This is a genomic window from Bradyrhizobium sp. CCBAU 11386 (assembly GCF_028128955.1).
Lineage (GTDB): Bacteria > Pseudomonadota > Alphaproteobacteria > Rhizobiales > Xanthobacteraceae > Bradyrhizobium.
Window position 1 is genome coordinate 1 of the sequence record NZ_LBKA01000213.1, and the last position, 43,164, is coordinate 43,164.

Sequence of the window (43,164 nt, forward strand, 5' to 3'; positions counted from 1 at the left end):
GCCAGGACCCATATGTGGACGGCCCCCGTGGCACAAGAGCTTTGTCAGGTTTGATCGGATCGCTTGCATCCATATGTGCGGCCTGTTGGTGCAGCTTTGTAGCCGCTGGCCAAGATGGTTTCCGCAACACGAGTTCCAATCACCGCTGCGACCTTGTACGGCCAATGGGTCCCACGGATTTGCTCGCGTCTCGGATCGACCGATCACACCATCTCCTCTGCTCCTGCAGCTCCGGTTCGGGCGGCGGACTAAGTCGCCGGCCGGCCGAATCTCTCAACTACGCGGCAACAGCCATTTGGGCATCGATCCGCGCGCTATCGTAGCTTTCCCCTGTGGTCATCAGTTTCCAGGCGATGCGAGCCATCTTGTTGGCCAGCGCCACTGCGGCAAGCTTCGGTGTCTTGCGCTTCAACAGCTCGATCAGCCAGCCAGGCCCGCGATCTTTGGTTTTGGCCATCTTCACCACCGAGGTCGCCCCGACCACCAGCAGCTGACGTAGTCTCTCATCACCTGCACGGGTTATCTTGCCGAGCCGGGTCTTTCCCGCAGTGGAATGGTCCTTGGGGGTCAGGCCGAGCCAGGCCGCAAACAGTCTTCCTGAGCGGAAGGCGTGCGGATCCGGCGCCTTCATCACCAGCGCCGCCGCCGTAACCGGACCGATCCCCGGGATCTGCGCCAATCGCCGGCTCGTGGCATCGGCCCGGTGCCAGGCCAGCAGCTTGGCCTCGACCGCCTTCAGCTCGACCTGCACCTGTTCATATTGGCGAGCCAGCATCGCAAACAGCTCGCGGGCCAGCGCCGGCACGCCTTCGTCCTGGCTGATCGCCGCCAGGAACGCGGCGAGCTTGTCCAGCCCCTTGGCCGCGATCAGACCGAACTCTGCCGCATGCCCCCGGATCATGTTGGAGAGTTGTGTGCGACGCGTGACCAATTGCTCGCGGACGCCAAGCAGCATCAGTGCGGCCTGCTGCTCCGCCGTCTTCACCGGCACATACCGCATCCGCGGCCGGCTCGCCGCCTCGCACAGCCCTTCCGCATCGCGCCCGTCGTTCTTGTTGCGCGACACGTAGGGTTTCACCAGTTGCGGCGCAATCAGCTTGACCGTGTGTCCCGACCTGCCGAGCTCCCGTGCCAAGTGGTGAGCGGCCCCGCAAGCCTCGATCACCACCACCGTCGGCGCCAGCTTGGCAAAAAACTCCAGCATCGCCTTGCGGCTGAGCCGTTTGCGCAGCACCACCTGTTCTGACGCATCAACCCCATGCAGCTGGAAAATATACTTCGACGTATCCATCCCAATGCGGATAATCTGGCTCACGGACGGCTCCTGTGAATGAGTGTATGACAACCTCATTCTGGCACACTGATGCCGTAGGGGGCCGTCCACCCCATCACCGCGTGATCTACGCAATGGGCAGGACGATCATTGCGAGGGTCTTCGCCAAACTGGCATTCGGGGAAATGGGTCCCCTGAGTTCACAAACGAAGTGCAACACTTCCAACTGGAGGTGTTGCCATGGGGCGGACTTACAAACAGCTCTCCGGCGATGGACGCGGGTAGCAGTACCGAGAATGTCTTCGCCAAATTTCTTTCGGTGGTTATGGATCCCGGCCCCCCGTGCGCAATTGCGCACTAGGCCGGGATGACACCTTATGTGTGGCGTGTGCGCAGGCCTTAATTGCTGCTCGTCGCGATGATGCTCTTCACCTGGCTCAGCGTGTAGCTGGCGCCGTCGATGGTGAGCAGCGGCGGCGACTGGGTCAGGTCGACGGACGACACCACGCCCTGCACCTGCGCGGCGATGCCGACATTGTTGTTCGCGACGTCCTTGCCCGTGGCCGAGATCGTGTACTTGCCGTCGGGCCATTGCGTGCCGTCATTGCCCATTCCGTTCCAGGTGAAGGGAATGTCGGTGCCGGCGGCGGCGGTATATTTGCCGGTGAACACGGTCTGGCCGCTGGAATTGGTGATGGTGATGTTGACGGTCGAGTCGGTGGGCACGTTGAGATGCCAGGTGGCCGACGACTTCGTCATGGTCGCGGTCGAGCCGTCGACCAGCGCGGTCTTGCCGACGAAGCCCAGCGCCTGGGTCGCCTGCGTGGTCTGCTGCAGGGTGACGAGCTGGGCCAGCGAGTCGTTGGTCTTGAGCTGCTGCTCGACGCCGGCGAACTGCACCAGCTGCTGAGTGAACTGGTTGGTGTCGAGCGGATCGAGCGGGTTCTGGTTCTGGAGCTGCGTCGTCAGCAGCGTCAGGAAGGTCTGGAAGTTGCCGGCCAGCGTCGATCCCGTCGTCGAGCTCGGCGAGTTCGACGAGGAGGATTTCGGGATGTCGGTCGTGCCGGAGACGACGGACGGGGCGGTGGCGGCATTCGTGGTGGTCATAGCCGAATACTCCTCACACTCTGATGTCGACGCCGCTGCTCGATCCGAGCATGCGGCCGTAGCCGCGTCCCACGGGCGTTGCGGGAACGGTGTCGTCCTCGCTGATGATCAGCCGGCGGGCATTGCCGCCATTGTCGTTGTTCTGGCCGGAGTTCTGCCCCGACGAATTCTGGTCGCGCAGGCTGAAGGAGAGCCCGTTGCTGCCGGTCTTCAGGCCGGCATCGTCGAGCGCGCGCTGCAATTGCGGCGCGTCCTGCCGCAGCATCTGCAAGGTCTCCGGCTTCTCGACGGTGAGATGCGAGGTGACCTGGCCGTTGCGGTCGACATTGATGCGCACGTCGATGCGGCCGAGATCGACCGGATCGAGGCTGATGTCGAAACGGGTCTTGCCGGCGCGCGCGGCGGCTGCGATCTCGATCGGCACGGCGTTGATCGGCACGGCCGTCGAGGTTGCCGCGGTCGCGGTGAGCGTTGCGGTCGAGGCGGTCGCAGCCGAAGTCGTATTGGTCAGCGGCGCCTGCACGGCGGAGGCGGCCTGCGCGCTGGTATCGGTCGTGGTGACGGGGCCTTGCGCATTCGCATGGGCGTGCGTGGCCGGTGCGCCGGGCGCTGCGTCGGCGGCGCGGTCGGCGGGACCTGCCTTCGCGTCGGTCGCGCCGGCATCGTCTTGCGGCTTGGCCGCTTGCGGATGCGCGGCGGCGCCCGTCGCGGTCGCCGGAGTTTGCGCGGTCGCGGCGTTCGCCTTGCCCGCGTCCTGGCCGATATTGGAGACGTCGCTCGCGCCTTGCGCGGTGGCGGCGGCCTTGAACGAGGTCTTTGGCGTGCCCTGGTCCACGGCGGCGATCAGTCCGCCACTGGTCTTGGCGTCGGTCGCGGTGCCGTCGGTGGTGCCGGTCGCAGCATCGGCGAGCGTCGCCGAGGTGTCGGCATCGACCTTGGCGCCCGCGGCCTTGGCGCTCTTGTCGCTCGCCGTCGCCGTATCGGTCTTGGTGCCGGCGATCTGCGCCGCGGTGGAGGCGCTGGCGGCGATGCCGGCGGCGGCGATCGTCAGAGGCGAGGAGGCGGCATCGCTGGCCTGGTTCGCCGTCGCGTTCGGATCGAGAGGCACGACCGGCGCGGCCACCACGATGCTGGGATCAGGCACGGCGGTCTGCGTCGCGTCCACTTGCGCGGCCGCTGCGGCATCGACGGCGGCGGCGAGCCCGTCGGTGCCGTCGGCCTTGTCGCCCTTGGTCTCGTCGGACTTGTCAGCCGATTTGGCGTCGGACGCCTCCGGCTTGTCCTTGGTCTTGCCGGTCTTGGTTGGATCGTTGGCCGGATCCTTGGCCGGATCGTCCGTCGCCTCGCTCCTGGCGGGCGCGGAATTGTCGGTGTCGTCGCTCGCCTTGCTCAGCGAGGAGGGGTCGGTCGAGGAGATGTCGCGCGGGCTCTTGTCCGAGGCGGACGACGCCGAATCGGTCCGCCGCGGCGCGCTGTCCTGCGCCTGCGGGGCCGCGTTGTTGCTGATCGCCTGGGTATTGCTGTCGACCAGCGAGCCGAAGGAGTCGTTCGTCGACGTGTCCTTCGGCCCTTGCGAGCGCGCAGTCTTTTGCTGCGCACCCGGAACCGGCACGCTCGCAGCTACATCTGACGTCCGACCGACCACAGGCGACCCCTTGAAAACATCTTCGGCACAGGGGTAGCAAGGAGCGGGCCAGCCTCGTGCGACAAGATTTATATAGTAAAATCAATAGCTTGATGGGTCGTGGCTGCCGCCGCAGGGCCCTGCGTGACCCCGCCATTTCTGCCGCCCCGGCAAGAATTGCCCTAAGCCGGCCTCCCCCGTGATTGCTTCACCGGAATGCCCCCTATATTAAAGAGATCGCTCTCAGCCGCTTTCGACTGGGGAAATCGCGCCCCTGCGGGAATCGAAGTTCCCCGGGACCGCCGATGTCCCGGCCAAGGCACATCGCGGATCGCCGAACGCCGCCGTCACACCTTAAGAACCCATGCTCAACAGTCTGGATCTCGAAGGCCGTCCGCAGGACACCAGGGTCGTCGTCGCCATGTCGGGCGGCGTCGATTCCTCGACGACGGCTGCGCTGCTCAAGGCTGAGGGCTACGACGTCGTCGGCATCACGCTCCAGCTCTACGACCACGGCGCGGCGACCCATCGCAAGGGCGCCTGCTGCGCAGGCCAGGACATCCACGACGCCCGCGACGTCGCCGCCAAGCTCGGCATTCCCCACTACGTGCTCGACTACGAGGACCGTTTTCGCGAATCCGTCATCGACAATTTTGCCGACTCTTACGCGCTCGGCGAGACTCCGGTGCCGTGCATCGAGTGCAACCGCTCGGTCAAGTTTCGCGACCTCCTCAAGACCGCGCGCGAGCTCGGCGCCCAGGCGCTCGCCACCGGCCATTACGTTGCCTCGCGCCGTGTCGACGATGGCTCGCGTGCGCTGGTGTGCGCCGCCGATGCCGATCGCGACCAGAGCTATTTCCTGTTCGCGACCACGCGCGACCAGCTCGATTTCCTGCGCTTCCCGCTCGGCGACATGACCAAGCCGCAGACGCGCGAGCTCGCGCGCCGCTTTGGTCTTGCGGTCGCCGACAAGCACGACAGCCAGGACATCTGCTTCGTGCCGACCGGCCGCTACACCGACATCATCACCCGCCTGCGTCCGAACGCGATGGACCCCGGCGACATCGTCGATCTCGACGGTCGCGTGCTCGGCCAGCACAACGGCATCGCCAATTTCACCGTCGGCCAGCGCCGCGGCCTCGGCATCGCCGCTCACGCGCCGCTGTTCGTGGTGCGGCTCGAGGCGGCGAACCGCCGCGTCGTCGTCGGCCCGCGCGATGCGCTGAGGATGCACCGCATCGTGCTGCGCGACGTCAACTGGATCGGCGACGGCGACATCGACCGCGCCATCGGCTCTGGCCTCGAAATGTTCGTGCGCGTGCGCTCGACCCGCAGCCCCCAGCCGGCGTGGCTGCGCGGCGGCAATGGCCATTACGAGGTCGAGCTCGTCGCCGGCGAGGAGGGCGTCTCGCCGGGACAAGCCTGCGTGTTCTACGACGCAGCCAGCGGCCAGGCCCGCGTGCTTGGTGGCGGCTTCATTCAAAGCGCCGCGGCCAAGGTCGCGAGCAACGCAGCGAGGCCGCTGGTGGAAGCGGTGCGCGGCTGAGGATGATGAGATTTAGCGCAACTGGTTGGGCTGGGTTTACCTCTCCCCAGCGGGGAGAGGTCGGATTGCGAAGCAATCCGGGTGAGGGGCCGCAGCTATTATTGAGACCGCAACCCCTCACCCGGATCGCATCTTTCGATGCGATCCGACCTCTCCCTACGGGAGAGGTGTAGTAAGGGCAGGGGGCATGGCAGCAGACATCTCGCGGGCCGGGGTCGAGAAGGCCTATGGCCGCTGGGCGCCGGTCTACGATCTCGTGTTCGGCAAGGTTTTCGACGCCGGCCGGCAGTCGACCATCGCGGAGGCCGACCGCATCGGCGGCCGCATCCTCGACGTCGGCGTCGGCACCGGGCTTTCGCTGTCCGACTATTCGTGCACCACGAAGATCTGCGGCGTGGACATCTCCGAGCCGATGCTGCGCAAGGCGCAGGCGCGCGTGCGCGCCATGCGGCTTAGTAATGTCGAGGTGCTCTCGGTGATGGACGCCAAGAACCTCGCCTTCCCGGGAAACTTGTTCGACGCGGTGGTCGCGCAATATGTCATCACCGCCGTGCCCGATCCCGAAGGCACGCTCGACGAGTTCGTGCGCGTGCTGAAGCCGGGCGGCGAGCTGATCCTCGTCAACCACATCGGCGCCGAGAGCGGTCCGCGCAAGCTGTTCGAGCTCGCCTTTGCACCGATCGCCCGCCGCCTCGGCTGGCGCCCGGAATTCCCGTGGCAGCGCCTGGTCGACTGGGCCGCGAAACACGGCGGCATCACGCTGGCCGAGCGCCGCCCGATGCCGCCGATGGGGCACTTTTCGCTGATCCGCTACGTCAAATCGTGATCGGAAGCATGATCCGGAAAAGTGTGAAGCGGTTTTCCGACAAGATCATGCTCAAAAGACAAAGGCCAAAGCGCGAGTTCCTCGCGCTTTAGCGGGAACGCGGGACATCGCCCGCGCGTTTCCCTCCCATGCGCACGACATCAAAACTCCTCCTTGCGGGCCTCGTCGTCGCCTTCTCAGGCGCCGCGATCGCGCAGGCCCCGCCGCTACCTGCGACGCCGCCGCAAGCGACCGCGCCGCCATCGGCCCAGCACGCCGCCAATTGCCTGCCCCAGGACCGCCCGAACCGCGCCGCCGTACCCGACGGCACCACCACCGGCCAGTCCCGGGAACCGCTCGGCGACAGGCTGGCCAAATCCGACGGCGTGCTCTGCCCGCCCGCGGGCGTCGACCCCGACATGCACGCCCCCGCCCCCGACACCGGCGGCAACACCCCCGTCATCCCGCCCCCCGGCAGCCCCGGCGGCGACCCGACGGTCAGGCCGAAATAGGCCCGTTCCGGATCCCCAATCTCGTCATGCCCGGGCTTGTCCCGCCTGCGCGGCCGAAGCCGCTTCGGCGAGGCGAAGGCCCGGGCATCCACGTTCTTGGGCCGGCGAATGAAGGCGTGGATGGCCGGACAAGCCCGGCCGTGACGGATTCGGCCCAAAAAAGGGCTCAAATTCACCCGCGGACATGTCCCGCCGAAGCTTTAGCGAAGGCGGAAGCCTTGCGAAGGTGGAAGCATTCGCAAACGCGGATTGACAGCCCGCCGCCCCCTTCCTTATATGCCGCGCGTTCGCGAGATCGGCCGTTTCGGCCCTCGCGACCCCTGTGGCGGGGTAGCTCAGCTGGTTAGAGCACGGGAATCATAATCCTGGGGTCGGGGGTTCGAGTCCCTCCCCCGCTACCAGTAAGATCAACAGTTTATCGCCTATCTTATTCTGGGCGAATTTTTCGCACCACATTTCGCACCACATTTTCGGTTCCGTATCTGCCTTGACGGAAAACCGCACTTGCACAGGGGCGCGAATTGTTCCGACCGAGTAATAAGCGTTGAAAAAAGAGCGGCGTCGGCTTGCTCGGGATTCCCTCACGGCGGACATTCGGTTTGGGCCACGTAACGGAACAAGCGAAGTCGAGCGCGCCAGCGAGGAGCGCAACGGGTGAGCCGAATCCTCGTGGGTTGGCGGCCTGAAGGGCCATCAGCGAACTAGGGCCGCATCGTCGTAACGATGATGGGCAGGGGATCATAGTTCTGGGGTCGGGGGTTCGAGTCCCTCTCCCGCTACCACTTTCACTCCGGAAAAGAACGCTCCCCGAACGACTGCTTCAGAAGGGTTTCCAGATGCCCTTCGATCCTGATTTCCGGCGCCTGTCGCGCCGGCGCTGGCATGACCGAAACCCTGTCAACGATCGCGCGCAGGGCCTGCGCCAACCCGTCGTCACCATCGGACAGATCGCCGGCGATTAGCTGATCCAGCCGCGCCAGATCGCGAAGGTATTGGTCGACGACGCCCGGATGCAGCGTGACGACCTTCGGCGGCTCGCCGGCGCTCGCCAGCGCGGCCTTCGCGCTCTCGACTTCGGCCCGCAGCGCCGGCATGCGCCGTCCCGCTTCTTCGACCGTGATGACGCCGGCGCCGATCGCGTCGACCAGACGGTCCAGCGTCCGCTGCGCGTCGGACAGCTTCACTTCGAGCTTCGATCGGTTGGCGATGGCGCCGGCGGACTGAAGGCGTAGTTCTTCGTTGAAGACCCGGACGTAATAGGCGATGGCGTCCTTTGATCCGATCTGCGATCGAAGCCCGTGGATCACGGCGCGCTCGATCCGGTCGACATGATAGGCCCGGCCGTTGTCGCATCCGCCGCCGTGCTTGGCGTTGACGCATTGGATGCGGATGCGCCCCAGAACGCCCGACGGCCGGGCCCGAGTTTATGACCTTCGACACAACGAAATGACGCTGTCGCTGCGTCGGCTGGTCGACGATCCGGCGCGCACCGGGCAACTCGAAATCAGGTTCTATCGAGAGAGGGTGTTGTTTGCGGAGTGGAACGACGATGGCTTCACCAAACGGTCGTACAGGCCGGGTGATTGGGAGCACGTCCTGCACCGCTACAGTCGCATTCCGGCGCTGGCCGGATCGAAGCCGGCACGCTAACGCCCCATTGTCCAGCGACGTCCGATGACGCGGTCAAGATCGGCGCCTAGCGCCTTGGCGCGGGTCGCGTCGCGCTGGATCGTGCGTTCGGGCTTGCCGGTCTTGGCGGATGTGTCGGAAGTAAAAGACGCCAAGTTGGCGTCTTTTTTCCCGCGGCGCCCGGTCGCGCCGTGCTTCGTCTCCGGATTGACCGTTTCATAAGCCGCCTTCCGCTTCGCGATCAGCTTGGCGCGCTGCGCCGGCGTCAGGTCGCGACGGATCAAGCTTTTGATCTATTTCGGCAAGCAACGTCGTCCGAAGGACGGCGAAAGGGACCGACGCATCGAAATTTTGCGAGAATGGGAACACTATTTGGAGCCGCAAGGTTCTTCCTCTTAGAGGCTAATGGAATGCGGAGTTTCTTCCATGGCTACCCAGATCGTTATGGACCACACAGGCGACAGCAGACATTTTTTTGAACAAGCTGATCCGAAGGAGCTCGCCGAGGCTGAACGGCGATTTAAGCAGCTCACTGATCAAGGATTTACCGCCGCCACTCGGAAGGCGGGCAGCGATCTAAAGGTCACACGGTCATTTGATCCCACTGCAGATGAGACGCTCTTCTATCCGCGGCTCGTCGGCGGCTAAGCCTTCGCGATGCGACAATGTTTCTGTCCAGACGCAGGGACGCTGGCAGTGCGCGCTTTCGTGCCCTCCGTGAGCTTTATCGGAGCTTCATCGAGCAGAATGGCCCGGACGCACGCGCGCTGCGGCTTCTGCGGGAATGGTTATCTCCAGAGCAGCGAGCGCAATTTGATGCAGATGGCTATTTCGAAGTCATAGGCTCTCACACGGGCCGGCGATATCGAATTCACCACGGGACGGTGGGCAACGTTTTGGAGGTCGATGAAAAAGGACAGCCCAAGATCGGGTGGTGTTTCGTTCCCGAACGGACCATGTTAGCTGGCGATGTGATGCTCGCCCAGAAGATCGCGCTCGAAACCGATGAAGCCGCAGTACTCGCGCTTGCCCACCGGTTTTCTCCCAGACTGCCCTCCCTGCCCCGAGTAGTGCGGCGTGCTTACTAGGCCGCTCACGGGCGGGGCCGCCGCTCTTGACGGCGGCGGCCCCTTGCCGCGAAGGCGCCAGTACGCGAAACAAGGACGACTTCGCGACTGCATCTAGCATCGGCGCAGCCGCCTAAAAGCGCAATGAGATACGATCGTTAGTGTTACTTGGACGGCTTAGTGGCCGGTGGTCGCTTCGCTGTTGGCTTGCGCGAGATGATCGTCTCCACCTTCTTCAGCGTCTCTGCAAACTCAGATCGGAGATATTGTTCGTGGTCCTGGTCTTTCGGCTCCGAGAGGAATGCGACCTTCACGAAGAAACGGTTCAACAGCGACGCGATTGCAAGGTTGTCCGAGTATTGCGAACGCAGTGCCGTGAGTTGTCGACGCATCTCCATGAGATCGAGGGGTTCGCGGTTTTGCTGCCTTTTCAAATGAAACTCGCGCGAGAACAATCAGACGAAGCCGCCGCGACGAGTATATTGGCGCGACGGCTGCGCCATGGTGAACCCCAATGGGACTATGTCCGGTGCAAGAGAGGCTAACTCTCCTTAGCCCCGGTGCAATCGAAGACGCGGATTAAGCTTGATGTCGCCGCGGAACGTTAAATCTGGAACAAGGCTGCTGTCCCTGGCAGCATGCCAGCGCGTTCAGTTCGACGCCCTTGTCCAGCGACGTCCCGGCGAGGCGATTGATAGATCCTCGTTGCGCATCAGCTCGACACCACGGGCTGATCGTGCTGCCTAGGAGGCCAGCCGAAGATCGTATCGGCGCTTCAACCGATTGCTTGTGATCTTGGCAGCATATTGAATGCGGTCGAGATCGCCTCCGTCGTTCGCTATGACACACAATTGCCAGTTGATGCCCTGTGGTTGATAGGCCGCGTATTCGACTTCTACTGAGACGACATGTTCGGAGCCGGGGAAACCACGAATGTCCTGAAGCGCAATGCGTTCGAGGTCAGCCTTTGAAATTAAAGCTTTTGCCACCTTCATCTCCTGAGTTGGCAAAGGGACGCCGAGCGGCACACCGTAGCCAACCGAACCTGCGCGGCTAAGTTCCTATGGGGGCTGCGATGCTTCAATCTTTAGGCCGCGCCGCGGAGCGGAAGCGTCAATTGAACGTCAAACTGCTTCGTGGCGTTGGCAGTAATGAAAGCCTCCAGCGAATGTCGAAACGTCGTTGTTCGAGATGTTCCCTTTCCTCAGGCCTACTGTTCACGATCGCCGATGTCGAACACGCCTAGACGGTAATCTTCCCCCACCGATTGCTCAGTCGTCGGCCGCGCGATCAAAGTGAACGTCGCGTCGGGATAGCGCGTCCACACCTCAATGTCCTCTGAAGTGACGGTTAGATATCCGAAAAAGCACTTGTAGCGACCCGGCTCGGTTACCCGGCCGACTTTATCCCACGTGATCTTATTAACGCGCATTCTTGCTCAATCGAGAAAGAAACCCGCTCACTTTCGGGGAGCGGGCTTCTCCTGCCCATGCGTATCGCGCCCTGTCCGTTAAGCGCTCAACTAGCGTAGCTCGGATTGGTTTCCGCCCGGCTACTATTCGCAGTCAAGCGAACGAGGGCCGCGGTGAGAGAACGTTTGTTGTGCTAGCTCCACTCGTTCTCGGGCAATGATCCCGGCGGCGGTTTGAGTTTTTCTAGGCCGGCTTCGATCATCGCGAGTTCGTCTTGTATTGCTTTGACAGCACTTTGTGGATTGATGCCCGACACGGCTTGCAGCTCAGCGAGAACCTTGCGGCGATGCGCGAGTAAGTCCGTCAGCGCGCGACGGTCCCGCACCTTCACGTAGCCAGCGACGATCAGTTCCATGGCCTTTGACACGTTCGTCGTTTCCTAATCCGCGCCTTGCAGTTATCGCGGTTGGTAAAGCTCCCTCAGACCAGCTTCTGTCATGCGGCATTCGATACCCGTTTTCGTGGAGCGCCGCTCGATCCAGCCATTCCGCAGAAGCGCAAGCGTGGTTCTGGGGGTGTCGGGCAACTTCGTGGAGGTGATCCAATCGACATCCCGCAGAAGATTGAGAAATTGGCGGTGATACTGATTGAAGACCGGGCTGCGCTTTTGGTCCTGCAATATCGTCTCAAGCGAGCGCTCTGTTTGCATGGCAGCTAATTTTGCATTTGCTTTCTTGAGGATCAGTTACCAACCGGGAGAAATCGGCAATCTTTTCTAAATGGCTCGAAATTATGCTTCGAACATGGATCACGAGGACGCATCGGCGGCTTGGTTCGTTCCGGCTCTCAGGCGAAGCTACGCTCGTCTAGCAGCGTGGATGACGCGCGGTAATCGCGCGCCTGAGCCCAGCCGCTTGCCGGCGCCGCCGCGCTCGGAGCGGCCAGCTCGCTTTCCCGATCCACCGAGACGGCCAGCGCCGCCGCGCAGTTAGGCATTGCGAATGACGAACAGTCGCACATCAACGCGTCCGTGGTCGCCAGACGAAGAGGCGGAATTGCTCTCGCTCTTTAGCGCAGGTGCCACAGCTGAAGAGGTCGGCGAGCGGCTAGGCCGCACCCGACAAGCGGTTTACGCTCGCTTGCAGCGCTTTCAAAAGCAGCGGGGACGAGCGAGTAGGACGAGTGGGAGGTTATTCGCTCAGTTGCCGGAGTGATCTAGCAACGGCGATCAATCTTTAAGGTCGCAAGATCACATCTGCTGCGGACATGGGGCAGAGATCTGACCGTTAATCCGCTGAGTAACTCTCAGCCGGTACATCGAAGGTTCAATTGCCTTCACTTCAAAAAGCCCCAAGCTATAGGCGATCGCATTGAGGGCAACCGATGACCAGCCCGACTGATAGTGAATTGCGCGCCGCTGTGACCGCGGCCATTGAGCAGTGGAAGAGATCGCGCCAGCTTCCCCACCTGTCGCCGACCGATTGTGAGACGTTGAACAAGCTGATCATCACCGGACTTCAAACTGTGCTATTCCAGCGCGCGAAGGCCTTCGACAAGCGCTAAGCCGTAGAGCTTGATCAAACCCGGCGGAATTCGATGACGCGATATAATCGAAGCATGCGCGCGAAAGCCCGCGTTCATCCAAGCCCTTGCTTGGGTATGTCCAACTTTCATGGAGCTTTCGTTGCTCCACCACGCCGTGAATTTGTGAGCCGATGCTGGAAGCTTTCTCCTAAGTATCTCTTCCATTTCGGAGAAGGTTAGCCGAACGATTTGTCTGCGCTCGCTCAACAGCCGTTGATGCAATGGTTCGTAGATCGATTTTCGGAAGGTCATGGTCTCAGTGCAGGCAAGGCAGAAATTCGCTCATCGCACACGGGCTCGCTTTCAAAATTCGGCGACCGCCAATCCGAGCCGGGGGCTCAGACGCCGTAGGCGCGACCAATCTGTTTCGTCATCGCGATCGCAGCTGCGGTATAGCGACCATCTGACAAGTAGTGATCGTACTTCGTTAAGAAGAGGAGCGCCAAGAGCGCCATTAGAATTCCCTTGCACATAGCGGACTTCTCCAGCGAGGAGACTGCCAACCGAGCAGGTAAAATCGAAATGGAACAGGTACTTCCAAGGGAGCCGCTGTGCGGCGATTACAACCATCTCAGCATTGACGAAAAGCCGTAATTTTCGGTTAACTCGTTCGACCTCGCAGCTTCTGCCTTTGGCACTGCGTCGCGGCGAGGCGAACTAGTGCGCCGCAGCGACGAATTTGCCGAACCAGCGAGTTCCAGAGGCGTTGACGCGTATCGCCGCCCGGCTCGTGGCTTCTATCGGTGATGAGAACGCCGGCTGCGCTCCCGCCTAAACCAACAAGGAAGGAGCCCGCCATGCAGGAACGGCGTCGTTTCGAACAAATCGATCCCCTCGACAGCCGCCTTTCGGAGAGGCTGTGCGTCTCCGGAAAGAAGCCCCTAGCCACCCCGCCTGGTATCGAACGTGAGCGGCTTATCAGAAGGGCGCGGCAAGCCGAGGCAGCCGCGCACATGTTGCTCGCGAGGTCTCCAAGCCCCGAAATAGCTAGTAGCGAGCCATGGAATACAAAGGCATCCACTACGCGGTGGTCCAAACAATCAACCCAAAGGGGTGGCGATGGACTGTTGACCTAGCCCCGCCTCTCAAGAATTGACCGGCGTGATGTTGAAGGGCGGATGCTGTAAGAAGGGCATTGGCGGTCATTAACAACTTGGTCCTGCCGCCGGGCCCCAAGACTTAAGGCCGCCTCAGTTGGCGGCCTTCTTGCTTCGCCGCGAGCATCCGAAGCTTTCAAAATGGGCCGGCATTTACGCGGCGACGTCGAACGATGCGATCAGGGCACGTACGTCGTTGGCCAACTCGCGATAGTGTTCGCTCGCACGCAGATACATCTCGCGATTACTTCCATCCGATCGTTTGGCGATCAACTCGCATTCAGCTGCGAGACTTTCAAAACGTTCCAGTTTTTCTTGAAAACCGATCATGTGGCGTCGCCCCAAAACTCGTTACTAAAAGGGACGCGAAAGATATTCGCCGAATTAGGTCGAGGCGAACATCGTTATCGAATATAATTATGCCGTACCAATTTACCGGGCCGCTGCGTGCGCAGTACGTACATGTGCATCGAGGGTTCGGATGCTGACCGCGTCACCACAGAAACAGCGAGCAATGCCTTCCGCGCGCTGCGTGGGAAGCGGGAGCGCGAGCGAGTGCATTCGGTCTCTCCAAGCCATCCAGTCGAGGGCTTCTCGCCATGTGTCGTAGTTCTTTTCCGTGAGCGTCGCTGCGAGCCCGTCCCAAGCCGCTTGGAAGCCGTCCCGCGCCTGGTCGAAAGTCTCAGCAATCCCGCTGCGATGCTCGCCCGGGTCAACGCCGGGATAGAAGCCGCAGGACCAGCCCCATTGCGGTGCGGAATTGGGAACGCCCGAGCGCCGGCTGATCACACCGACCCGCACGTCGCCGAGGTAGATCAGCCACGTTTCGCGATTGGGATCATCTTTGCTGCGGCGGCGGGTGAGCGGAGGCACGCCGCCATCAAAGCGGTAACTGACGAGGCCTGCAAATTATCAATCGCTTGCGTGTTGAGAGGCTGGCGAACCACTGCCGCTCGTAGGTGTGGACAATGGCCGGCGGGCATCACTGCTGCCGGCCATCGCTTGCGCTACCTTTGGGCTTGGGGGGGTGATCAGCAGCGCTGACCGCAAGCGTGCCGGGCGCCGATTAACAACTCGCTAACCAATTCGGGCGGGCTCTGGATATTTCGCGGGCAAGATCGCGGCGGTCTTGGGCCGCCGCTTGGTGGGGTGTTTGAGGGGCGAAAGGCGCATACTTTCAACTTGTCTGCTGTCGCATCGGTTTCTTACCGTCCTGCTTTTCCTAGGCCACGACGACGACTTTAAGGTCGTGAGCGGTAACCCAACTTCAACCGTTATCGCTATACGATCTGCTCTCGCGGATTGGTGACGAGTACCGCGGGGACGCATGGGCAATCGGAAACCCGTCAGCCCTACGCGGCTGGCGGGTTTTTCGTTAGGCGGGGGGGGGGGGGGGGGGGGGGGGGGGGGGGGGGCGCAGCGCGAAGTCCTTGCCGCTCGGCAGAGTGATAGCCCGCGTTTCTACTGGAAAGAAACAGTGCTGGAACGTCGCAGACAACAGCGCATCGAAATGAACGAAGTCGCCTACATCTTCGGCGACGGATCGAGCACCTGTTGCCGCGTCGTCGACATCACCGAGCACGGAGCAGCAATCGAGCTGCCCTTATCAGCCGGGCATAGTATGAGAGACCGGTTCAAGCTCATGATTGCGAAGGATCGCGTCGAAAGAAATTGTCGCCTAATCTGGCGTTCGGGCAGCCGTATCGGCGTTGAATTTACGGATGACTTGTAGGCGATTGCAGAACGCTTGATCCTACAGCGCGGGCGGCTGCGGGCCGCGAAAGCAGCCGCTCACCTCAATTTTCGGTCTAGCTCTCATCTCACATGCATCTTCTCGACGATCGCGTAGAGCAGCATGAAGATCGGCAGGAACACGAAGAACCAAACGACCGTGGGCTCCGCGCTGCGCGCAAACTCGCGGTTCGGGTCGGTATGCTTTGCGAATGGTGTCGACGGCGGCGCGGGCCGGCGACGCTCAGCGGCCCGTTTTAGCATCCGTGACCGCAATTTTGTCGGCAGGCTTCGACCGTCGTTGGGTATCAGAGTGTGAAGAGGCGGGGCGATGACTGCACCCGTTCAAGATCGACATAGCCGTTTTCGTTCAGCCATTCGTGCGGACAATAGGCAAGCGATGCAGGATCGATCGTAAACCCGTCTCTCGCGATGGCGCGGCGCGTGCCCATGCGGCCGGCCCACTCCTTGCCGCCGTTGATCGGATCGACGCGAAGGGCGTCGTACACGGCTGTGTCGTTTGTCAAGGCAATCTCCTCAGGGGGCTGAAATGAATGGGCGCTAATGCGAGAAGATTATCGGAAGACTGATTTCAAGCAACGATCATCGTTGCTGCGGTGCGAACACTCACCACCGCATTCATCCTTGGCGGCCAGGCCGCTGGCCATCATCGGGCCGGTGTTTCGTCTGAGCAATTCGACGGCCGTTGACCCGCCCTAATGCAAGAGCGATATCGCCATGGTTCGACAAAGCTTCCGGCCCACATGCCGGCGCTGGCGCGCTCGGCGCGCCGTTGCGCTTCGGCGTATTGGCCGTTGGAGTACTTAGGCCAACCGAGCGCATGCCCGTTCGAGACCATCCAATGTCCGATATCCGGGCCCGGATCGCCGATTTTGCAAACGGCGACGGTGCGGTCGTATCGGTCTCGATCTTTCGGCGTGCAGATCACCGGCCTCGGTACAGCGTAAAGTATGCCAGCCAACGCCGCCGCGGCCTTTTGGCCACATTGATAAAGCTCACTGTCGTCACCGCGGCAAAGCTGATCATGCTCCGGCGCATCGATACCCCACAATCGTATGCGCGTGCCGTGGATTTCTATCGTGTCGCCGTCGATCACGCTGGCGCGACCGACGATGTCTTCGGCTGTAGCTTGACTACCGGTCAGTAGCACAACGAAAATGCTGACTAAGATTGTCAGCCGTCGCATCGAGGCAATCTCAGAACAACCGCCAGTGATCGAATGGCAGTTTCTCATTTCAGCTTTTTTTTCGTATAGGTATTGCGACATCTACTACAACGCCTCCGCCGTTCCTCGTGAATGCCTGACATTCGACTGTTGCGTTGGGGAGAGCGACGGAGGCTTGTTCATCTGTGTCCTTGAGCGCGGCCCTATGGCATCGGCGCGCTGCCGCTTCCAATATCTTCGGATCGGCGCCTGTGACGGCGTTTCCGGCCGCGGCTGCCAGCCCGAACCAATCGTTGGGCGGAAAACCGCTCGCATCCCAATTCAAGGAAACATAGGTCACGAACTTAGGATCGCAGACTAGGACCATGTCAGGGTGCTTGAAGAACACGCTACCGCCCGACGGCGAGAAGTGATCGAAATGCGTGTTCGTGCGCTCAATGATCCGCGCTATTATTTCCTTGCATTCAGGCGTCTCGGCTGATCGCTCGCCGGCCATCACGTCGCCAAGCGTGATCAGTAGAAGGAGCAGCACGGCACAAGGCGCAAGACGTAACAAGAGTTCGTGTCCAATTTTCCGGGGAAGGTGTGCTGTTTGAATAGCAGATCGCAATGGAAAGACGCTACAACCTATCGCGGCCGCTATGGAAACGACTATTTAACGGTATCTTGCGACAGTTTCTGCTTCGCGGAGAAGCGAAATGGCCGATACTTCAATCGAGTGGACAGACGTCACGTGGAACCCAGTCGCCGGGTGCACGGTGCTTTCGCCCGGCTGCACCAATTGCTATGCCATGCGCATGGCAGCTCGCCTTGAGGCGATGGATGTAGAAAAATATCGCGGCCTGACCCGCAAAAGCGGGAAGAGGGCAGTCTGGACCGGCAAGCTTTTCCTTGACCGCAAGGCGCTTGAGCTTCCGAAGGCGTGGCGCCGGCCCCGCCAGATTTTCGTGAACTCGATGTCCGATCTGTTCCATGACCACGTGCCGGATGCGTTCATTCGTGAAGTGTGGTCGACAATGGCAGCGACGCCGCAGCACACGTACCAAATCCTGACGAAGCGTCCCGATCGGATGGCTGACATTACGGCTGGGCTGTCCGTTCTGCCGAACGTTTGGCTCGGGACAAGCGTGGAGAATGCAGAATACTTTGACCGTATCGACGACCTCCGCTGCGTTCGCTCGGCCGTGCGGTTCATTTCGTTCGAACCCTTGTTGGGGTCAGTCGCCGGTGCTGATCTTTCGGAAATTCATTGGGCAATCGTCGGGGGCGAGAGCGGCCCGCGTGCGCGTCCGATGGACGCAAAGTGGGTGGACGAGATTGAAGTGATCTGCCGGCGTTACGGCACGGCGTTTTTCTTCAAGCAGTGGGGCGGAAAGAACAAGAAGGCGACCGGCCGCCTACTGCGCGGGCGAACGTACGATGAGATGCCGCTTGGGGTCTAATAGATGATTGCCGATCCTCTTGGCTAGGCCGATCGCCTCTGGCGTTCTGTTGGATATGCACAGAAACAGCGAAAACATTTGGGGCGCCCGATCGATCGGTAATGCAAGCGGCTTCAGGACGGCTCCAAAGATTTCGCTCAGACGGTTTTGGACGTAGCGTTCCAACCCTCTCGGGTCTAACTCCCTTCTTCGCTCCGGGAGTATGCCGAACATGTCCGGCTCTCCGTCGGGATAAAGCTCAGCTTCCCACGAATTCGAGCCGAACATTCGGGTTAGAACTCCGCGCTTATGGTCATCAATGTCAGTGAGCTTCCTTGTCGCTTGCCGAAATAGGCCGGCTAGCGGAAACAGAAACCAGACATCAATCGCTTGTGTGGCTGCGAGCGCCTGAAGCGTAGACCACTCGACTTCCATACCGTAAGGGTCGAGGAAGACTACGGCTCGCTTGTCTTTCCAGTTATTGTTCGCGACAAGCGAACGTAGCGCTGAATTTGCGTCTTCCTCGGCGACAACGACTTTCCGTTGGAGGTTTCGGGCCGCGAGATCGTTTAACGCGGCAACGTAGTTGCGATTTTTCTCAATGAAGACCAGAAAATCGAATTCAGGACGAACATCCAAGGCAATCTGAGCCGAGCCGCGCCTTCGTTCAACCGCCTCTTCGATCGGCAGTTCAACCAACGTTGCGCCGCGACGTTCGGTCCGAACGGTCCTGCTGCCAGTCCCTGCAAAAGCATCAACGTACCAAAGGTTTTTGAAGTGTGAGCGGAGTGCGATCGTGAACGCGTTTAGGTAGCCTTCAACTATGGACAGCTTAATCTCGGTATGCTGCCCTCCGAATTCATGGTCAATCGACATGACAGCTCCACATTGATCCTCTAAGCAGCGTCTGCTCATCGCGGCCCCTTTTGCTCGGGTGACCAGCTTCGCCGGCTGGGCTGGTGTCAGGTCGCTGCATTTAGAGATTGTCTAAGTTCTGAAGTAACCAGACGCGGAAGTCCTCCATCTTCGGCGTCCAGACCTCAAGTTTCGATGCCGCACGGGCGATCATCAGCGCGGCGTCCAAGCACTCGATCTGCATTTCGTCGGTACCACCATGCTTGAGCCAGTCGCGCTCTCGATTGAGTAGAGCGATCCGCTCCTTCTTGTCTCCGATGCGTTCCATGAGCCGCGGGTTGTCGCGAAGGCTGGCAAAAAGGTAGTGGCTATCGCGCTCGATCATTCCTTCAGCGGCGCCGGCGAGTGTCAGGGCAACGTCGAACCTGCCCCGTTCCAACGCGTCGATAGCGGCGTCGACCTGTCGATGGGCGCCTTGCGCCAGCCTCAGCTTTAGCGGGTCGGCGGGCAGCCGCGGGCCGCGGAAGCGGCGCCGGCGACTGATCTTTGACAGTAGGCGATCCATGCAGTCGCAACCCTCAAGACCCAGTGGGGCGATCGGCCTTGATTTGAAGGCGGATAAATTCGGCAGCGCGTTGGATCCTTGAAAGGACGTCTAGCTGTCGATCGCCGTCCAGAGTGATGCCCCCGGTCGCATCATCCCAGCTGGACAGGTCCCAAACGGCGCGATCCCAAACGGCCGGCGGCCGCGAGATCACGTCTTCGGCCGACAATGGCTGAAGATTTGGATCGGCGGGATGCCCCGTATGCACGTGCTTGAACGCATGTGCGATACGGTCAACCAGTGCGAAGTCAGGGTCGGTTTCTCGAAACTTCTTCCGATGGTTGCCGGCGCCCAGATAGTCGATCGCGTGAAACACCGCGACCGCGGCTAAGAACGTATGCCGGACTGATGTCGGGTTCGCTTCGAAGTCCGCAATCGTCGGATCGACGATCTGTTCGAAATAGCGGTCGATTTCCATCAGCCGAAGCCCCAATGCGTCCGCTGGATTACCTTCAGCGGCGTGTTCCGGTCAAAAAAGTCTTTTGACTGGTCGTCGTTCGGGGAGACCAAATAGAGCCGTTGCACCGATCGCGACGACGCACTGTCGGGGGTCGTGACGTAAAGCTGCAAGCAGACGATGTAGCTATCATTCTGCTCTTCCTTGGCCTGCCGGAAAAGAAGCCCATCCTTGTCCCTTTCCCAAGGATAACGCTGCACCACCTTCGCATGTACCGGCGAAATGTCTCCCGGCTTTATGACGATCTGGGTCGGATTAAGAACGATGGATTTGGCGAACCGGCCATCGCATCCAGTCTTCGGATCGGTAATCAGCACTAATTCAGCGTAGATTTCGCTTATGAGAGCTTGGCGGTTTCCAGAATTGATGAAGGTGAAATTCTGATCCTCTGCCAGCACCAATCCCCCTTTATCCCGCGTGACTTTGAGGGCTTCGCCGATGACGACCCGAATGTCGTCGCGTTGGTAAAGGACGCTTGTGAAAAAGGCGAAGCCCAACGATGTGACCGTCACAGCCCCCAAGAACCAATCGAGCCAGTGCTTCCTGTGTGGCTTGTCTTCCGACGCCTCTCGCTTGCGATCGTGCCAGGCTAGCCAGTCTTCAGCGAAGCCGATCGTCATTTCCGTCGTTCCGATCGTAACCGCGCCGGCAGAGCCGGCGCCGGTTTGCACTAGTCTGTTGCGAACGTTCTGCGGACTTTGCGTGTCCAGCTCCTCGGACCATCGTTTGGCTTGGTCCGGCTGCGCCGGCGACCATCGTGAAGTCTCATATGGAAATCGGTCAGGCTTCTTCATTCCCCGGAAGCTCCCGGCCTCGCCGCCAAAAGCTTGATCGCGATCGGCTCGACGTCTTCACGCCGATAATCTTCGCCATTGGGGAGGACACTTCCCACCATGCCCTGCGAGTAAAGGTGCGGTTCCGGGCGGCCGGCACACGCTGTCCAGCGGGCGTCGGTCGGAAGATGGATGACCTCGTTTTCCTTGACCTGAAACTGATCCTCGCTGACTTGCGTCCTCGCCATTGGTTTGGCATCGAGGCTGGTCATCAGCCATCCGGACGCAGCGTTGTACATCCAGGTGCCGACGTTGGCGACGACGGTTGGCGCGCTCAAGAACAAAAGCGCGTACTGCTTGGGCGGTAAAGGCTTTTGGGTCGTCGCCAAGAATCTCGAGAAGATCGACAAGAGTGGTCTGATAGGTGTCGAGCGTGGAGTCGGTGACGCCCCGCTGGCCTCGCATCCACGTCCGGAATGCTCCGAGTATAGGCCATATCTTCGTGGGAGATGGTGGCGCCGAAGGCGGCGGCAACGCTCCTTGTTCCCGGAGATACCGGATAAACAAGGCGCCCGCCCCGCGGGGAGCTCTGATCGTCTTACTACCCTTAAACACCGCAGCAGATGCATCGAACCCGGCTACTATGTTGTCGAGGGTAAATTCCGACGATTTCAGCCAACCGGCCCAGCACGCAAGCAGACGCATCACCTCTACCATCGTCGTCGGTTGATAGCCGTTTCGTTGAAGCCAGCTCCTAAATCCGTCAATATAGGCAGAGAGGACGCATAGCCGTCCCTCCACGCTCTTGCCTTGCCTTCGTTTCTGATTCCGCTTCGACATGACGACGCCTCCCTGGCTTGAGTGGAGGCTGGAGCATGCGACGGTCTGCATCGGACCGAACGCTTGGCGTCATGACAAGGCCCGCTGTCCACAGCAGATCGGAGCTGCTCAGGATTTGTGTCGGCACCTCGTTCAACGGCTTCCTCGGTCTTGTCTCCCTGCACGCCATCGCCGTTCCTGGCAATACCGATTAGCCCCGGTTCTTCTCGTCGTTGCGGACGTTCAGGTGCGCGCTGTTGTATCGAGCGCGAGCTGCCGGTGTGGTGTCGCGGTCGCGGCGGTGTGGGAGCCTTTTAGCGGATGCCCTCCTGTCAGGCTGTTTGCGCCCACGTCCATACCGGCCTTTTGCTGGCGGATCACGCGCCACAATACGCTCGCTGCGCTCGCCGACCTTTACCCGCAATGGCTCGTTCACGATCTTCTTCCCCTGCCGCCAAGCGGCGGCATTCCTCGCGAGGCAACAAGATCGCTCAGCCCGCCATCCTCCGCTTCGCTGCGGGCCAAGGCTGCGGGCCGGTCGTTGCGGCGCTTACAGATCGCCATCAAGGCCGCGATGGTCGCGGGCTTGGAAACAGCAACAGGAGATCACCATGGCTCAGATTGGTACCTTCACCCGCGCCGAAGATGGATCCTACAGCGGCACCATCAAGACGCTCTCGCTCAACATCAAGGCGCGCTTCCTTCCGGCCGAACCCTCCGAGAACGAGAAGGCCCCGAACCTGCGCGTGATGGCCGGTAACGTCGAGATAGGTGCCGCGTGGCAGCGGACCTCCAAAGAAAACACCGTCTATCACTCGGTGAAGCTCGACGACCCGTCCTTTTCGGCGCCGATCTACGCCAACCTCGTCGCGGTCGATGACGGCTACGCGCTCGTCTGGTCGCGCTGACCACTCACTGCGGCGTCTCGCTCCCGCGAGGCGCCGCGGCTCCAGTGCCATCAATGTGCAGACAAATACTTACGACCCTCGACGGCCCGGAGCGGCGAGCCGATCTTGTCTTGTCGTCGCGTATGCGAGATCGACGGGCGCGCCCGAGAGGCGAGTCGCAAAGTAGCGCTCCACCATGTGACGATCAGCTGAGAACGCAAAGTTCGGCAATTTGTCTCCAAGAGAAAACCACCCCAATTCGTCGACGTCATCGCCGGGACAGATTGCTCCGCCCACCGACTTGGCGAGCACGGCAACTGCCAGTGTGTGGATGTCCGGGCGAAGAAAGTTGGAAGCGACGCTGAGCAGGGCAGTAATCTCTACCTCAAGGCCAGTCTCCTCTTTCACCTCGCGCCTGCCTGCCGTCAGATAATCCTCATGAAATTCGATGTAACCGCACGGCAGACACCACTTGCCTCCTTCGAGGGTTTCTCGCTTCCGCCTGCACAACAAGAACTTGTCACCGTCGACGACGAGAACGGCGATGATTGGAGTTGGATTTCGGTACAGCACAAAGGCACAGGTTGGGTTTGCGCATGCCTTTGCCGGCTCACCTTTGGTCGCTCGGATCAGGCCGGAGCCGCACATAGGGCAGTAGGCCCAGGCGTGTTCAGCAGGTGCGTCGCGATCATATGCAGCAAAGACCTGGCAAGTCTTCATTGAATGCCTTCCTGCGTCATGCTCCGCAGGCGTCCTCCCCAGAAGGCTCTCAGCGCGTCGGCCAGATCGCGCGGATTGTCTTCCTGGACGTTATGGCCCGCACCCTTGATATTGATCCACCGCCCGTCGGAGAATCGCGCGGTGAAGTCATGGGCAGTGTCTTCGGCGACGATAAGGCTTTCACCACCCCTGGCCAGCAGGAACGGTGCAGCCATGTCTGGGACACGCGTCTCGAAGCCTGCGAGATGCCTCAGGATCATGGCATAATAATAATCCAACGGACGACGGCGGTCGCTCTTCCACACGAGGCGCCCGTCGTCGCCACGCTTCAGCAGGGTGCGCATCCGATAATGAAGGCGCTCTGGATCGCTCTTGGGACTAACCGCAAGCGCCATCTCAACCACTTCGTCCACTGTCGCCGCGCCACGAAAGTCCGTCATGAAGGTACGCATCCGCGCCGTTGCAGCGAACACGGGCCGTGAGGTCACATCGACCATCGCGAGGCTTTCGGTGCGGTCCGGGTGGCGCAGCGCGAACTCGCAAGCCACCATTCCGCCCAATGACATGCCGACGATGCGCGTGCGTTCGATTCCGAGTCCGTCGATTACTGCCAAGAGGTCCGTCACGTAGCTTTCTATTGAATAGTCGCTGGACCAATCGCTTGCGCCGTGGCCGCGCATGTCGAGTGCTACGAGCCGGTAATCGGCCCGCAGCGCAACGGCGACATAATCCCAGGTGCGGGCGGTGAGCGAGCCGCCGTGCAGCAGCACCGCCGGAGGTCCTTGGCCGCCCCAATCGAGGACGTGGATATTGGGTCCACCCTGCGTGCGGAAACTCCGTGAGCGCGGCGGCGCGAGGTCGGTAAAGGCAATGCCGAGCCGATCAGCTATTCTCGCCAGTGCCTCGGGATGCCAATCGTCCATGGACAACCCCCTTACTTAGGATACCCTAAGTAAGGCTCGCCAACGCAGGAATGTCAATGGCCACGCGACAACGTCGAACACCGCAAGCGGCGAAGTTCGCGATCCTGGATGCAGCGGAGCAGCGACTGCACGACGACGGCCCCGAAGGCGTGCGCATCCAGCGCATCGCCGCCGACCTGGGCATTACGGACGCGGCTGTCCACTACCATTTCGGCACGCGCGAAGCGTTGATGGACGCCCTCCTGCGCCGCATCGGACGCCGGCTGGTGGATGACATTGAAGCGACTATCGAAAGCTGGGCGCCCGATCAGATTGACGTCGCCGCCCTCGGCCGGCTCTTTCAGCGCGCCTATACGGACGAACGGGCCGCCAGGCTCGCCCTCTGGCTTAGCCTGGCCGGCTGGCGGCCAAAGGGATCAGGCATGCTCAAGCCGCTGGTCGAGCGAGTTCATCGAGCGCGGATGGAAGCAGCGCGGAAGGCTAGGCGGCCCGCACCGCGGATCTCCGACACTCAGTACGCCATTGCTCTCTTGAGCGCGGCTCACATGCATGCGGCAATGTCAGGCGAAGCCTTGTTGGCAAGCGTTGCCCAAGACCCCGCCGGCTTCCACCAGCGCGACTTCCTCGACTTCGCAGTCGAGTTGATCGCGCGCCATCTTGCAGAGGCGTGACCAAACGACAGGCCTCGCATCATGGAGTCGAAAAGCGTGCTGCTTCGTTGGTGGCTGCCGCAAGCGCAAAACGGCAGGTTTTGGAGTGCCCGGTTTTTGTGCCGAAGTGGCGCAGCTCCTCTCCACGAGATTATGCGGAGTGCCGCGGTCGACGAGGCCCCGAAAAATCTGCATTCACAGCACGCCGCTCCGCATAACGCTCAGCTCCGCATAATCCGCGTTTTGCGGTGCACCGCAAAACGCCGAGTTCGGCGCCGCCTGGAAGAAGACTGCCCGCGACAGCGATCGCGAATACCTCTCAGTCAAGCTCGACGACCCGAGCTTCCCGGCCCCGATCTACGCCTCGCTGGTGAAGGTTGAAGGCGACGAGGGCTTCACCCTGATCTGGTCTCGCCGCAACGGCGACTGATCCCTCGGGATCATCGGCCCCGCCTCCTCGGAGGCGGGGCTCTTTGCATTTCCGTTGCCGCTTTCCAGGAAGGTAGGAAGAGAATTTTTCCTTTGAAGGGATTGCTAAGGGCTCCGCCCTCGCGCGGGCAAGGGTGAAGCACGGCTCGCCGTGCCAGCCGGAGCGGTATCCCCGGTCTTCCGCGCAAAGGATCTTCATGACGACGATGTCGTCAGGCGCGTGCAGACGCGCGCTTCCGCGCGCCCTTGTCGGGCGGGTGATCCCCCTCCGCTCCGGCCGCCCTTGCCCTTGCTACCCCAGGTCTCGCCGACGGGCAGGGTTGCAGCGCAGCGCTGCGCTTCAACCTGACCCTAACGAGAACGACCATGAACATGATGACCTTGTCTCAAAACGAACAGCCTGCTTCCGGCGGTTTCCACGTGGACGTATCGCGCGGCCAGCGGGTCGGCCGCGTGTCGTCCGAGTGGTTTGCGCGACCGGATGACGAGCGGTATCTGAACTTGCCGGACCTCTATGAAGCAGTGAGAGGGCGCGCCGAGCGCGCGCAAGCGCGATGGTGGAAAGCCGGGCGATCCGGGTGGAGGCGAGCCGGGACAATGCTGAGCGGCTGTCCCTGACGGTGCCGGGACGTGACGAGCCGGTGGCGCCGACGCATTGGAGCTTTGGCCAGTTGTGTACGCTTGTCGGTGCACCGACGTCCTATCTGCGGCAGCTTCCCGCAGCCCTGTCAGCCATCAACCTGCAACACGGCTTGCTGTCGCATCGCGCCGAGCTCGTGAAAACCTTGGAGACCAATAACGGACGCGTTGAGCTTCGTGCTGTCACCGGGCCGGACTATGGCCGTATCTGGGATCACGAGTTGGTCGCGGCCGTCATGAAGATCGCGGGCAATGGCACGGGTGACACACGTTGGAAGGTCCCGGGCGCGATGGACTGGGCAACCATGACCCACGATCCCTTTGTGGACGTGACCAAGGACATGACCACGCTCTACGCCAGTGACCGCGACGTGTTCCTGTTTCTTGTCGACGACACCAACCCAATCGAGGCGCGACGCTTGCCGGACGGATCAGCAGACTTGTATTTCCGGGGTTTTTACTGCTGGAACAGCGAAGTGGGTAGCAAGACGCTTGGAATCGCGAGTTTCTATCTTCGCGCCGTCTGCATGAACCGCAATCTGTGGGGAGTGGAGAATTTCGAGGAAATCACTATCCGGCACTCGAAATTCGCGGCGCAACGCTTTGCCCATGAAGCAGCGCCGGCACTGACCAGCTTTGCCAATTCCTCGCCCGCGCCATTCGTCGCCGGAATCAAGGCGGCGCGGGAGCGGATTGTTGCCCGCACTGACGAGGACCGAGAGAGTTTCCTCCGCAAGAGCGGGTTTTCCAGATCCGAGACGTCGAAGATCATTGAAACCGTTTTGGGCGAGGACAACCGCAAGCCGGAAAGCATCTTTGATTTCGTGCAGGGCATCACCGCATTTGCTCGCGGGAGGGCTCATCAGGACACCCGCCTTGAGCTGGAGGGCAAAGCAAAGCGCTTGATGGAGCGAGCAATCTAAAGACATGGGCCGCGTAACCGGACGTCGGTTGCGCGTCTTGCATTCAGGCCTGGTGCACCGCCGCCGATCCGGCAAGCCGAATCGGCGGCGGTGACGCGTGTCCGCGTCCCGGCGCTCGCCGGGCCTTTGGCCCGGCTCGCGGAAAAGATCAGGATCGAATCCTAGACACTTTCCGACCGATATCATGCAATCCGTCGGAATTTCCGCATCGCACCACTGACGAAAGGTGCATTGGCCGGCCGGATCTCCAACTTCACTAATCCGATTTTCGACGTACGGCGCGGGCCCGGTCCATGAACGCGAGTACGTCTCTATTTTGACTGCGGACCTCAGGCGCCGAACGCTTTGAGAGTGTTGGGGGTTGCCGACTGGCTTGTGCCTGATCGTCGAAAGGGCGGGATGCAGTGCGCTCGCTTCGCGGCGGTTTCCCGGCCGAAAAACGACTTGCCTCTTTCGGTAGTCTGCGATGCTGTGAAGCGGGCTCTGGCGGCGCGAGGCGCGCTCGTCGGCTCGCGCGGCTCTTCACGTCCTCAGCTTCCGCGCGCTTGCGCCAGACCGTGGAAGATAGAGTGCCGACGCTCAACGGCTTTCCTCCTCTGCCGGTCACGCCGGCGGCGGTCAACGCCCTGATCATGTCCAGCCAGCCCATACCGCGGCGCTCGGCGGCGTCGAACCAGTCCATATGTCCGGCGACCAGCTGCGAAAGCTTCTTGCGTCCTCCGCCCGGAAGATGGAAGTCCTCTGCCATCGCATTCAAACCGGATTCAAGCGCCTTGTTGTCGACCATCCCAATTCCCTCGTCCACCAACAAGAGATAGGAAGCCGTCTTGCCTTCTGCAAATCTCTGCAAAATTCTGCATTTCGATGCAGAAATAGGAAGAAAATTGCAGAACTTACACCTGTGCATCGGCGGATGACACCCACATGGCAAGAACTTTCTTCGACGTCTCAGCATGTTTAGTCGGGATGCAGTCAGCGATCCGGCCTCATCAAAGCGGATTCCTTGGCTGCGGCCCCCAATGGTAGTCCACGGATCGGGTCCCAGCCACTGCCGTCGCGCTTGATGCATGCATAGGCACAGGTTTGCCTGACCTTCGGATTTGAACGGCTGCCATTAAGTAGTCGCGGCTCTCACCAATTCGATTGTCCTTGGCGACTGCGACCGTCAAAACGCGTGGGGCGCCTTTGCAGGTGCGCATTGATCCAGCCTGTAAGCTCATGCTTGTCGCGGCAATAGCGGATCACTGTTGTCGTGCCAAGCACCAGGAGCTTGCGCAGATAGGCATCGCCCTTCTTCGAGATCTTTCCCATATGGACTTTGCCGCCATATCCAGGCAGCTAGGTCTCGCCCAGATTAAGGCCTTGATGACCACGCGTCGCGTGGACTTGCTCTGAGATCGGCCGATTGGGCTGCGCTTGGAGTCCATGGGGATATCGACGCGGGAATAAGCGAATTACTGGCACTAAACTCGAATAAGGCCGATCGACGTGGTCGGTTATCTATCTCCACCTCGATGGCTTCTACGCGCCGGACAGAATTGGTGGAGAGCGCAAACTCTGCGGTGTCCACGACCCACGGAGCCGAGCTCGTTACGGCTGCGGAGACGCACGATTTTGTCTCTCTATGTCGCGCTGAACGAGGTTGAACCGCGCGGAGGGCATCCGAGATGAAGCGGAGCGGCGAAGCCGATCGTCTTCACAAAAAATTATTTCAGAGCGTTGCTGAGGATGTATTGCAAGGCTACCGAAAGTTGTGCAACGCTGCAACGGAACATTGCATTGCTTCTATGAGGGGCGATTTCTGCGGAGCCATCGATGCGTTGCCGGTCATCGTTCGGTTCGTTGGCGATGAGCAGAATAGGATAAGGGTGATTGGACTGCACGGTGCAAAAACTGGAATAAATCTCCGTATCTAAGAAGCCGCTGACGTTCGATCTTCAGCGCGCGAGCGTGCTGACGAAGATCGGGCAGTTGATATTGCTCGCCAGACAGCGTGGCCACGCCGAAATCTCAATACTCTGAGCGTGCTACCGTCGGCAGCCCGTGCCGACGGATGATATCCTTTTTGTCTGCTCGGACGTCGTCATGGAAATACACCTCAGAGTGCAAATCCCTTCCGATCATCACGAGCGTCGTAGCTAAAGAGAAGCGGCGGCCAGCGGGGAGCGGATGACGAATTTGGAGGCGGTAAGGCAAGATACGGGACTGCAGTGCCTCGCACTGTTGCTGCGATTTCATCAGGTGTCGATCGACCCTGCGCAAATCGCACATCAGTTCTCGGGCAGCCCCGTTGGTGTGCTCGAGATGCTCCGGTCCGCCAAACAGTTGAAGCTGAAGGCGAGGGCGATCCGAGAGAGCTGGCCGGGACTTGCCCGACTTTCGCTGCCTGCGATCGTCGAGAGACGCGACGGCACTTTTGCGATCCTTGGCAAAGCCGGCACAGACGACGTCCTCATCCACGATCCCTCCGTCAACCGTCCGCAGGTCGTGAAGCGCGCGGAATTCGAGCAGGGCTGGACCGGCCGTATCGTGCTGATGACGCGGCGCGCCTCGCTCTCCGATCTTGCGCGCAAGTTCGACGTCACCTGGTTCCTCCAGGCCATGCACAAATATCGCCGGCTGCTCGGCGAGGTGCTGGTCGCATCATTCTTCCTGCAACTATTTGCACTGGTTACGCCGCTGTTCTTCCAGGTCGTGACCGACAAGGTGCTGGCGCATCGTGGCTACACCACGCTCGACGTGCTGGTGTTCGGGCTTATCGTCGTGTCGATCTTTGAGGCCGTGCTCGGGGCTCTCCGCACTTACGTCTTCTCCCACACCACCAACCGGATCGACGTCGAGCTCGGCGCGCGGCTGTTCCGGCACCTGATCGCGCTGCCGATCGCCTATTTCGAGGCGCGGCGTGCGGGCGATTCGGTGGCGCGGGTCCGCGAGCTCGAGAATATCAGGAATTTCCTCACGAGCTCGGCGCTGACTCTGGTGATCGATCTCGGCTTCACCTTCGTGTTCCTGGCGGTGATGTTCTACTATTCGCCGTTCCTGACCTGGATCGTGGTCGGCTCGTTCCCGTTCTATATCGCGATCTCGGCCGGCGTCACCCCGATCTTCCGCGAGCGGCTGGACAAGAAGTTCGACCGCGGCGCGGAGAACCAGGCCTTCCTGGTCGAGAGCGTCAGCGCGATCCAGACGCTGAAGGCGATGGCGATCGAGCCGCAGATGCAGCGGCGCTGGGAGGAGCAGCTCGCCGGCTATGTCAGCGCCAGTTTTGACGTGCTGTCGCCCGGCAACTGGGCGAGTCAGTCGGTGCAGTTCGTCAGCAAGCTCGTCACCGCGCTGACGCTTTATTTCGGCGCGCATCTCGTCATCGAGGGCAACCTCTCGGTCGGCGAGCTCATCGCCTTCAACATGCTGGCCGGCCGGGTGGCGCAGCCGGTGCTGCGGCTGGCCCAGCTCTGGCAGGATTTTCACCAGGCGCGGGTCTCGATCGCCCGGCTCGGCGACATCCTGAATGCCGCGCCCGAACCGATGTTCGATCCCTCGCGGGCGACGCTCCCGCCGATCAAGGGCGAGGTGACGTTCGACCATGTCAATTTCCGCTACCGGCCGGATACTTCGCTCGCGCTTCAGGACATCTCGCTGAAGGTCGCGCCCGGCCAGGTGATCGGCATCGTCGGCCCCTCCGGTTCCGGCAAGTCGACACTCACAAAACTGATCCAGCGGCTCTACGTGCCGGAGGCCGGCCGCATCCTGATCGATGGCATCGACCTGACCGTCGCCGATGTCGCCTGGCTCCGGCGCCAGATCGGCACGGTGCTGCAGGAGAACGTGCTGTTCAACCGGACCATCCGCGACAACATCGCGCTCGCCGACCCCGGTATGGCGATGGAGCGCGTGATCGCCGCGGCCGAACTCGCCGGCGCGCACGAGTTCATCCTGGCGCTGCCGGACGGCTACAACACCGTTGTCGGCGAGCGCGGCGCCAGCCTGTCCGGCGGCCAGCGCCAGCGCATCGCGATTGCGCGCGCACTCGTCACCAATCCCCGTGTCCTTATCTTCGACGAAGCCACCAGCGCGCTCGACTATGAGAGCGAGAACATCATCCAGCGCAACATGCGCAAGATCTGCGCCGGCCGGACCGTCTTCATCATCGCCCACCGGCTGTCGGCGGTGCGCCACGCCGACCGCATCCTGACCATCGAGGCCGGCCGTCTGGTCGAGGACGGCAGCCATGACGAGCTGATCAAGAAGGCGGGGCGCTACGCCATGCTTCACCAGATCCAGGCAGGGCTCCATGTCGTCGGCTGATGTGATCGAGCGCAAGAGCCGCGCATTCTGGCGCCGCGAGCGCGACGCGCGCGAGTTCCTACCCGCGGCGCTGGAGATCCTGGAGACGCCGGCTTCGCCCGCAGGGCGGGCGGTGGCCCTCACCATCATCCTGTTCTTTGCGCTGGCGATCGGCTGGGCGACCTTCGGCCATGTCGACATCATCGCGACCGCCACCGGCAAGGTGATGCCGACCGGCCGCACCAAGACGATCCAGCCGCTGGAGACCGGCATCGTCTCGGCGATCCACGTGCACGACGGCGACAAGGTGACGGCCGGCGAGGTGCTGGTCGAGCTCGACCGCACGGTGACCCAGGCCGAGCGCAAGCGGGTCGGGCAGGACCTTGTCGCAAGCCTGCTCGACGTCGCCCGCCTGTCGGCGCTGCGCCGCAGCTTTGGCGACCTCACCGCACCCCACGATCTGGAGGAGCCCGCCGGCGCCTCCGAGGTCGAGATCGCACGGGCGCGGTCCGCCTTGCTCGCGCAGGCCGCCGAGCAGCAGGCCAAGCTAGCCTCCGTCGTGCAGCAGATCGATCAGAAGCGCGCCGAGGCGCAATCAATCACCGCGGCGATCGCCAAGATCGACGCGACGCTGCCGCTGCTCGAGGAAACCCTCACCATTCGCAAGAAGGCGATGGACATCCAGTACGGCAATCGCATTGCCTGGATCGACGCCCAGACGCGCCTCATCGACCAGCAGAACGAGCGTATCGTGCAGGAGCGCAAGCTGGTCGAGATCGAGGCCGCCCGCCGCGCGCTGGAGCAGCAGCTCGCCCAGACCAAATCCGGCTTCGAGCGGCAGGTCTTGAGCGATCTCTCCGATGCCCAGAAGAAGGCCGACGAGTTCCGTCAGGATTCCATCAAGGCGCAGCAGAAGACCGACGAGCAGCTGCTGCGGGCGCCAATCGATGGTACCGTGCAGCAGCTCGCGATCCACACCGTCGGCGGCGTGGTGTCGCCGGCGCAGCAGCTGATGATGATCGTGCCCCGCGGCTCCAGCATCGAGGTCGAGGCGATGATCTCCAATCGCGACATCGGCTTCGTCGAGCACGGCCAGGACGCCGAGATCAAGATCGACACCTTCAACTTCACGCGCTACGGCCTCCTGCACGGCAAGGTCATCAGCGTCTCGCGCGATGCCATCGTCAAGGACAAGCCGCCGGAGCGAAATGGCGCTGCCAAGCAGGGCGGCGCGCTGTCGGAGTCAAGCGAACCCGCAGGCCAGGAGCTGCTCTACGCAGCGCGCGTGTCACTCGAAGGAACGCAGATGCAGGTCGAGGACAAGATGGTGAACCTCGCGCCCGGTATGGCGGTGACGGTGGAGATCAAGACGGGGCAGCGGCGGATCATCGAGTATGTGATGTCGCCGTTGCTACGATACAAGCATGAGAGTTTGAGGGAGCGGTGATCTTGCTGTGGCCCTCACCATCGGTTGGACAAGGCAGTTCCGACTGTCGAGTTCGCCATTGTGAGTGGCGCGTAGCGGTAGGCAAAGAGTTGCCTAGTCCGATCCATGCTGGAATTAATTTAGGCGCTTGGAATCCGATAGGTAGCAGACGACGTTCATTAAAGTCCAATTCGCTAGAGTCAGATGAGCTGGACGCTAGGGCTGCTGAGAAGAACCTATCAAAGACGATCGTGTGATGGTCGTCTCCAATCCATGTCGGGTGGCTTGGTGCTCTATGGTGCTCCGTAATTTTTTTCAGATTGTTGCCGAACTCTTGCAGACGCCCTTAAGTTGTGCTTGAACGTGGTGGGCAGATTTGGGGTATCTGGGGAATATCGATGTGCGTTGTGGCGGTCTCTGACGACGCATGTCGATTGTGCGCGGCGTCGCACCCGAGACGGCTTATTGCTGTTGGTGAGCTTCCATCAGCTCTCGGACGGTCGGACGGCAAATTTCATTTTATGACGGTGCAGCATTGACCCTGCTGAGAAGAAATGGGGCGCTTTCCGGCATCGTGCTCGTTCTGCTCTTGCTTCTTTCGTCGATCGCAGGGGCAGTTGCAGATGTGCCCTTCCCGCAGTGCCAGTCAGTTGCGGACGTTCCTCACCTCCGGTTCATCGCTAAAGATAATTTTCCGCGCGATCTCAAATCGTCCGTCCGTCGCAACGCTAGGTATTTCTTTGGCGGGCTTCAGTCCATCGGCAATGAGCTAGAGCCCTTGATGAGGTCGTGGTTTGAGGGACCTGACAGTAACAGACTACATCGCGACTCACAGCGCAATCAGGCGGCATTTGCGTGATAATTGTGCGCTCAATCGTATTGCTTCAGTTTCGTGGGGCGCGTGGTTTGCGCTTGATTACCGGCAAGCGCTGGGCTCGCTTGGAGTGTTCGCAGACGGTCAGCGCGAGTTTGACGTGAATGCGTTCCAAGATTCGAAGCAGTCCGACGGGATGAGGCGCTTTATCGCACTGCGTCCGTCGCGCCTCCACGACTCCGGCGTAAGGCCACATGGAATTGTAAGGTGCAAATTCGACGCACTGCAAGCGGCCGACTGAAGAGGGCAAGATGCGTAACACGATAATCATCGTGGCCACGATTCTAGTTTTTATCGGGCTCTGTTTTGGATCCGCCCTGCAAGATCGAATCCGTCGCAAGGCCGACGTTGGTCCGTTCGATATTCGGATCGTTTGGCGCGCTTTCGGGACAATCGAACTGTACCTGTATGCGCTTCTACTTCTCATCCTATTTGCGGTGATTGGCGGACTCCTGTTCCTCGACCGCCTGGGGCTCCTTTCCCAATAGTATCCATTTACATCCGGAGTGGCCGTCATGGCAGACAAAAAATTTACCGGGCTTTCGCTTACCTTTGGCGGTCTTATGGAATGGCACATTCCTTTCATTTCTAGTGGCAGTGCATCAGGGGGCGTCGTCGTCACTGGATTCGGCGGATCCGAAGACAACGGAATGGGACTGTATGGTTCTATAGGCACGGACAAGGTTGACGGGGATGGCGGTTATTCTAAGGGGCCTTACTTGTCCCCGTGGAGTTCGAAGTTCTACGGTCTCTTCGTAGGGGAAGAGTCAACTCTAACGTACGGGAATGCAAAGGCCGTAGACGGATTTTCGTCGATTTGGGGACTGCATCTTGGAGTGGTGGGACTGCAAATTGGAATTCCGTTCGAGGGAACCGGTTACTCGCTTGGTGTGACTTTGGGACCAGGTTTCTTCGTCAATCTTGGTACCGTGCAGGGAACAGCGACCCTCACCACTCAAGATCTGGGGTCTGGGTCACGCGGGGCTGGTGGACCGGTACCCCTGCTTAACGAATTCGAGCAGTACCAGGAGCTGGTGGGAGACGCCCAGCTCTTCTTCTATGCAGATTCGTTTTCCAGCGGTTCTCCGACTGTTCCGGCGATTCCCTACTTGCAGTCACCATCCGCGACTATCCCAACTGAAACGTACAACCAGCTCCTATTCAATCAGACAGACGGGAGCAGGTCCCCCGATGCGACCACGTGGCAAAGCGGTCAAAATGCGTTCCCGACGATACAGCAGCTTGCACCAATCAAGCAGTTCGCGCCGCTGCCTCAGAGCTTTCATCCGTCGACCCCCGTACCGCTTCCGCCCCCACTCCACGGAGTGTGACTGCTTATACTTTTGTCACAACGCATTCCGCCCTCATGGCAACCTCCACGAACGTGCCGATAACTTTTGGCTCGCCGTCGCCTTCGCCGTCATACCGAGCGTCACCGTCGTCGGGGGATTCGTCTTCTGGATCTCATAGCTATCCTGCTCCGCAGTGGTATACGATGCCCACTCAGGATTTCTATAGCAATTTACAAGGCAATCCGTGGACGTCTCATTTCTATTTGCCTAAAGAGCCTGCCCCACCGCCGCCCCCATCCACGGGCGAACCCGGAATGCCGGTCGTACTCGACCTTGATGGCAACGGCATAAAGATCACCCAGCTTGGATCGTCGAACTACTTCTTCGACATGGAGGGCACCGGGTACCAAAACGCGACCGCATGGGCCAGCGCTGGTGACGCGGTGCTGGCGATCGACGCAAATCATGACGGCGTTATCAACCAAGGCAATGAAATTGCCTTCACGATGTGGGATCCGACCGCCACATCGGACATGGACGCCTTGCGCGACGTCTTCGATAGTAACCACAACGGCAAGCTTGACAGCGGTGACGCCCGCTGGGCCGACTTTAAGCTCGTCGTCACGAATGCAGACGGCACGACCCAGGTTGAGACATTGGCGCAAGCGGGTATTGCCAGTATCGATCTCACCTCCAATCAGCAGACGATCATGCTGCCGGACGGCTCCGCAATCAGGGGCCAAACCACCTACACCAAAACCGACGGGACCACCGGTTCGGCGGCAGATGCGATTTTCGCCTACGATCCTCGGGGGTATGTGGTTCAAGCAACCACGACGCACAATGCTGATGGTTCGACCACGATCGATAGCAAGGCGCTGAATGCCGACGGCAGCCTCGCCAAGGAAACGACCAGCCAAACCAGCGCCGATGGCCGGACGGTCACGCTTTCCAAAGATGTGGATGGCGACGGCGTTATTGACCAAGTTCAGGTAAGCGCCACGGTCCTGAATGGGGACGGGAGCAGGACTCTGACGGTAACCGACTACGACGGTAGCCGAGGTCATGTCCTGGACCGGATCGCGACCACCACGAGCAGCGATCTCAAGACCCAAACAACGAGCACGGATTCGGACGGCAGCGGCACGTATGATCGAGTCGAGACGGACAGCTGGGATGCGTCGGGCAATCTCACTGTAACCATCTCCGATCTAAATCCAAACGCCACGCTGAGAGATCGCACTGTTACTGTGACAAGTGCGAACGGCTTGTCGAAAACCCTCCAGGTTGACGTGAACGGGGACGGTGTCCTCGATCTGACGGAGACCGACACAACGGTCGTTGGCGGCGATGGCAGCCGAACCGAAACGGTGTCGGATTTCAATACGAATGGATCGCTGCGGAGCAAGGTAATCAAGCTTACCAGCGCAGACCGTCTTACAAAGACGAGCCAGATCGATGCGGATGGCGATGGCGCCATCGAACTGACGCAGACGACTTCCATGGTGCTCAATGCCGATGGAAGCTCGGTCACGACGTTGTCTGAGAAGAATGGCAATGGCTCGCTGCGGCGGACTACCGTTACCACGCTAAGCGCCGATAACCTTTCACGGACCGTGCAGGTTGACCTTGATGGCAACGGCACATTCGATGTCGTGTCGTCGGATGTGACCGTACGGAACGTGGATGGCAGCACAACCGAAACACTTGCGGACCGCAACGCAAATGGCTCCTTGCGGGATCAATCAATCTCGACGCGGAGCGCCGATGGACGATCTCGAACCATCCAGATTGATTCGGATGGTGACGGGCAGTTCAATTCGATCGAGACTGTCTCGATCGCCGCCAACGGCTCGATCGTGGATACGTTGTCAGCATTCAATCGGAATGGGTCATTGAACGCAAAGACGGTGACCACGACAAGTGCCGACGGCCTCTCAAAGAGCATTCAAGCGGATCTCGATGGCAATGGCGCTTTCGATCGGACGCAGAACAGCGGCACCGTTATCGGCTCAGACGGGAATTCGGTCGTCACTGTGACGAATCTGAATGGCAACGGATCGCTGCGGAACAAAACTGTTGCCACGACGAGTGCAAATGGGCTGTCAGTAACCACGCAGCAAGATTCGACCGGAGACGGGGTTTTCGATCTGACCGAGACCGACGTCACGGTTCTCAACGCAGACGGCAGCGCCGTCGAAACGATTGTGGATACCAATTCCAACGGGTCGCTTAAGGCGAAGACCGTGCAGTCGATTAGCGCCGATCGCAGAACCACCACAACCCAAATTGATTCTTATGGCGATGGGTATTTCAACGAGGTTCAAACCAGCGTCGTCAATTCGGACGGCAGTACGACGACAACCACGTCTGAGTTCAGCGCGACCGGCTCGCTTTTGTCGAAGCGCATCGTCACCGTGGACGCGAGCGGACTCTCAGTCACCACGCAGGAGGATACCACGGGTGCGGGCGTATTCGATCGGCGGCGGACTGACGCAACCGTTCTCAACACTGACGGCAGCCGAACGGAGACGGTGACCGACTATCGTGGCGTCAATGGTGTGACGGTCGACAAGTCAACCGTGACAACCAGTGCCAGCGGGCTGAACGTGACCACGAAGGTGGATATCGATGGCAACGGTACAACCGACGCGAGTCGGACGGATGTAACGGTCGTAAATAGCGACGGGAGTCGAACGCGGACCGTTGCGGATCTCAACGGTAATGGTTCCCTGAAAGGCCGGACTGTTACGACCACGAGTGCGAACGGGCTGTCAATAACGGTCCAGCAAGACACCACTGGTGCGGGCAACTACGATCAGACGCAGACCGACATCACGGTCTTGAACGTCGATGGAAGTCGGACAAGAACTATTGCGGACGCCAACGGCAACGGCTCTCTGAGGGACAAGATTGCGACAACGGTGAGCGCCGATGGTAATACCGTTTCCATTTCGAGTGACATCAACGGAGACGGAGTAACGGATCAAAGCAAGAGCAGCCTGGTGATGTCGGATGGCAGCACGGTTACGACCGTTGCCGATCTGAATGCCAACGGTAGCTTCAAGGACAAGACCGTCACGACGACTAGCGCGAGCGGTCTCTCAACGACGATCCAGCGGGATACCACTGGCTCGGGTACGTTCGATCAGACCGTTACCGACGTCGTGGCTCTTAATGCGGACGGGAGTCGAACCGAGACGGTGACGACCACGAACGCGGGATCTTTGCGGGATAAGACTGTAGTCACGACGAGCACCAATGGATTGTCGAAGACGACCCAGGAGGACGTCACCGGAGACGGCGTGTTCGACCTGGTGGAGACTGATGTCACCATGCTCAATGCGGACGGAAGCACCGTCAGGACGATTACGTACAACAACAGCAGCGGTTCGTTGCATTACCAGACAACGACCACAACAAGTTCTGATGGAATTCGGTTGCTACAACGCGCGATATTAACGGAGACGGAACAGTCGATCAGAGGCGAACCAGCCTGGTGATGTCGGACGGCCGCACGGCTACGACGGTTGCCGATCTGAATGCCAACGGTACTTTCAAAGACAAGACAGTTACGACGACCAGCGTGAACGGTCTATCAACAACGATCCAGCGTGACACTACGGGTTCGGGCACGTTCGATCAGACGACTACCGATGTCATCACTCTCAACTCGGACGGCAGTCAAACTGAGACGATAACCGCCACGAATGCCAACGGGTCCTTGCGGGACAAGACCGTCATTGCGACGAGTGCCAATGGCCTCAGCAAGACGACGCAGTGGGATACGACCGGGGCGGGCGGATTTGGGCATACCCAAACCGACGCGACCGTCGTCAACGCCGATGGTAGCTCGACGGAGACCACGACGGACTTCAATGGGAGTGGTGCGCTCATTGGCCGTCACGTGCAGACGGTAAGCGCAAATGGACTATCGACGACGAAGCAATGGGATACTGCGGGATCTGGCAGCTTCGACCAAACCGCCACCGAAATCACCGCCGTGAACTCGGACGGATCGCGCGTCAAAACGCTGTCGGCCTATGGTGCAGGCGGAGCTTTGAGGTCCCGGTCGATTACTACGACAACGGCTGATGGTCGAACGCAAACCATTGCGAGTGATACGAATGGCGACGGGGTCGTCGACCAAAGCCAGTCGGTGGTCACGAACAAGTATGCGAATGGCAGCACTGTCACGACAGTTACGAATTTTAGTGCGCTCGGTTTGATAAAGGACAAATCCGTAAGCACGACGAGTGCCGATGGTCGCACGACCACGATCATCCGTGATGTCGACGGCAATAACGTTACCGACCAGACCGAGACGATCGTCACGTCTATTGACGGAAGCAAGCTGGAGACCATTACAGATCTTAGCAGCTCTGGCGCGGTGAAGGATCGGGCGACCGTAACGGTCAGCGCCGACGGCCTGACAACTAAGACCCAATGGGATTTTGATGGCAATGGAACCATAGATCGCACAAGGGTCGACACGATCGCAGACAATGCAAATGGAGGTGGGGTCGAAACGATCGTCGATACGAACGGTGACGGTACGCTTCATCAAAAGGGGATTATGACCACCAGCGCGGACGGTCGGACCATCACCCTGCAGAAGGACACAACGGGCAAGGGATATTTCGACCACACCGAGACCACCACGATCAGCGCGGATGGAAGTTCCTCGACGATCACCAAGGATCTGAAGGCCGATGGCTCCCTGGTCGATCAATCGATCACATCGATCAGCGCAGACAGGCTCTCAAGAAATGTGAAGACGGATACGAAGGGCACTGGCGTTTATGACTACACCGAAGTGACGAGAATTGGGGTCGATGGCGTTAGTGTGGCTACCGGGCAGCACTTCAATCGCGACGGCTCGGTCAAGGATCGAGTGGTAACCACCATCAGCGCCGATGGGTTAGTAAAGACCGTTCAGACGGACAGCGGCAATTCGGGGCTGTTTGATAGCGTTGCGACCACCGTCACAAGAATCGATGGTACGAGCGTCACGACGCAGCTTGACCTTGACGTCAACGGGCTGACGACCAAGAAGACGATCACGACGGTCAATGCCCAAACTGGCAGCCCGTCAGTGCAGGTCTACTCCGGCGCCGGCATTCTGATATCGACGAGCGGCATATATGACACAGGATCGAACGCCGGCGACACGTGGGCGTACACGTACAACGCAGATGGCAGCGTGGCATCGTACAGTGTCAGCGATCCGGCCGGGAAGTCGGGGTCGTCGTATACGTTCTACTTCAACCATGGGCTGATGGCGAGCAAGAGTGGCATCTGGACGAGCGGGGCTGAGACGGGCGACACCTACTACCAGACCTGGGGGGCGACGGGCGCGCTTGCCAGCCAGGTGCGTAGCGATGTGGCGAATCTGCACACCTGGAACATCGCCAACGACTATTTTGATCGCAATGGCAGCCGTACGGTGTCCACGGTGCTCCAAGACAATGGTGACGTTTGGGTTGGAGTCTACGACCAGTCGGGCAACAGCGTTAACTCGGGCACCATGCTGGCGCATCCGACGTCGAGCGGCGGTTTGGTGACGAGCAGTTCAGGCTACCAATTTACCAACTACTTCAACGGCAGCGTGATCAACTCGCAATATGGAGTGTTCACCAGCGGACCCAACACCGGAAACTCCTGGCTATACATCTTCAACGCGTCCGGAGGGAAGCTGTCCTACAACGAAAAAAATGCCAGCTTCGATATGACAAGCTACTACAACAGCGCTGGAGCGTTGGTGTATTCGTTCGGCACCTATGCCAGCGGGAAGGGCAACGCGCTCTCGGGAGACACGTTCTCGAGGACGTACAACGCAAACGGCACCGTCGCGACCTACACGCTCAACGATATCACCGGGAAATACGGCAGCTTCTACACCGACTTCTTCGACGCTTCCGGCGTGTTGACGTCCCGATCGGGGACGTATGACAACGGCCAGCTTGCACGCGACACATTTACGTATACCTACAACGCCAGCGGAACGATTACCGCGTTCTCCGTCAGCGGCATGCTCGGCAACATCGCACTGAACCCCGCGAATAGTACAATGGTGCTCGGGGCGGGGACGGTATATGCAGACTACAGAAACGGCACGGGGCAGAAGATTGCGCAGGTCGGTACCTGGCTTAGCGGCGTCAACACGCTCAACACTTGGTCAAAGACCTTCAACGCTGATGGAAGCGTCGCGACGTATACGTTCGATGACGTGAATGGAAGCTACGGAAGCTCCTACACGAACTCATATAGCAATACAGGACTCTTATTTTCACAAAGCGGGATCTACGATCAAGGAGCTCTGGCTGGAGACAAGTTCACCTACACCTATAATTCCGATGGAACGGTCGCATCGTTCTCCGTCAGTGGTAGCGTTGCGAACATGGCGCTCACCGCAGCGAATAGCACGACGGTGGTCGGAGCAGACAATGTCCACGCGGACTATAACAACGGCGCGGGGCAGAGGGTGGCCCAGGTAGGCACTTGGACCAGCGGTGCGAATGCCGGCGACACGTGGGCGTACACGTACAATGCGGACGGCACCGTGGCATCGTACAGTGTCATCGATCCGACTGGAAAGCTGGGGTCGTCGTACACGTTCTACTTCAACCATGGGATCATGGCGAGCAAGAGCGGCATCTGGACGAGCGGGGCTGAGACGGGCGACACCTACTACCAGACCTGGGGTCCGACGGGAGCACTTGCCAGCCAGGTGCGGAGCGATGTGGCGAATCTGCACACCTGGAACATCGGCAACGACTATTTTGATCGCAATGGCAGCCGTATGGTGTCCACGGTGCTCCAAGACAATGGTGACGTTTGGGTTGGAGTCTACGACCAGTCGGGCAACAGCATTAACTCGGGCACCATGCTGGCGCATCCGACGTCGAGCGGCGGCTTGGTGACGAGCTCATCAGGCTACCAATTGACCAACTACTTCAACGGCAGCGTGATCAACTCGCAATATGGAGTGTTCACCAGTGGACCCAACACCGGAAACTCCTGGCTGTACACCTACAACGCGTCCGGAGCGGTGCTGTCGTACAACGAAAAAAAACGCCGATTTCGAAATGACACGTTACTACAACAGCGCTGGAGGGGTGGTCTATTCGTTCGGCACCTATGCCAGCGGGAAGGGGAACGCGCTCTCGGGAGATACGTTCTCAAGGACGTACAACGCAAATGGCACCGTCGCGACCTACACGCTCAACGATATCACCGGGAAATACGGCAGCTCCTACACCGACTTCTTCGACGCCTCCGGCGTGTTGACGTCTCGGTCGGGGACGTATGACAGCGGCGAGCTCGCAAGGGATACGTTCACATACACCTACAACGCCAGCGGAACAGTGACCGCGTTCTCCGTGAGCGGTGCCGCGGGAAATGACGTGCTCAGTGGCGGATCCACCTCGGCAACGCTTACTGGCAATGGCGGTTACGACAAATACAGGCTCGGTATTGGAAGCGGAACCGATCGCATCGTAAACGGAACAGGCAGCGGAGCTGCGGCGCAAGGCGAGCTCGACATCGGAGTAGGAGTTTCGACAAGTCGGTTGTGGTTGAGACAGTCCGGCAACGATTTGCTCGTGAGTATCATGGGCACCCACGATCAGGCGACTATTGCCGACTGGTTTGGGACAAAGGCGGACGCGCAGCTCTCGCGCATCGTTACCTCGGACGGAAGCATGCTCGACAGCCAGCTGACCCAGCTTGTACAGGCCATGGCAACGTATTCTGCAGGACACAGCGGCTTCGATCCTACGGCCACGCAGCAAGTTCCGAGCGATCCAGCCTTACAAACATCTCTTGCGGCGGCTTGGCATCATTAGAGTCACCGACGTCAGAGTATCTTGTCGAGATCATATCGCGAGGCGGTGCATACGAGTGTAGCTTGGGACGCGCCTAGTCGTCGGGCGCGTCCCCTAGCCGGTAAACGTCGTTTTGAGCCCACCTTCTCCTGGTCTGATTTTCGTCGGGATTGCTATAGTCGCGGGGGCATGCGGACTCCGTCGGTCTCACCGCGGCTTCGAATTGACGGTATCCACCCGGCGCCACTAGAACGCTTTTGCTTCAGGACTTTTTACTTCTCTTCTACAGGCTTATCCCCGGTAACCCTGTATCCCTTCGACGGCGGCCTTGCGCAATTCGAGTGTCCTTCTGAATATGTGACCTTAAGTCTAGCCTTAAGGTCATGTGGCGAATGCAGGTGAAGGTACTGGGCGCCGCGCGTCAGCGCCGGATGGAGTACGACGAGAATGTTCGTCTGGTCGAAGAGACTTTGCAGGCTAGGGAGACCGTGTGCGGCGTTGCGCGCCGACATGGGGTGGCTCACAGCGTCGGCAGGCGCGGTTTGGATGAGCTCGATGAGGCGTTTGATTCCGAAGTCGGTGAACGCCTGGACGCCGTCTTCTCTGACGCCATAGACCCAGATGAGGCTCGGACCCCTCGTGTCTGAAGCTGAATGTATCTGGTGCAAACGGGCCTACCGGCGCCGAAAATTACATCGTAATTTCAATTACATAGGAGTTCGTAGTTTTATTCTGAATGGCGCGCTATTTTGCTACCATCCAGAATAAAACGTAAGCGCTGTTTTCAGG

44 protein-coding genes, 1 tRNA gene and 3 pseudogenes are annotated in these 43,164 nt (G+C 60.2%); 23 read left to right on the top strand and 25 right to left on the bottom strand.

Annotation, left to right across the window (positions count from 1 at the left end):
* Nucleotides 1-277: 277 nt before the first annotated feature.
* The 3 genes from XI09_RS17100 to XI09_RS17110 form a co-directional block, all read right to left on the bottom strand.
* Nucleotides 278-1,315 carry an IS110 family transposase gene (locus XI09_RS17100; protein WP_271567857.1) on the bottom strand — a complete coding sequence of 346 codons (1,038 nt, stop codon included), beginning with the start codon at nucleotides 1,313-1,315 and terminating at the stop codon, nucleotides 278-280.
* A gap of 357 nt (nucleotides 1,316-1,672) precedes the next feature.
* A complete protein-coding gene (locus XI09_RS17105) occupies nucleotides 1,673-2,380 on the bottom strand; it encodes a flagellar hook assembly protein FlgD (protein WP_271567858.1) in 708 nt (235 codons plus the stop codon).
* Nucleotides 2,381-2,393: 13 nt separating this feature from the next.
* On the bottom strand, nucleotides 2,394-4,025 hold the full coding sequence (locus XI09_RS17110; RefSeq protein WP_271567859.1) for a flagellar hook-length control protein FliK: 1,632 nt from the start codon (nucleotides 4,023-4,025) through the stop codon (nucleotides 2,394-2,396).
* Between the two features lie 343 nt (nucleotides 4,026-4,368).
* Here XI09_RS17110 and mnmA point away from each other — a divergent pair, with 343 nt between their 5' ends.
* The 4 genes from mnmA (at nucleotide 4,369) to XI09_RS17130 (ending at nucleotide 7,268) form a co-directional block, all read left to right on the top strand.
* Complete coding sequence (gene mnmA, locus XI09_RS17115; protein ID WP_271567860.1) at nucleotides 4,369-5,550, top strand: tRNA 2-thiouridine(34) synthase MnmA; 1,182 nt, start codon at nucleotides 4,369-4,371, stop codon at nucleotides 5,548-5,550.
* A 187-nt stretch (nucleotides 5,551-5,737) separates the two neighbouring features.
* Nucleotides 5,738-6,376: a class I SAM-dependent methyltransferase gene (locus tag XI09_RS17120; RefSeq protein WP_271567861.1), complete on the top strand. Its 639-nt coding sequence runs from the start codon at nucleotides 5,738-5,740 to the stop codon at nucleotides 6,374-6,376.
* A 128-nt stretch (nucleotides 6,377-6,504) separates the two neighbouring features.
* The gene (locus XI09_RS17125; RefSeq protein WP_271567862.1) at nucleotides 6,505-6,867 is read left to right on the top strand and encodes a hypothetical protein; all 363 of its coding nucleotides are present in this window, start codon (nucleotides 6,505-6,507) and stop codon (nucleotides 6,865-6,867) included.
* 324 nt (nucleotides 6,868-7,191) lie between these two features.
* Nucleotides 7,192-7,268, top strand: a tRNA-Met gene (locus XI09_RS17130).
* 384 nt (nucleotides 7,269-7,652) lie between these two features.
* On the opposite strand, the gene XI09_RS17135 is transcribed toward XI09_RS17130, so the two are convergent.
* Nucleotides 7,653-8,174 carry a hypothetical protein gene (locus XI09_RS17135; protein WP_271567863.1) on the bottom strand — a complete coding sequence of 174 codons (522 nt, stop codon included), beginning with the start codon at nucleotides 8,172-8,174 and terminating at the stop codon, nucleotides 7,653-7,655.
* A 139-nt stretch (nucleotides 8,175-8,313) separates the two neighbouring features.
* Between XI09_RS17135 and XI09_RS17140 the strand changes: the two genes are divergently transcribed.
* Nucleotides 8,314-8,517 carry a hypothetical protein gene (locus XI09_RS17140; protein WP_271567864.1) on the top strand — a complete coding sequence of 68 codons (204 nt, stop codon included), beginning with the start codon at nucleotides 8,314-8,316 and terminating at the stop codon, nucleotides 8,515-8,517.
* On the opposite strand, the gene XI09_RS17145 is transcribed toward XI09_RS17140, so the two are convergent.
* Nucleotides 8,514-8,780: a hypothetical protein gene (locus tag XI09_RS17145; RefSeq protein ID WP_271567865.1), complete on the bottom strand. Its 267-nt coding sequence runs from the start codon at nucleotides 8,778-8,780 to the stop codon at nucleotides 8,514-8,516. The genes XI09_RS17140 and XI09_RS17145 overlap by 4 nt on opposite strands.
* Nucleotides 8,781-8,922: 142 nt before the next feature.
* Here XI09_RS17145 and XI09_RS17150 point away from each other — a divergent pair, with 142 nt between their 5' ends.
* Together XI09_RS17150 and XI09_RS17155 are read left to right on the top strand one after the other, a co-directional pair.
* Entirely contained in the window at nucleotides 8,923-9,144 is a 222-nt protein-coding gene (locus XI09_RS17150) for a hypothetical protein (RefSeq protein ID WP_271567866.1), read from the top strand.
* 17 nt (nucleotides 9,145-9,161) lie between these two features.
* Entirely contained in the window at nucleotides 9,162-9,584 is a 423-nt protein-coding gene (locus tag XI09_RS17155) for a hypothetical protein (RefSeq protein ID WP_271567867.1), read from the top strand.
* Nucleotides 9,585-9,727: 143 nt separating this feature from the next.
* Here XI09_RS17155 and XI09_RS17160 read toward each other — a convergent pair whose 3' ends face one another.
* The 4 genes from XI09_RS17160 to XI09_RS17175 form a co-directional block, all read right to left on the bottom strand.
* Nucleotides 9,728-9,997 carry a hypothetical protein gene (locus XI09_RS17160; RefSeq protein WP_271567868.1) on the bottom strand — a complete coding sequence of 90 codons (270 nt, stop codon included), beginning with the start codon at nucleotides 9,995-9,997 and terminating at the stop codon, nucleotides 9,728-9,730.
* Between the two features lie 309 nt (nucleotides 9,998-10,306).
* Entirely contained in the window at nucleotides 10,307-10,558 is a 252-nt protein-coding gene (locus tag XI09_RS17165) for a hypothetical protein (protein WP_271567895.1), read from the bottom strand.
* 215 nt (nucleotides 10,559-10,773) lie between these two features.
* Entirely contained in the window at nucleotides 10,774-10,995 is a 222-nt protein-coding gene (locus XI09_RS17170; protein ID WP_271567869.1) for a hypothetical protein, read from the bottom strand.
* A gap of 173 nt (nucleotides 10,996-11,168) precedes the next feature.
* Nucleotides 11,169-11,390, bottom strand: a complete 222-nt coding sequence (locus XI09_RS17175; RefSeq protein WP_161534500.1) for a hypothetical protein — start codon at nucleotides 11,388-11,390, stop codon at nucleotides 11,169-11,171.
* A gap of 586 nt (nucleotides 11,391-11,976) precedes the next feature.
* Between XI09_RS17175 and XI09_RS46210 the strand changes: the two genes are divergently transcribed.
* Together XI09_RS46210 and XI09_RS17180 are read left to right on the top strand one after the other, a co-directional pair.
* On the top strand, nucleotides 11,977-12,189 hold the full coding sequence (locus XI09_RS46210) for a helix-turn-helix domain-containing protein (protein WP_371740485.1): 213 nt from the start codon (nucleotides 11,977-11,979) through the stop codon (nucleotides 12,187-12,189).
* 169 nt (nucleotides 12,190-12,358) lie between these two features.
* A complete protein-coding gene (locus XI09_RS17180) occupies nucleotides 12,359-12,538 on the top strand; it encodes a hypothetical protein (protein ID WP_271567870.1) in 180 nt (59 codons plus the stop codon).
* Here XI09_RS17180 and XI09_RS46215 read toward each other — a convergent pair.
* The 3 genes from XI09_RS46215 to XI09_RS17190 form a co-directional block, all read right to left on the bottom strand.
* Nucleotides 12,503-12,811 carry a DUF7662 domain-containing protein gene (locus XI09_RS46215; protein WP_442869602.1) on the bottom strand — a complete coding sequence of 103 codons (309 nt, stop codon included), beginning with the start codon at nucleotides 12,809-12,811 and terminating at the stop codon, nucleotides 12,503-12,505. The two genes, XI09_RS17180 and XI09_RS46215, sit on opposite strands and share 36 nt — an antisense overlap.
* 998 nt (nucleotides 12,812-13,809) lie before the next feature.
* Nucleotides 13,810-13,986 carry a hypothetical protein gene (locus tag XI09_RS17185; RefSeq protein WP_271567871.1) on the bottom strand — a complete coding sequence of 59 codons (177 nt, stop codon included), beginning with the start codon at nucleotides 13,984-13,986 and terminating at the stop codon, nucleotides 13,810-13,812.
* Between the two features lie 102 nt (nucleotides 13,987-14,088).
* The gene (locus XI09_RS17190) at nucleotides 14,089-14,529 is read right to left on the bottom strand and encodes a hypothetical protein (RefSeq protein ID WP_271567872.1); all 441 of its coding nucleotides are present in this window, start codon (nucleotides 14,527-14,529) and stop codon (nucleotides 14,089-14,091) included.
* A 454-nt stretch (nucleotides 14,530-14,983) separates the two neighbouring features.
* Between XI09_RS17190 and XI09_RS17195 the strand changes: the two genes are divergently transcribed.
* Nucleotides 14,984-15,388, top strand: coding sequence for a PilZ domain-containing protein (locus tag XI09_RS17195; RefSeq protein WP_271567873.1), 405 nt, complete (start codon nucleotides 14,984-14,986; stop codon nucleotides 15,386-15,388).
* A gap of 83 nt (nucleotides 15,389-15,471) precedes the next feature.
* Here the strand turns inward: XI09_RS17195 and XI09_RS17200 are convergent, their stop codons facing one another.
* The 4 genes from XI09_RS17200 to XI09_RS17215 all read right to left on the bottom strand — a co-directional run bounded on the left by XI09_RS17200 (nucleotide 15,472) and on the right by XI09_RS17215 (nucleotide 17,129).
* Complete coding sequence (locus XI09_RS17200) at nucleotides 15,472-15,651, bottom strand: hypothetical protein (protein WP_271567874.1); 180 nt, start codon at nucleotides 15,649-15,651, stop codon at nucleotides 15,472-15,474.
* Nucleotides 15,652-15,695: 44 nt separating this feature from the next.
* The gene (locus XI09_RS17205) at nucleotides 15,696-15,914 is read right to left on the bottom strand and encodes a hypothetical protein (RefSeq protein WP_271567631.1); all 219 of its coding nucleotides are present in this window, start codon (nucleotides 15,912-15,914) and stop codon (nucleotides 15,696-15,698) included.
* Nucleotides 15,915-16,054: 140 nt separating this feature from the next.
* Nucleotides 16,055-16,675, bottom strand: a complete 621-nt coding sequence (locus XI09_RS17210) for a thermonuclease family protein (RefSeq protein WP_333939104.1) — start codon at nucleotides 16,673-16,675, stop codon at nucleotides 16,055-16,057.
* Nucleotides 16,644-17,129, bottom strand: coding sequence for a hypothetical protein (locus XI09_RS17215; protein ID WP_271567875.1), 486 nt, complete (start codon nucleotides 17,127-17,129; stop codon nucleotides 16,644-16,646). Before XI09_RS17215 ends, XI09_RS17210 begins: the two co-directional genes overlap by 32 nt.
* Before the next feature lie 142 nt (nucleotides 17,130-17,271).
* On the opposite strand from XI09_RS17215, the gene XI09_RS17220 reads away from it, so the two are divergent.
* Nucleotides 17,272-18,015, top strand: a complete 744-nt coding sequence (locus tag XI09_RS17220; protein ID WP_271567876.1) for a DUF5131 family protein — start codon at nucleotides 17,272-17,274, stop codon at nucleotides 18,013-18,015.
* Here XI09_RS17220 and tcmP read toward each other — a convergent pair.
* From tcmP to XI09_RS17245, 5 genes are all read right to left on the bottom strand, one after another.
* Nucleotides 17,971-18,870 (bottom strand): three-Cys-motif partner protein TcmP, encoded by a 900-nt coding sequence (gene tcmP / locus XI09_RS17225; RefSeq protein WP_271567877.1) that lies wholly within the window; start codon nucleotides 18,868-18,870, stop codon nucleotides 17,971-17,973. The two genes, XI09_RS17220 and tcmP, sit on opposite strands and share 45 nt — an antisense overlap.
* A gap of 100 nt (nucleotides 18,871-18,970) precedes the next feature.
* A complete protein-coding gene (locus XI09_RS17230; protein ID WP_271567878.1) occupies nucleotides 18,971-19,414 on the bottom strand; it encodes a hypothetical protein in 444 nt (147 codons plus the stop codon).
* Nucleotides 19,415-19,427: 13 nt separating this feature from the next.
* Complete coding sequence (locus XI09_RS17235; protein WP_271567879.1) at nucleotides 19,428-19,871, bottom strand: hypothetical protein; 444 nt, start codon at nucleotides 19,869-19,871, stop codon at nucleotides 19,428-19,430.
* Nucleotides 19,871-20,704: a hypothetical protein gene (locus XI09_RS17240; RefSeq protein ID WP_271567880.1), complete on the bottom strand. Its 834-nt coding sequence runs from the start codon at nucleotides 20,702-20,704 to the stop codon at nucleotides 19,871-19,873. The genes XI09_RS17235 and XI09_RS17240 overlap by 1 nt, the downstream gene beginning before the upstream one ends.
* Entirely contained in the window at nucleotides 20,701-21,072 is a 372-nt protein-coding gene (locus tag XI09_RS17245; protein ID WP_271567881.1) for an MFS transporter, read from the bottom strand. The genes XI09_RS17240 and XI09_RS17245 overlap by 4 nt, the downstream gene beginning before the upstream one ends.
* A 1,041-nt stretch (nucleotides 21,073-22,113) precedes the next feature.
* Between XI09_RS17245 and XI09_RS17250 the strand changes: the two genes are divergently transcribed.
* Complete coding sequence (locus XI09_RS17250) at nucleotides 22,114-22,410, top strand: DUF736 domain-containing protein (RefSeq protein ID WP_271567882.1); 297 nt, start codon at nucleotides 22,114-22,116, stop codon at nucleotides 22,408-22,410.
* 69 nt (nucleotides 22,411-22,479) lie between these two features.
* Here XI09_RS17250 and XI09_RS17255 read toward each other — a convergent pair whose 3' ends face one another.
* Nucleotides 22,480-23,109, bottom strand: coding sequence for a nucleotide triphosphate diphosphatase NUDT15 (locus XI09_RS17255; RefSeq protein ID WP_271567883.1), 630 nt, complete (start codon nucleotides 23,107-23,109; stop codon nucleotides 22,480-22,482).
* Nucleotides 23,106-24,032 carry an alpha/beta fold hydrolase gene (locus tag XI09_RS17260; protein ID WP_271567884.1) on the bottom strand — a complete coding sequence of 309 codons (927 nt, stop codon included), beginning with the start codon at nucleotides 24,030-24,032 and terminating at the stop codon, nucleotides 23,106-23,108. The genes XI09_RS17255 and XI09_RS17260 overlap by 4 nt, the downstream gene beginning before the upstream one ends.
* A 56-nt stretch (nucleotides 24,033-24,088) precedes the next feature.
* On the opposite strand from XI09_RS17260, the gene XI09_RS17265 reads away from it, so the two are divergent.
* From XI09_RS17265 to XI09_RS17275, 3 genes and pseudogenes are all read left to right on the top strand, one after another.
* Nucleotides 24,089-24,703, top strand: coding sequence for a TetR/AcrR family transcriptional regulator (locus XI09_RS17265; RefSeq protein ID WP_271567885.1), 615 nt, complete (start codon nucleotides 24,089-24,091; stop codon nucleotides 24,701-24,703).
* Between the two features lie 229 nt (nucleotides 24,704-24,932).
* Nucleotides 24,933-25,112 (top strand): annotated as a pseudogene (locus XI09_RS17270) (DUF736 domain-containing protein); the annotation flags it as partial.
* Between the two features lie 371 nt (nucleotides 25,113-25,483).
* Nucleotides 25,484-26,673 (top strand): annotated as a pseudogene (locus XI09_RS17275) (DUF932 domain-containing protein).
* A 256-nt stretch (nucleotides 26,674-26,929) separates the two neighbouring features.
* Here XI09_RS17275 and XI09_RS17280 read toward each other — a convergent pair.
* Both XI09_RS17280 and XI09_RS17285 read right to left on the bottom strand, forming a co-directional pair.
* The gene (locus XI09_RS17280; RefSeq protein WP_271567886.1) at nucleotides 26,930-27,460 is read right to left on the bottom strand and encodes a hypothetical protein; all 531 of its coding nucleotides are present in this window, start codon (nucleotides 27,458-27,460) and stop codon (nucleotides 26,930-26,932) included.
* A 364-nt stretch (nucleotides 27,461-27,824) separates the two neighbouring features.
* Nucleotides 27,825-28,005 (bottom strand): annotated as a pseudogene (locus tag XI09_RS17285) (transposase); the annotation flags it as partial.
* An 837-nt stretch (nucleotides 28,006-28,842) separates the two neighbouring features.
* Here XI09_RS17285 and XI09_RS17290 point away from each other — a divergent pair.
* From XI09_RS17290 to XI09_RS17325, 8 genes are all read left to right on the top strand, one after another.
* Nucleotides 28,843-30,978 carry a type I secretion system permease/ATPase gene (locus XI09_RS17290; protein WP_442869603.1) on the top strand — a complete coding sequence of 712 codons (2,136 nt, stop codon included), beginning with the start codon at nucleotides 28,843-28,845 and terminating at the stop codon, nucleotides 30,976-30,978.
* Nucleotides 30,965-32,404 (top strand): HlyD family type I secretion periplasmic adaptor subunit, encoded by a 1,440-nt coding sequence (locus XI09_RS17295; RefSeq protein ID WP_271567888.1) that lies wholly within the window; start codon nucleotides 30,965-30,967, stop codon nucleotides 32,402-32,404. The genes XI09_RS17290 and XI09_RS17295 overlap by 14 nt, the downstream gene beginning before the upstream one ends.
* A 1,104-nt stretch (nucleotides 32,405-33,508) precedes the next feature.
* Complete coding sequence (locus XI09_RS17300) at nucleotides 33,509-33,745, top strand: hypothetical protein (protein WP_271567889.1); 237 nt, start codon at nucleotides 33,509-33,511, stop codon at nucleotides 33,743-33,745.
* A gap of 27 nt (nucleotides 33,746-33,772) precedes the next feature.
* Nucleotides 33,773-34,588, top strand: coding sequence for a hypothetical protein (locus tag XI09_RS17305; RefSeq protein ID WP_271567890.1), 816 nt, complete (start codon nucleotides 33,773-33,775; stop codon nucleotides 34,586-34,588).
* 275 nt (nucleotides 34,589-34,863) lie between these two features.
* Nucleotides 34,864-38,052, top strand: coding sequence for a beta strand repeat-containing protein (locus tag XI09_RS17310; protein ID WP_271567891.1), 3,189 nt, complete (start codon nucleotides 34,864-34,866; stop codon nucleotides 38,050-38,052).
* Nucleotides 38,052-41,861 carry a beta strand repeat-containing protein gene (locus XI09_RS17315; protein ID WP_271567892.1) on the top strand — a complete coding sequence of 1,270 codons (3,810 nt, stop codon included), beginning with the start codon at nucleotides 38,052-38,054 and terminating at the stop codon, nucleotides 41,859-41,861. The genes XI09_RS17310 and XI09_RS17315 overlap by 1 nt, the downstream gene beginning before the upstream one ends.
* A 55-nt stretch (nucleotides 41,862-41,916) precedes the next feature.
* The gene (locus XI09_RS17320; protein WP_271567893.1) at nucleotides 41,917-42,396 is read left to right on the top strand and encodes a calcium-binding protein; all 480 of its coding nucleotides are present in this window, start codon (nucleotides 41,917-41,919) and stop codon (nucleotides 42,394-42,396) included.
* Nucleotides 42,397-42,767: 371 nt separating this feature from the next.
* On the top strand, nucleotides 42,768-43,022 hold the full coding sequence (locus XI09_RS17325; RefSeq protein ID WP_271567894.1) for a hypothetical protein: 255 nt from the start codon (nucleotides 42,768-42,770) through the stop codon (nucleotides 43,020-43,022).
* Nucleotides 43,023-43,164: the final 142 nt, after the last annotated feature.

Coding starts and splice junctions, on each gene's coding strand:
- XI09_RS17105 (WP_271567858.1), bottom strand. CDS start 2,380: ATGACCACCACGAATGCCGCCACCGCCCCGTCCGTCGTCTCCGGCACG.
- mnmA (WP_271567860.1), top strand. CDS start 4,369: ATGCTCAACAGTCTGGATCTCGAAGGCCGTCCGCAGGACACCAGGGTC.
- XI09_RS17120 (WP_271567861.1), top strand. CDS start 5,738: ATGGCAGCAGACATCTCGCGGGCCGGGGTCGAGAAGGCCTATGGCCGC.
- XI09_RS17125 (WP_271567862.1), top strand. CDS start 6,505: ATGCGCACGACATCAAAACTCCTCCTTGCGGGCCTCGTCGTCGCCTTC.
- XI09_RS17140 (WP_271567864.1), top strand. CDS start 8,314: ATGACGCTGTCGCTGCGTCGGCTGGTCGACGATCCGGCGCGCACCGGG.
- XI09_RS17150 (WP_271567866.1), top strand. CDS start 8,923: ATGGCTACCCAGATCGTTATGGACCACACAGGCGACAGCAGACATTTT.
- XI09_RS17155 (WP_271567867.1), top strand. CDS start 9,162: ATGTTTCTGTCCAGACGCAGGGACGCTGGCAGTGCGCGCTTTCGTGCC.
- XI09_RS17165 (WP_271567895.1), bottom strand. CDS start 10,558: ATGAAGGTGGCAAAAGCTTTAATTTCAAAGGCTGACCTCGAACGCATT.
- XI09_RS17170 (WP_271567869.1), bottom strand. CDS start 10,995: ATGCGCGTTAATAAGATCACGTGGGATAAAGTCGGCCGGGTAACCGAG.
- XI09_RS17175 (WP_161534500.1), bottom strand. CDS start 11,390: ATGGAACTGATCGTCGCTGGCTACGTGAAGGTGCGGGACCGTCGCGCG.
- XI09_RS46210 (WP_371740485.1), top strand. CDS start 11,977: ATGACGAACAGTCGCACATCAACGCGTCCGTGGTCGCCAGACGAAGAG.
- XI09_RS17180 (WP_271567870.1), top strand. CDS start 12,359: ATGACCAGCCCGACTGATAGTGAATTGCGCGCCGCTGTGACCGCGGCC.
- XI09_RS46215 (WP_442869602.1), bottom strand. CDS start 12,811: ATGACCTTCCGAAAATCGATCTACGAACCATTGCATCAACGGCTGTTG.
- XI09_RS17185 (WP_271567871.1), bottom strand. CDS start 13,986: ATGATCGGTTTTCAAGAAAAACTGGAACGTTTTGAAAGTCTCGCAGCT.
- XI09_RS17195 (WP_271567873.1), top strand. CDS start 14,984: ATGGGCAATCGGAAACCCGTCAGCCCTACGCGGCTGGCGGGTTTTTCG.
- XI09_RS17200 (WP_271567874.1), bottom strand. CDS start 15,651: ATGCTAAAACGGGCCGCTGAGCGTCGCCGGCCCGCGCCGCCGTCGACA.
- XI09_RS17210 (WP_333939104.1), bottom strand. CDS start 16,675: ATGTCGCAATACCTATACGAAAAAAAAGCTGAAATGAGAAACTGCCAT.
- XI09_RS17220 (WP_271567876.1), top strand. CDS start 17,272: ATGGCCGATACTTCAATCGAGTGGACAGACGTCACGTGGAACCCAGTC.
- tcmP (WP_271567877.1), bottom strand. CDS start 18,870: ATGTCGATTGACCATGAATTCGGAGGGCAGCATACCGAGATTAAGCTG.
- XI09_RS17230 (WP_271567878.1), bottom strand. CDS start 19,414: ATGGATCGCCTACTGTCAAAGATCAGTCGCCGGCGCCGCTTCCGCGGC.
- XI09_RS17235 (WP_271567879.1), bottom strand. CDS start 19,871: ATGGAAATCGACCGCTATTTCGAACAGATCGTCGATCCGACGATTGCG.
- XI09_RS17240 (WP_271567880.1), bottom strand. CDS start 20,704: ATGAAGAAGCCTGACCGATTTCCATATGAGACTTCACGATGGTCGCCG.
- XI09_RS17250 (WP_271567882.1), top strand. CDS start 22,114: ATGGCTCAGATTGGTACCTTCACCCGCGCCGAAGATGGATCCTACAGC.
- XI09_RS17255 (WP_271567883.1), bottom strand. CDS start 23,109: ATGAAGACTTGCCAGGTCTTTGCTGCATATGATCGCGACGCACCTGCT.
- XI09_RS17260 (WP_271567884.1), bottom strand. CDS start 24,032: ATGGACGATTGGCATCCCGAGGCACTGGCGAGAATAGCTGATCGGCTC.
- XI09_RS17265 (WP_271567885.1), top strand. CDS start 24,089: ATGGCCACGCGACAACGTCGAACACCGCAAGCGGCGAAGTTCGCGATC.
- XI09_RS17280 (WP_271567886.1), bottom strand. CDS start 27,460: ATGGTCGACAACAAGGCGCTTGAATCCGGTTTGAATGCGATGGCAGAG.
- XI09_RS17290 (WP_442869603.1), top strand. CDS start 28,843: ATGACGAATTTGGAGGCGGTAAGGCAAGATACGGGACTGCAGTGCCTC.
- XI09_RS17295 (WP_271567888.1), top strand. CDS start 30,965: ATGTCGTCGGCTGATGTGATCGAGCGCAAGAGCCGCGCATTCTGGCGC.
- XI09_RS17300 (WP_271567889.1), top strand. CDS start 33,509: ATGCGTAACACGATAATCATCGTGGCCACGATTCTAGTTTTTATCGGG.
- XI09_RS17305 (WP_271567890.1), top strand. CDS start 33,773: ATGGCAGACAAAAAATTTACCGGGCTTTCGCTTACCTTTGGCGGTCTT.
- XI09_RS17310 (WP_271567891.1), top strand. CDS start 34,864: ATGCCGGTCGTACTCGACCTTGATGGCAACGGCATAAAGATCACCCAG.
- XI09_RS17315 (WP_271567892.1), top strand. CDS start 38,052: ATGTCGGACGGCCGCACGGCTACGACGGTTGCCGATCTGAATGCCAAC.
- XI09_RS17325 (WP_271567894.1), top strand. CDS start 42,768: ATGCAGGTGAAGGTACTGGGCGCCGCGCGTCAGCGCCGGATGGAGTAC.